Genomic DNA, 42,218 nt, shown 5'->3' on the forward strand with positions numbered 1-42,218 from the left:
AATACCTGAAAAACAAGTACCTCAAAAACCAACACTAAGTAATCCAACACCGGATCCAGATCCAACTCCTGAAGTACCGGTATCAAATGAAGATACTTCAGTTAAATCAGGAAACATAACTTCAGATTCATTTGTTTCTACTAGAACTAATTCATCTAAAGTAGTTCCTAAGAAATATAGAAATACTGAAAAACTTTTACCTCAAACAGGTAAAAAGAATTCCGTAGCACTTTCAATGCTAGGGCTGGCTACCTTGAGTTTGACCGGTTTAATAGTACTAGCTACAACTAAAAAGAAAAGACGTTATTAGTTATAGTTTTTTAAACACTTATCTCTAAGGTGGGATAAGTGTTTTCTTTTACTCTATTTTGTTCCAACCTAATTCTGATTATGATTAATAAATGTTTGAAATTAGTATAACCATAAGCAGTACGTTCAATTTGTTTAATCTTACGATTAACTCCTTCAAGACAATTGTTTGAGTAAGTAGAAGTTAAGTCATTTAATACATCATTAAAAGAGGACATAGCACAACTCCTAAAAAACTTAATTGAATTGGTTGAAGAAAGATTTTAAGTTAGAGAGGCTATAGCTTCTTTCTTTATGCAAAAAATCCTGCCAATAGAATATCATAAGATATTCCATCAACAGGAGAAATTATAGAGCCTAATAATCAGGTAACAAATGAGTTGCCTGATTATTTTTTCTAAAAGGCACTTTTATAAGACAATGATATAGTAAAACGACAGTTATAAAATATAACTGAAGATAAAGATGAATAATAGGAGAATAGATATGATTTATAGCGTTAATTTAGATACAAGTAATGAAAAGGTGGGTAAGGTGTAGAAATATCGCTGATTTTAAAGAAATTTGATATTGAATCAATGGTAATAGGAATTGCTCTACATGTGGATAAAATTAAATCACATCTTGATGAAATTGGAGTTAAACACAATTTCATTGAAAAAGTACCTGCTGCAAAAGTACAACAAGAATTCTTGGCTCATTCTCTAGATTAATTATTATTTTATACTTTAACATAACGCTGAAGTGTTATAATATAACTGTCGTGATTTTATTTTGGAGGATAAGGATGAAAAATAGAAAAAAGAGTGTAGATAAACAAGCCCGTTTTGCAATTAGAAAATTAAGTATCGGAGCTGTTTCAGTGCTTATTTCTACAAGCATTTACTTAGGATTAGGAAGCAACGATGTATTGGCAGATACTAATTCTTCAAATGACAGTGGTGAAGTAACTAACAATAACAGTGAATCTATTGAAACTAAAAATATTAATGTAGTTTCTGCTTCTGAGTTCCAGAATGAAGGATTAGATAATAATCTTGCTGAATCAAAGGTAGAGCAACAATCTTCAAATTCTGCTTCAAATCCTGATCAACCTAGTGAACAACTTATGACTAGTGCACCTGTTTATACTACTCAAGGTCAAATGCCTCCTTTAGATGTAAACAATATGTTTACTGCAGATCAATTAGAAGAAGCTCAAATTGATACTAATAGTCCAAAGACTACTGCAACTTGGGTTCAAAAACCAGATGTTTCAAAGATTGGAAATGCTTCAGGTACTGCTAAGTTAAGCTATGAAGACTTTAATGCTGATCCTACAACTAATGATCAAGGTGAAGACGTATATCCATTAAAGGACATTACTGTTAATGTACCTGTCTTAGTTAGAAAAGCTGAACAAGAAGCAAACCAAGACCAAGTTAAGAACAGTTTGAATATTATTAATACTACTGATAACTCTTTAGTTGCGCACTATGAATGGATTGGTGCGAAGGTTAAAAATGATGATGAAGAAGAACCAATGCCTAACAGTGATTCTATTTCAGAAGATATTACTAATATGCTGCAATCGCTTGGTTTTGAAATGGATGACTATTCTTATTTTCCAACAGATATAACTGAGTTTGGTACAAAGAATAAGGTAGCAACCATTTTCGTAAAGCCAAGTTCAACTGCTCCAGTCATTACTGATACACCATATTTTACCTACGGTGGAGGTGACACCAGTAGTATTAACAATGTTACTGAAACTCCAGATCCAGCAAGTTATATTGGAAATTTGGGTACTTTACCAGCTGGAACTAAGATTGAATGGAATGTTGCACCAGAATATAATACTCAAAAAGATGAAGACGGTAATTGGATAAGTGAAGCACCAACTAACGATCCAAGCATTAAGGTCACTCTTCCTGGTAAAGATCCAATTATTTTAAAGGCTTCAAGTGATGATATTCCTTTAAAAGACATAGCTACTTTACCTGCTTATGGAAATGGTACTTTATTAATTAAGTCAGACAATCAAGTAAAAGTTGGTGATAAAGTTGGATCACCATTAGACTATGTGACCAACTTAGACCAATATTTGAAGTCAGATCATGCACCAGAGGATGTTCAAGCATTCAAGGACTCCTTTAAGTGGACAGTAGCACCAAATACTCAACAAGCTGGTTATACCTTAGGAGCCTTTACTTATGATAACAGCGGGATTTCATATGGTGGTAACATGATTTTATTTAAGGTAAATCCAACTGCTGTTAATAATTCAAAGACTATCACTAGAACTATTACTTTTGAGGGATTACCACAAGATTTAATTCCAAAAGTTGATCCTCAAACAGTAACCTTCACTCAAAATGGTGAACAAACTTATGTTGATGAACCAATTGAATGGAAAACTGATGATAATACGTGGAAGGCTATTCCAATAAATACTATTACTGCAAATAATGTAGTTTATACACCAACAATAACAATTGATGGTAAAGTGGTTAACTCAATTAATGAAGTAACAGTAAATCCTGATACTAAAGATAGTAATGTTATAGTAACTTATCAAAAATCAACTACGGGGGATGCAATTAGTGAGCCAGCAAAATCAGTAGCTACAGTAGTTATTTACCAAACCAAAGATGGAAAAGAAGTTAAGACTGATGTAAAGAAACAAAAGTCAGGAGATAAGGTGGACTTCAATGTCCCAGAAGGTTATGTTCCAGTAGATGAGTTGCCAGATGTTACAGTAACCAGTGATATGAAACCAATTACAATTACTGTAATTAAGAAAGAAACAGCAACAGGTACACCAGAAACAACTCCGGTAAAATCAGTAGCTACAGTGGTTATTTACCAAACCAAAGATGGAGAAGAAATTAAGACTGATGTAAAGGAACAACAACCAGGAGATAAGGTAGAGTTTAATGTTCCAGGAGGATATGTACCAGTAGATAAGCTACCAGAAGTAACAGTAACAAGCGACATGAGTCCAATTAAGATTATTGTGGTTAAAAAGGAAACTGCCACTGATACTCCTGAAATAGTTTCAAATAATAAGGTAGCTAGTGTAGTAATCTACCAAACTGAAGATGGTAAAGTAGTTAAGACTGATATCAAGGAACAACAGCCAGGAGATAAGGTAGAGTTCAATATCCCAGAAGGTTATGTTCCAGCCGATAAGTTACCAGAAGTAACAGTAACAAGCGACATGAGTCCAATTACCATTATTGTGGTTAAAAAGAAAACTGCCACTGATACTCCACTTGTAGAAAATGATCCAGTTAAAGTTGTAATCAACTACCAAGATCAAAATGGCAAAGTAGTGAAAATGACAGATGAAGATCATAATACTGGTGACAGGGTTAAGGTAGATGTTCCAGAAGGATATGTACCAACCACTACTATTCCAGATCTAGTAGCAACTCCAAGTAAGTCTTCTATTACTGAGAATACTAATAGTCACGTTACTCTTAGCTCGGCAAATAAGAAGGATGTTGAAGCAAGAAGCATTCTCCCTAAGACTGGTAGTAAGTCGGTATTGGCTGAAGCTTTATTAGGATTAATATTATTAGCAGGTAGTGCAACCTTAGAATTTATTAGTAAAAGAAAAAAGAATTAATCAAATTAATTCTTAACTAAATAAAAAGAAGATCCAATTATGTTTGGATCTTCTTTTTTTGTTTATTAACTATTTTTATCTCTAAAGAACATTACTTCCTTAGCTCCAACAAAGTTACCAGATGACTTGTAAACAGTTAAACGAATAGCTCGAGCAACTACATCTCTTAATCCAATTACCTTGTTTTTACTATCAGCTTTCCAAGTGTAACGGTCGCCATATGGTTTGAAGTCTTGACCATCTTTAGAAATTTCAATACCAACTTCAATTGGATCGCCATCATGATTAATATTTCGTGGAACGAAGGTCATGCGGCTAAGTTTTTCAATATCATTGAAATTAAATGTTAAGACTAAAGGATTACTTTCATCAAAAGTATCTGTACTTTCCCATTCACTTGCTAATTTCAAATCGGTTAGGTATTCAAGTGGATGATTTGATTTACTTTCATAATTTGATTCAGTTGAAATATTTTGAATTGCATAGTCAATTGCGGCACGCTTAGTATAGGCGCCAAATGGATCAGACCATTCGGATACCTTGTTACCTGCAACGTTTCTTAAACGTAAAATGTACTTGGTATTTGGCTCTAATTCGTGGAAAGTAAAACTACTGCCATCAATTCCATCGTGCAAAACACCATTTAATTCAATTTGAACCTTATCAGCTGTTTTTGGCCAGTTTACAGTCAATGAGTGAGCTGTGATTGAATCCATATCAATAGTTGGCTGCTTTGGTGCGCGAAGCACAGAGTCAGTAATTGAATGAACTAAAGTTTGATTGCCATAGCTGAAATTCTGAATTGTGATAGTGATCTTACTATCAGAAATATCACGTTTAGCTAATTTGATTTGCAAGGCTGGTTGGGTTGAATCACGATATTGATCAAATTCTGGCATCCAGCTGTAGTTGGTATTGTAGAAGAAACCTTCTTTAGCATGAGCGAAGGTATCAACAGTACCATATTCTTGCATGTTAATAACTTGATCATTAATCTTAACTGTCAAACCATCAGGATAGCTGTCACACATGATATTTAAGGCCGTAGGTAATTCTGATTCCATTCCACTAAAGTCACCCTTAGTTGGGTCGATTGTAATTGTTAACATGCTAGAATCAAGATTACTGGTAATTTTAGTTTCACTGTGGTTGTGAGCGTAGTCAACATAGTCATTATCAGCATAAAAGTTAATTTGACTCTTACCTTGTGGATAGAAGACATAATTTCTTTTACCCAGATCAAAGATTGAGCCACCACGAACAAAGACTGGTAAATGCCAAATTGGGTAAGAAAGTTTGTTATAAACTCTACCGCCTAGGTATTTTTCTCCGCTAAATAAATCGATCCACATTGTACGGTGATCAGGAAGATATAAATTATCCTTGCGTGAATTACTTTGACCATCTTCGCGACCACTATTAATTGGTGAAATAAGAAGGTTAGGACCAAGCATAAATTCATGAGAAACTCGTTCAGTATAGTTAATTTGCTCATGAGGAAAATCAATAAATAATGCTCGAACAATTGGCTCACCATTTTGAGCTGCATGAACTAATGTGTAAAGATAATTCTTTAATTGATCACGTAATTCAAGATATGCATGATTAATACGAGTCATCTTATTGTTATAAGTAAATGGATTCTTACTAAATTCGCCTTGATCATCGATATTAAAAAGTAGAGGTGTGAATGATTTCCATTCAAAATCACGAATTGCAATTTGTGCATTTCCACCGCCAACAGTTCCATCAATCCCACTACCAACAAGTGGTTCACCTGAAAGATTGGCACCTAAAAAACCGGCAACTTGAGTACTAATGTTTTCCCAATTACCACCATTATCGCCAAAAATCAAAGCTGCTCTAGTTTGACTGCCAGCATCAGCAGTATTAGCAAAAATAAGTGGACGACGGCGGTTAAGATTGCTTTTAAGCATTTGAGTATCTCTGTTTAAGACATTATCTGAACTATCGTCAGTAAGGATGAATGAAGTATTTTTACTAATTGATGTGTCATTACCAGTAAGCCACATTCCAGGTTCAACGCCATGAGTTTGAGCGTATTCATTGAATAAGGTTAGAGCATCAATATTAGTATTTTCGTCTTTAAAGTTGGGAATCATCCAACCAAGATTGAAACCTTGTTTTTGGTAACGATCAATCATTGCTCTAGCAGAAAATTGATATTGTTCTTCGCCATTTAATGAGGCCTTAGCTGAAGCTGCTTCATCGCTATTAGTTCTTAAATAATAGTTATTATCTTCGAACATGTTGGCATTACGCTGCTTAGCTTTTCCAGGTGCCCACTTAGTAGATAGGAAGTTACCAATATGTCCTAAGTCTAAGGCGTATTTTGGCGGCATTAAAGGTTTACCAGTTAATGCAAAATACTTGCGTAAAATATCTTTAGGTGAATTGCCAATTAAGTAAAAGTTATCAAATACGCCGCTGTTATGTGAGATCACAGCAGCATCTTCATTGACCTTTCCAAAATCATATTCACCATCAGTGTTGGTATTTCTTAATTCACCAAAGCCGGCATTGGACCAGAAAAATGGTACTTGGCTGATTACCCCGCCATCGCCAGTTATGTGGTCGCGTTTAATATTAATTCGCTTACCCTTATGACTGAAAGAGCCATTTTGTAAACCACCACCAAAATAAAATTCATTTTTATTTTGCTTAAGAATTTCGGTAATTTGATCATGTCCTATTTCTAATGGGCTTGATTGGGTCATACGAGTACGATGAAGATTTTCATCGAAAATGCTCATAATTGCAGGCTTTTGTTGGAAAATAATTTGATAATTACCAGATTTAATAATTAAAGAATCACTCGTAGCACGAGGGCGAGAGTTTTCAAAATATTGATTATTAAATTGATCTAAATTGACGATTGAATCACGGCTTTCGTTAAATCGATTACTTGGATCTAAAAAGTAACGAAAGATTCCGTCGCCTAAAATATAAAGGCGGGCAACTTCGCCAGTGGCGTAGTGCAATTCATAAAAGTTGTCACGTTTATTAGCACCGAGAAGCTGTCCTAATTGGTGTCTGTTAGTTTGTGTATTTTCTGTCATTTTGCTTCTTCCTAAATTAAATTGCTACCTCTATTATAACTAAAAAATCCTAAGATTTTTTATAGTTTGCACCAAAACTGGTAAAGACCAATTTTATGAGTTAAAATAGAATTATCAAAAACAGTTAAGTAATGATTTATAAAGGATAAAAAGATGACATATTATATTCATGCAGATAAGTTTTTCTTAGAAAATAGAACTGAAAATGGTGGCTATCTTGAAGTTCAAGATAATGGCAAGTTTGGTTTTTACTATTCAGAATCTGATAAGCCTGAAGGAAAAATTCTTGATTATAAAGGTCAATGGGTAGCACCCGGATATGTTGATACTCATATTCACGGTTCACTTAAAGAAGATGTAATGAAGAGCGACTGGGAAGGCATCAATAAGATTTCTAAAGGTCTTTTGAGTGCGGGTGTTACTTCATGGATGCCTACTACAATTACTGCCGCAAGTGAAACTTTGACTAAAATTTGTCAGATGTTTGCTGAAAACAAGGGTCGTGAAGAAGGGGCTAAGATTCAAGGTATTCACTTTGAAGGACCATTCTTTACTGAAGAACATGCTGGTGCCGAAAATCCTAAATATATGATGGATCCAAGCATTGATGAATTTAACAAGTGGTTTGAAGCTTCTGATGGAATGCTTAAGAAAATTTCCATGGCCCCTGAAAGAAAGGGTTCAAAGGAATTCATTCGTGAAGCTACTAAAGAAGGTATTGTTGTATCATTGGGACACTCAAGTGCAACTTTTGAGGAAGCTGCAGCTGGTATTGAAGCAGGAGCAAGCATGTTTACTCATACTTTCAACGGGATGCCTGATCCAGCTCACCACGGCGCAAGTATTTCCAATGCTGCTATGAGTATGAACAATGTGACTGATGAATTAATCTGTGATGGTCATCATGTGCAAGAACCAATGGTGCGTGCCCTTATCAATGCAGTAGGGCCAGAACATGTTGCGCTTATCACTGACTGTATGGAAGCTGGTATGATGCCAGACGGTGATTACATGCTTGGAGAATTACCAGTTTACGTTAAAGATGGTATGGCTCGTCTTAAAGACGGCGACAATTTAGCAGGATCAATTTTACAATTAAAAGACGGCGTTAAGAATGTTGTTGACTGGAATATCGTAAGTCCAGAAAAGGCTATTATGATGGCTACATACACTGCTGCAAAGAGTGCTCATATTTTAGATAAATGTGGTTCAATTAAGCCGGATAAGGATGCTGATTTTATTATTTTGAATCCTGATATGACAGTAAGCGAAACTTACTTGAATGGAGAATCTAAATACAAGGCTTAAGGCTTGATAAAAGTGGATTTCTAAACGAATTCCGCTTTTTTTATTTATTTTAATGTAAGCGCTTTACTTGCTTAGCGAATGATGGTATATTATAAGTGTAAAGAAGAGAAGATAAAAAGTAAGAGGTGAGTTCCGATGGGCTAAGTAAAAACGCAAGCTGGATTTAAGAAAGGTTTGTGATACCAATGGGTATTAAAAAATGGCAGTAAAGTATATGTGGTTTAAATGTTTTTTAATTAGAAGTGACAAGCTTTAACATAAATGCCCCGAAACTTGTTAAGTGGGGATCGAATAACAATTATTTAAATGTCACTGGAACAGAAAGATTAAAATTTATAGATGATGAATCAATTTAATAAAAAATGACCCTTCACTCGAAAACGAACGTGAATGGTCATTTAGTTTACCTTTATTTTTTAGTAAACAGCGCCATCGTAGAAGCCGTAGCGAGGCCTATTGAAATCATAGTCAGCAAGTTCACTCATCTTAATGGCGTTATCACAAACGCCCCAGCTCATTAAGTTGATTGGCTTACCGTAATCTTCATCAGGAATGACAAGTAAGATGAATTTACCTTGGCTTAATGCATAGCCAAGTTCCATTCCAAGACCAACATCTTCTTCTTCGGGTAAATAAACTCCGATCATTACATCACTAGACTTGATTCCAAGTAAGTCACCATGATAAGTTGCGTCAGCCCATTCAATATCGTGGAGGTATTCTGGATGTTCATCGACGCGAATACCTTTGTATTGGTTAGCTAATGGAACATAGCTGTTTTCAAGGTCGATGGTAGGATTAGCTTTTAAAGCTTCCATTGCAGCATCATAGGCTTTAGTTTGCTTTTCGTTGAACCAACCGGCACCGAAATAAACAGTTTTAGTTTTTGTCATTTTTATCTCCCTCGTAAAATAATTATTGATTTCCTTTTAACTCTAACATGTTTTTTCTTGAAAAAAAGGTCTTGATATTTTAAGGTCAAGGATGTAAGTATTCAAGAGAGGTATTTTTATGAGAGACGAATCTATCTTCGCTTCTGATGCGGTTTATGTAAGTAGTGAAACTGATCAGGCACTGCTTTTAAAAGAAATTTATGATAAATTACTTGAACATGGTTATGTTAAGGGAGACTTTTTAGCAAAGATTATTCAAAGAGAAGAGCAATTTCCTACAGGGTTGAGTATGAAGACTTTGGGAAAGGATTTACCTAATATTGCTATCCCTCATACTGAGGGAAAATTTGTTAATGCACGATTAATTGTTCCGGTGGCTTTAGTAAATTCAGTTGAATTTGGAAATATGGTAAATCCAAAAGAGAAGCTATCTGTTAAATTTTTGTTTATGCTTTTAGAAAATAATCCAGATGGACAAGCAAAATTGCTGAGTCAGGTAATGGATTTTTTGGCAGATACTCCGGAAAAACAATTAAAGATTTTGTTTAATCTGCATGATCCAGAAACGATTTATGAATTTTTAAGACAGAAGTTTACAAAATAAAAAGACCCTTGCGGGTCTTTTTTAATTTTCTAAGTAAATTCGGCGAAGTTCCATAATATCTGCGCTAGACAATTTCATCACATCGCGTAAGTAATTGTTGATGCTGCCATAATCATCGTTCAGAATTTTAATCGCATGATTAATATATTCCGCATGAACGGACTGTACATCACGAAGTGATTGAATGACGTTTTCGCTCATATTATTATCCTTTAGGCGTTGCACCATATTATCGATGAAGTCTTTAGTAGTGATATTAGTTAACAAATAATCTTCTTTAATTGTTTTAAGCGGAACGCCAAGTGCAGAAAGAACAAGTAATGCTCCAAAGCCAGTTCGATCTTTTCCTGCGGTACAGTGGAAAATTAAAGTATCGCCATCTTTTTTGTTTGCTAATAAGTAATCAAAGAACTTGCGGTAGGCCTTTTGAGCAGATTCACTGCGAATCATGTCTTCATAAGCAAAGAGCATATGGTCAAAGCCAAAGTTAGGATCTTTTTCAGCCTCAGTTTCTAGGTCATTGATACTTTTAGATGAATTAGTTAAGTCTTCACTGAAGACAGGGTCGAAGTAATATTTTGCTCCTTCTGGGACACGGTCAGGTTGTTTTTCAGCTTCTTCTTTACTACGGAAGTCAACATCATATTTAACTCCATAGTCTTTTAAAAATTCAAGATCAAATGGAGAAAGATCAGCCAAATTTCCTGTTCTAAGAAGTTTATGATATTTTATCTTTTTACCAGATAAAGTTTCATATCCACCTAATTCACGGAAGTTTCTACCACTAGTTACTCCAATCAATTGATTAGTTAATTTTTTATGCATAAAAGTGCCTCCAAATTATAGATATAGAGCTTGATCCAATTTTAACAACAATTAAAAAAAGAAACAATCAAACTACAAGTAATAGCTTACAAAATTATGCTAAAATAGAAACATAAGGTAAAAATAATTCTTAGGAGATGAGTAAATTGGCTAAGGAAAAAGACAGAATATTAGTTCCAGTAGACGGTTCTGAATCTGCAGAACGTGCTTTTGATAAAGCAGTAAAGATTGCTATGACTGACCATGTTGGTATTGATGTCTTAAATATCATTGATACTCGTCAATTCATGGGTGAAATGCAAGACACCTTGATTTCTGGCGATACTATTTATCAAATGACTCAAGATTCAGAAGAGTATTTGAAGAGCCTCAAGAAATGGGCACACGATAACTTTGGCTTTGACGATATTGATTATCATATTCGTTATGGTAGTCCTAAGAGAATTATTTCTTACGACTTCATTAATGATCACCATAATTCATTAATCGTAATGGGTGCAACAGGTTTGAATGCTGTTGAAAGAATGTTGATGGGTTCAGTCACTGAATATGTAAATCAACATGCTTTGGCAGATGTATTGATTGTCAGAACTGATATTGACAACAATCCAATCCATAAGACTAAATAAACTAAAAGACGAGCTTAGCTCGTCTTTTTTTCTAGCCATTATATTTAAATGGGCAACATTCGATATGATCATTGATTAATCCGATATTTTGCAAATATGAATAAATAATTACTGGTCCAACAAAGTTGAAATTTTCTCGTTTCATATTTTGGGCCAATTTTTTTGCAATATCATTTGAAGTAGGCACGTCTTCAAAGATTTCTGGTCGGTGCATAATTTGCATTGGGATTGAGTGTTGCAAAAATTTGGCAAAGCTGCCATATTTTGCCTGGATAATTAAAACCGCTTTGGCGTTTTGGATTGCGGCTTCAATTTTACGGCGGTTACGAATAATGGAACTGTCATCTAGTAGACGATTAACGTCAAGTTCAGTCATTTGAGCCACTTCTGCTGGGTCGAAATTTTTAAATGCCTTGCGAAAATTTTCTCTTTTATGCAAAATTACTCGCCAATTAAGTCCTGATTGAAAAAGCTGTAAAACTAACATTTCGTAAAGGTAATTATCTTCAAGCTTGATTTTTCCCCATTCATGATCATGGAACTGTTGAATTACTTCATCTCTGGTTTGTCCCCAAGGACAGCGTAAATTTGCGAAATTTGCCTGAGTCATTATTTTCCCTCCATTTTTAAACCTCTATTATTAAGTACGCAAAAAATCGCAAAATTACCGAAAAAAGTTTTAAAAATTGATATTTTTAAGGTTCCAATCCTAAAAATATTACAAATTTTGCTATAATAGGGAGTGAATTTAGGAGGACAAAATGGAAAAGCTAGATACTATGATGTTGGCTGATGATTTGGCCTTATCACAAGATAAAATTTTGAGCGGAGAACAACAGTTAGATACTGAAGCTATTTACAAAGTTATCGATAGCTTAAATGTTCTTAACAATCCAATCAAAGATTACTTTGAAATGACACAAGAACAATACTATGAAGCTGAAAGTGATCACAAGTTAACTTTACTTAACCTTTCAGATAAGCTTGTTAACTTACATGATCGTATTTTAACTAACCACGTTGATGGTTATGTTGATAAAGATGAGATCAACTTAACTTATAATCATGAAAATCCATATGCAGATGATATGTACAATGCAGAAGTTGATTATCATGTTTTAACTTACAGTCTTAAGGTCATTGGCGCTGTACAAGCGATAGCGGCCGAGGATTTGCAAGAAGTATTATCTAAAGATGCTGTCTTGTCATTGGGACTTGCTACATACGCTTTAGCACAAAACGCATAGTTTTTCGAGTCGGCATAAAATTCCGACTCTTTTTTGTTTTTTGAGGCAATTATTATGGGGATTTTAAAATTTAGTCATGGCATAGTTGATAAAATATCAGGTGCTACTAAACGTAGTAGCCTATCAAAGCACGGTAAAATGATGGATCCAATGCAAAAGTATTTGACAGTTGGGGAATACAAGGTTGGTGAAGAAGAAGGAACACCAGATGGCCGAAACTTTGTTTTAACTGTCTATAAAGATGAAAATGGTATTTTACATCAAGCACTTAGTCCTGAAAGTACACAAAAGCTTGCACCAGAATATGTTCGAAGCTTTAGTGACGAACTTGGTCGATATCGCGATTTTATTAGTAAAGAAACCGGACGCCGTTATAAGGTGGAAGAATATTTAAATAATTTTGCTGATAGGGTAAAAAGCTATACTCGTTCAGGCAATAATTCTATTAATATTGGCCTTTTAACTGATACACACTTTAAAGATAGTAATAGTATTGATTTCTATGGCTGGAATGGATTGACACATGTTCGTGAATTCTCATATTTAGATCAACTTGGCCTTTTAAATTTAAAGGCTCATTTAGGTGATTGGATTGATGGGTCTGATGCTGGTCTTTTAAGTGAAAACGAACTTACAAAGATTCGTGATGCATTTAAATCAGATAATGTGCCATATTTGATCATTAAAGGAAATCATGATGAAAATGATAAATTTGATGAACACCATGACTTTAAAGCCTCATTTCCTGAGAATGAATTTGAAAGCATTATGTGGCCGCAGATGTATGGTCAAAGCAAAATTAATTATATTTCTAAACAACACGGAGTTAGCTACTTTGACTTTGACGATTTAAGAGTAATTTCGGTTAACACTTCAGATATTCCTTACTACTTAAATAATAAAGGACAAAAGAAATATGATACTAAGATCACTCTAGGAGTTAGAGAAGATCAAATCGAAGAAATTATTGAAATTTTATCTAGATCATCAAACAAGAAAATTATCTTCATGAGTCATGCTAACCCAATTAATCGTAAAGGAAGTAATGCGCTTAAATTTAATGGTCGCTCCCTTCATGAACTTCTTGTAGCATTTAATCAAAGAGAAAAAGGAAAAATGCACTCTAGTAAAGATGTTCCGGCAGAGTTTAGATTATCAAATGACTTTGATTTTACTGGCGTTGAGAATGCTCATATTATTGCTTATTTCTGTGGTCATAGACATCGTGAAGATCAGTATCGAATCAATGGTATTCAGTATATTTTGTTCAACTGTTCAGCTTTAATGGGACCTAACCATGCCTTAACCACTAAATATAATAAGAACTGGAATCGACAGATTGACCATCCAACTGAATTTGCTGGTTATGTCGCAAATATTGACTTGGAACGACACCGTTTGCAAATTTTTGGTTATGGAGCAGCTTCAAAGAGGAAAATATTTTTCATTTAGTTAAGATTTAGTAAGCAATTTGGTTATTACAAGGCTTTAGATTATAATGGATAGGTTAAAAAGATATATATTAATTTAATTATTAGAAAATTTTAGAGGGAATTTAGATATGTGCGGAATTGTTGCATTTTATGATCCAAAAATAAATGAAAAACAAGCCGTTATTGGTAAAATGATGGCGACTATTAAACACCGTGGTCCAAGTTCCGACGGTTACTATACTAATGATGAAGTTGCATTAGGATTTAGAAGACTTTCAATTATTGACCTTCGCGGGGGCAGCCAACCTATCTATAACGAAGATAAAACTCGCGCAATTATTTTTAATGGTGAAATTTATAACTTTAAACCTTTAAGAGAAGAATTAATCAAAGCAGGTCACACCTTTACTACCAAAGCAGATACTGAAGTTCTTCTTCATGGATATGAAGAATGGGGCATGGACGGCCTTCTTAAGCGCGTGCGCGGAATGTTTGCGTTTCTTATTTGGGACGATAACAATAAGACTTTATATGGTGCACGTGACTTCTTTGGTATTAAGCCAATGTATTATTCAGATGTTGATGGTCACCTTCTTGTTGGTTCAGAGCTTAAGAGTTTTTTGGAATACCCAAAGTTTAAGCGTGAATTAAATGTTGAAGCTGTTAAGCCATACCTTATGAACCAATACAATGACCTTGATGAAACTTTCTTCAAGGGCGTATACCGCTTCCCAGCAGGTCACTGGTTCGAATATAAAGATGGTGAAATGAAGAAGCATCAGTATTGGGATGCTGAATATAAAGAAAATAGTTTAAGTTTCGAAGAAACTATCAATCGAATTGATGAAGATTTAAGAGAAACTGTTGATTTATACCGTAACGCTGATGTGCCTGTAGGTGCATTCTTGTCAGAAGGTATTGACTCATCATACTTAACTTCACTTTTGAATCCTGATAATGTTTTTTCAATAAGATTTGATGATTCAACTTATGATGAAGCTTCAAAGGCAAAGGCTTTAGCTGATATTAATAATTGGAAATTCTATAGTGACCAAGTTGATGCTGATGAAGCAATGCGTGATTTCCCAGAAATGCAATATCATATGGATGAACCTGATGCTAACCCATCAATTATTCCATTATGGTACTTATGTAAATTAGCAAGAAAGCACGTTACTGTTGCTTTGTCAGGTGAAGGTGCCGATGAACTTTTTGCTGGTTACGTTAACTATGGTATGCATACCCATAATGATGTAATTAAGGTCTTTACTTCGAAATTGAAGAAACTTCCTAAGAATAAGCGCATCAAGCTTGCTCATAAGATCAAGAAGATGCCTAATTTCCCAGGAAAAGTTCACATGTACACTAATCTTGCTGAACCAAGTGAATTTTATGTTGGTCAATCAGTAATTTATGATATGGACTATCCAACTATCTTCACTTCAGAAGATGCAAATAGTGTTCTTCAACCAAGTTACCGTAATAAGTTAACTGTAAATGGAATCTATCAAAAGGACTTCAAGAAAGTTAAGGATATTGATTCTGTTAAGCAAATGCAATACATTGATCTTCACCACTTTATGCTTAATGATATCGAACAAAAGGCGGACAAGATTTCAATGGCACACTCACTTGAATTGCGTGTTCCATATCTTGATAAGAAGATTGCGGAACTTGCAAACTCAATTCCAACTGAATACTTGATGAACCGTCATGATACTAAGTACGCACTTCGTAAGGCTTCTGAAAAGGTCTTACCAGAAGAATGGGCTAAACGTCCAAAGCTTGGTTTCCCAACTCCAATTAAACAATGGCTACAAGAGCCACGTTTCTATGAACAAGTTCGTAATTTATTCAAAGAAGATTTCGTTAATGATATTTTTGATCAAAAGAAGATTATCGAACTTCTTGATGATAACTTTAATGGTGATGGTTCACACCGTCGTCAAATTTGGACTATCTATACTTTCCTTGTATGGTACAAGTTATTCTTTGTAGATTACAAGAATACTGTTAAGAAGTATCAACATGTTCAACCAGAAGTTGATGCGTTAATTAAACAAGGTAAGTTACTTTAATTTAGGAGTTTTTTGAGAATAATGACTAAGAAATTTACGCCAATTTTACTTGGTAGTGATATAAATGTATATGGTATGGCTCGATCTTTTAATGAGGCCTACGGAATTCGTGTTAAGGCAATGGCTGATACTCAACTTGCAGCTACACGCTATTCAAAAATTGTAGATGTTGAACTTCATCATGGTTTTAGCGCAGATCCAACTTTTATGGATGTAATGCGTAAGAAGATGGAAATCTACAAGGACCATGAGGAACCTGTGATTTTGATCGCTTGTGGTGATGGATACGCTGAACTTTTATCTAAGCACAAGGATGAATTAAGTACGGTCTTTGTTGTGCCATATATTGAATACGACTTACTTGAAAAGCTTATTTCAAAGGAAGGCTTTTACGAAGTTGCTGAAGAATATGGCTTGCCATATCCTAAGACTAGAATCATCACTATGGACGATTACAAGACTAAGAGCTATTTGGATATGCCATTTGATTATCCAGTAGAACTTAAGCCAGAAGATCCAGTTTCATGGCTTAACTGCCAATTTGAAGGTCGTAAGAAGACTTTCACCATTCATGATGAAAAAGAATTAATTGATATCGTTGGTAAGATTTATACTAACGGTTATACAGAGGACTTGATCTTACAAGACTTCATTCCTGGTGATGATTCTCATATGAGAACTTTAAACGCTTATGTAGATAAGAATCACCAAGTAAAAATGATGTGTTTAGGTCATCCACTTTTGGAAGACCCAACCCCGCAGTCAATTGGTAACTACATGACAATTCTGCCAGCTTATGATGAAAAGTTATATGAACAAGTTCAAACATTCCTTGAGAAGTTGAACTATACAGGAATGGCTAACTTTGACATTAAGTATGATGACCGTGACGGTCAATACAAGTTCTTTGAGATTAACTTGCGTCAAGGTAGATCTAGTTTCTACGTAACTTTGAATGGTTATAACTTAGCTAAGTGGTACATTGATGATTACGTTGAAGATAGCCTTAAAGATAAGGAAACTGTCTATGGTAACAAGCTTAAATCTAAGCATGTTTTATGGATGGGTGTTCCAGTTAAGATTTTCAAGGAATACGCTTTTGAAAATGAAGCAAAGAAGGCAGCTGAAGAATTAATTCATGAAGGTCGTTATGGCACTACTGTCTTTTATGATAAGGATCGCAACTTTAAGCGTTGGATGTTAATGAAGTATATGTTCCATAATTACTTCAAGCGATATAAAGAATTCTACCAAGTAAATAAGGGACAATATTTTAAACAAGATAAATAGTAAAAAAGACCCAAATTTTGGGTCTTTTTTTGGCTCTTAGTCAAGAAAGCTATCCTTATTTAGTGTGCATAATAATTAATATCATGTGATATAGTATTAATAGAACGAAAATAAAAGGTATTTAGTGTGCAATATTGGGGTAGCTCCTCAATTTGTCGTTAAAGTGGCTCTGCTTCGGCAGAGTCAATAAAACACGAACAATAAAAATGAACAAAAACGCTTTAGTTAATAAAATATTCCACAAAAATCAAAATTAAGGTATATTTTTTGTAAAAATATGTTAAAATCTTATCGTTAGTAATTTTGAACAAAAGGAAATAAAAATGAACAACGATATTGAGAGTGTACTTTACAGTAAAGAACAAATTGAAGAGAGAATGGATGAATTGTCCGGAGAAATTACCAAGAAATATGAAAATGAAATGCCACTGATAGTTTCTGTGATGAATGGGGCAATGATTTTTACTAGTGATATGTTAAGAAGATTAAATTTCAAATTAAATCTTGATATCATTAAGGCTTCCAGCTACCAAGGTGCACATTCAACTGGTGAAGTTAAGATTATCCAAGATTTGAGATCAGATGTTAAAGGACGTCGAATAATCTTGATGGAAGATATTATTGATACTGGACGTACATTAAAGTATTTGAAAGACTTGCTTATGAAGCGTGGTGCTAAAAGTGTTGAAATTTGTGCAATGCTTGATAAACCAGAAACTCGTACAGTGGACTTAAAAGGTGATTACATCGGATTTAATGCACCGAATGAATTCATTGTTGGATATGGTCTTGATTATGATGGACTATACCGTAACTTACCTTATATCGGTATTTTGAAGAAACAAATCTATGCATAAAATTTTAGCTAGAGGAAGAAAATCCCTCTAGCTTTTTTATTTGTCGAGTCGTTATCTTGGAAATTTTTGTGATAGCGGTTTACACTAAACTCAATGAATATCTTATATTTGGAAGGGAGTCAGTAATAAGATGAATGAGAAATCGAATAATAAAACTGACTTAGAAAAAGAAGATATAAATAAAGTGGTTAGTGACCTACAGGTTGATCCAAATAAAGGATTAACCGATCAGGAAGCTCAAGAGCGTTTGAAGAAATATGGTCCTAATGAAATTACTGCAAAAACTACACCAATGTGGCTTAAGTTTTTGAAGAATTTCACTGGTCCTATTGCTTATATGATTGAAGCAGCCGCAATTGTTTCGGCTTTTATTCAACACTGGGATGATTTTTGGATCATTTTAGCATTGCTTTTGTTCAATGCATGTATTGAATTTTGGCAGGATCGTAAGGCTTCAAATGCTCTTGCAGCATTGAAAAAGGGTTTAGCTCCAACAGCTACTGTAATGAGAAATGGCAAATTTAAGACCATTCCAGCTAGTCAACTTGTTCCAGGTGATATTGTTAAAATACGTTTGGGACAAATTGTGCCAGCTGATATGCGTTTTGTAAGTGGCGATTATGCCTCAATTGACCAAGCAGCCTTAACTGGTGAAAGTTTACCAGTTTCTAAGAAGATTGGTGATGAAGCTTATTCAGGTAGTGTTGTTAAGCAAGGTGAAATGACTGGTGTAGTAATTGCTACTGGATCTCACACCTTCTTTGGTAAGACTGCTAAGCTTGTTGCTTCTGCTGGTGGTAAGAGTCATGCACAAGAAGCTATGTTCAAGATTGGTAACTATTTGATTATTGTTGCCGTAATCTTGGCCGTTATCATGGTTGCCTTTAGAGTTTATAACGATCTGATGGCTCACAGCTTCGGACTTAGTACAGCTCTTAATATCTTGCAATTTGTTTTGGTATTATTGGTTGCCTCAATTCCTGTTGCCATGCCAACGGTCTTTTCAATTACCTTGGCATTAGGTGCTTTGAACTTATCAAAGAAAAAGGCGATTGTTTCTAAACTTTCTTCAATTGAAGAAATGGCCGGTGTTGATATTTTATGTAGTGATAAGACCGGTACTTTAACCAAGAACCAATTAACTTTGGGTGATACTACATTAATCAATGCTCCGGATGCACAGAGCGTTATTCTCAAGGGTGCACTTGCATCAAGAAAAGAAGACAATGACCCAATTGATAATGCTGTTATTGCAGCTTTAAAGGATCAAACCAAATTGCAAGATTGGGCAATGGATAAGTTTATTCCATTTGATCCTGTTACTAAGAAGATTGAGGCTCATCTCCACAATAAGACTACTAATGAAAAACTCTGGGTAGTTAAGGGTGCGCCTCAAGTTATTGCCGCTTTATCAACTGATCAAGCAGTTAAGGATAAAGTTAAACAAACAACTAGTGACTTAGCTAGTCGTGGATACCGCGCTTTGGGTGTTGCACAAAGTACTGATGAAGGTAAAACATGGACTGTACTTGGCGTGCTTTCAATGTTTGACCCTCCACGTGATGATTCTAAAGCAACTATTGATCAATGTAAGAAGGAAGGTATCAGCGTCAAGATGATTACCGGTGACGATACCGCGATTGCGATCGAAACCGCTAAAAAGCTTGGTATGGGTACTAATATTTATAATGCTTCCGAAGTCTTCCCTAAGGATTTGGATCCAGATAATGTTCCTGAAGATTTAGCTAAATTAATTGCTAAGGCCGATGGATTTGCTCGTGTGTTCCCAGAACACAAGTATGCAATTGTTAAAACTTTGCAAAAGCAAGGTCACATTGTTGCTATGACTGGTGATGGTGTTAACGATGCTCCTGCATTGAAGCAAGCCGATTGTGGTACTGCTGTTGCTGGTGCGACTGATGCCGCAAGAAGTGCTGCAGCCCTTATCTTAACTTCACCAGGTCTTTCAGTTATTCAAACAGCTATTACCGAAGCAAGAAAGATTTTTGCCAGAATCACAAGTTATACAATTTACCGTGTAGCTTTGACCATGAACATCATGTTCTTAGTTGTTTTGTCATCAATTTTCCTTAACTTCCAACCATTAACAGCTATTATGATTGTGGTTATGTCACTTCTTGATGACTTACCAATTATGACAATTGCTTATGATAATACTTATGTAAGTAAGAAACCGATTAGATGGCAAATGAAGAAGATTTTAACTGTTTCGTCAATTCTTGGTTTCTTTGCCGTAATTCAATCAATGATCCTACTTGTTATAGGTTGGGAATCAGCTAAGAATCCTGGTTCAAATACTTGGTTTGTTGTAACTAATCAAGCTCAACTTCAAACAATTATGTTCCTTCAATTAGTTGCTGGTGGACACTTACTATTGTTTGTTACCCGTCAAAGTCGTTGGTTCTTTAATAGACCATTCCCAGCAGCTGCTTTGTTCTGGGCAATTGTAATTACTCAGATCTTCGCTGCATGTGCTTGTTACTTTGGTTGGCTTGTACCACGGATTTCACTTTGGATGATTTGTGAAATTTGGATTTACAACATTGCTTGGATGTTTGTTTTGAACATCATTAGAATGTGGATTGAAAAAGTCCAAAATAAACACGAAGCAGAAGCTCCAGTTGAGACTGCAAGTGCAAAGTAATTTGAATAGAAAATAGAAGTATCGAAATTTTCAGACTACTGAAAATTTCGGTATTTTTTTGCCAAAATTAATTAAAAAATCTTAAGATTTTGCGGAATACTTGTCTCACCAACTTTTTGGTTAATACAAGATAGTGATCCTCATAAACGTATAGAATACAAGATGTTGTGTTTTGTGCTATAGTTAATACATAGATTTTGAGGAGAAGAAAAATGTTACAGCAAAAACTTGACCAAGAGGTAGAAACTTTGAAACTGCCGAATAATTTCATTAAAAGAGACGGTAGTAAGTATCCATTTGAATTATTTAAGTTAGAGATGGTATTGCATGCACTAGATCTAGATGATGTAAAAAATATCATTTTAGCTAAAATTGCAGATCATCTTAATGCGCAAGATATTGTGACTGCTGAAGAAGTTGCGTCAGCTTTTCATGATAGCTTGAATGAATTAGGCTATCTTGATCAAGCTAAGAAATATGTTCAATATCGCCAAAATGACGAAAAAGAATGGGCCAAGCAAACCGATACCAAGAATCGTTTAGAGCGCTTAGTATCAAGAGATCCAGCAATTGTTAACGAAAATGCCAATAAAGATAGTGAAATTTTCAGTACTCAGCGAGACTTAACCGCTGGTACAGTTGGTAAGACTGTTGGTTTAACTATGATGCCGGAACATATTGCTAAAGCTCACCTTCGCGGCGATATCCACTGGCATGATCTTGACTATACTCCGCTTAGCCCAATGTCTAATTGCTGCTTAATTGACTTTAAGGAAATGCTTTCTAATGGCTTTAAGATCGGAAATGCTTTTATGGAAAGTCCAAACTCAATTGGTGTTGCAATTAGTCAAGTTGCTCAAATTATTACTAATGTAGCATCTAGTCAATATGGTGGTTGTTCATTTGATCGCGCAGATGAGGTTCTTGCTCCATATGCAGAAAAAAACTACCAAAAGAACTTATCTGATGCTAAAGAAATGCTTGATGATGCTGATAAGGCCGAAGAATTCGCTAAAAAGCTAACTAAAAAAGATATCTACGATGCAATGCAAAGTCTTGAATATGAAATCAACACCATGTTTTCAAGCCAAGGTCAAACTCCATTTACTAGTTTAGGCTTTGGACTTGGAACATCATGGATTGAAAAGGAAATTCAAAAAGATATCTTAAAGATTAGAATTAAGGGTTTAGGTAAAGAAGGTAGAACTGCAATTTTCCCTAAGCTTTTATTTACCCTTAAGCGTGGTCTTAACTTGAATCCCGGTGATCCAAACTATGATGTAAAAGAGCTCGCAGTTGAATGTTCAACTAAGAGAATGTATCCAGATGTTTTAAGTTATGACAAAATTAAAGAAATTACTGGCTCATTCAAATGTCCAATGGGTTGTCGGTCATTTCTTCAAGGTTGGAAAGATGAAAATGGCAAGGAAGTTAACTCAGGTCGTATGAACTTAGGTGTTGTGACTGTTAACTTGCCAAGAATTGCGATGGAAAGTCACGGTGACAAGGAATTATTCTGGAAAATCTTTAATGTAAGAATGCAAACTTGTCATGAAGCTTTAGAGTTTAAGGCTCATCGTGTAACTGAGGCTAAACCAATTAATGCACCAGTCCTTTACCAATATGGTGTTTTTGGTAAACGTCTTAGTGAAGAAGGTAATGTAAATGACTTGTTCAAGAACGGACGCGCTACTATTTCACTTGGTTACATTGGTCTTTATGAAGTTGCTACTGTCTTTTATGGACCAGATTGGGAAAGTAATAAAGAAGCACATGATTTCACAATTGAGATTGTCAAAAAGATGCATGATTTGTGTGCTAAATGGGAACATGACGATCCAAATCATTATCACTATAGTTTATACTCAACCCCAAGTGAAAGTTTAACTGACCGCTTTTGCCGCCTTGATACCGAAAAATTTGGTAAGGTTAAGGATATCACTGACAAGGAATATTACACTAATTCTTTCCACTACGATGTTCGTAAACACCCAACTCCATTTGAAAAGTTGGCCTTTGAAAAAGACTATCCTAAATACGCTGCTGGTGGATTTATCCACTATTGTGAATACCCTAATTTGAAGCAAAATCCGGCAGCACTTGAGGCCGTGTGGGATTGGGCATACGACCAAGTAGGTTATCTTGGAACCAACACCCCAATAGATAAGTGTTATAAGTGTGGTTTTGCTGGTGAATTCACGGCAACTGCTAAAGGTTTCCAATGTCCAGAATGTGGTAATCATGATCCTAAGACCTGTGATTGTGTCAAGCGAACCTGTGGATACTTGGGTAATCCTTTGAAGCGTCCAATGGTACATGGTCGTCATGAAGAAATTGCTCACCGTGCAAAGCATATGAGGAATTAAAATGCCAGAAAAAGATCAAAATTTTCAAAAAGGCCCTGATGTTAGAGGGAATATGGTCAAGGTGAATATTGATGGCGATACAATGTTTGTTGATGCTAATCAATATCAACCTCAAGTTGAACATGCAAAAAGACTGTTACGGCAAAAGAAGTTACCTAAGAATCCTAAGCCCAAGGAGTGGCAGGCCAAAGATTATAGTTTGAATAAAATTGCAGACTATAAGCCATTTAACTTTGTTGATGGTGAGGGGGTTCGCTGCAGCTTGTATGTTTCAGGATGCCTATTTGATTGTCCGGGATGCTACAACTTAGCGGCACAGAACTTTAATTATGGTGTGCCATATACCAAGGAATTGGAAGATCAGATTATTGAAGATCTGGGTCAATCTTATGTTCAAGGTTTAACCTTGCTTGGAGGAGAACCATTCATGAACACAGAGGTTTGTCTTAGTATCGTAGACCGTATTAGAAAAGAATTTGGTCATACAAAAGATATCTGGTCATGGTCTGGATATACTTGGGATGAACTACAAAAAGAAACAGATGATAAATTAGAATTGTTATCCAAGATTGATATTTTGGTTGATGGACGATTTATGGAAGCTCAAAAGGATTTGACTTTGCAGTTTAGAGGATCGAGTAATCAGAGAATTATTGATGTACCAAAGTCTCTTAAAGCTGGCAAGCCAATTATTTGGGATAAATTGGTAAGATAAAGCATTATTCAATCAGGATAATGCTTTTTTCATTCCTCTAGAAATATGATGTATCTATTCATAATTGATAAAATAAAGGTAAGTGGATTAATCAATTTACCTTGCTAGGCTAGCTTTTTTATAAAAATGGAGCGTAAAAAATGAAAGCAGAAGAAATAAAATTAGTTGACCAAATCATGACCGCTCTTCAAAGTGTGGTCGATCCTGAACTTCAAGTTGATGTAGTCAATCTTGGCCTGATTTACGGAATCGATATCGAAGACGGTAAAGCGACAATTGAGATGACCTTAACTATCAGCGGTTGTCCATTATCCAGCTTTTTGCAAGATAGTATTGAAAAGGCAGTTTTGTCAGTTGATGGAATTAAAATGTGTCAGGTTAAACTGGTCTGGTATCCGGTCTGGTCACCAGAGCGCATGACATTAGCCGCAAAAAAGCAGCTTGGAATGCTAGATAATGAATTAGAAAAAGAGCAAATTGAAGAAACTGAAAAGAAGCAGCGGATCATTGATTTTTCAATTCCAATTAAAAAGCTCGCAGATGAATATCCTGATTTTATTGAAATTATGTATAACTGTGGTTTCACTAGAATCAAAATTCCAGGCATGCTTTCAACCGTGGGACGAGTGATGACAATTAGACTTGGTGCACAAGCAATGAAAATCGATTTAGACAAAATTAAGGCTGCTTTTGAAGCTGAAGGATATAAGGTGATAGAATAATGACGCAGTTAAGTAAAGAAAGACAAAATGCAATCTTAAAGATTCTCCATTATATCCAAGATGGTGGTGAACTTGAAGGTGCTAAGAAAATGTTTAAAGCGGCCTTTGATCAAGTAGATGTTTCAGAAATCACTGCTGCTGAGCGTGAATTAATTAAGCAGGGACTTGATCCAAGACAGATTCAGTACCTCTGTAACGTCCATGCTGATGTCTTTAAAGGCAATATTAAGGAAAATAAAGAGAATCCAGATTTTTCAATCCCAGGTCATCCTGTTCATACCTTTAAGCAAGAAAATGTGGTGATTAAGTCGCTAGTCAATGATTTTCTTCTACCTAATTTAAAGAAATGGGATCAAACCAGTGATGATAAGTTTCTTGAAAAAATTAAGCAGGCTCTTAGTGATCTAGCAACGATTGATAAGCATTATAAGAGAAAAGAAGTTTCAATGTTTTCTCTCATGAATAAGTATGGAATTACTGCACCGCCGCAAGTAATGTGGGGTGTTGATGATAAAATTCGCCAGTATATTAAGGCCGCTCAAGAAGCCGCTAATCGAGTTCCAGCGATTAAAGATGAAGTGGATGATACGATTAGTGCGGCCTGTCATGAAGTTCTTGAAATGATCTTCAAGGAAGAAGAAATTATGCTTCCAATGCTTGATGAAGTTGCTGATAGAACAGATTGGCTTAATGTGAAAAATGAAGAAAAGCAGATTGGTTATACTTTAATTAACGAACCAATGAATTGGCAGCCGAAAATTAACCAAAAAGAAGTTGGTCCAATTGCAATTGATAGTTTAGCTTCATTTTTTGTTAATTTCAGAGAAGGAAAGTTGAATTTAGAACAATTAGAAGAAATTTTTGATCTTCTTCCATTTGATCTTACTTTTGTCGATGAACAAGATCAGGTAGCATTCTTTGGTGGAGGAGCTCACATTTTTCCACATTCTAAAAATGCTATTGGAACTTCCGTTTTTTCTTGCCATACTGCAGAGAGTCGTCCAATTATTGAAAAAATCTTTCAAGCTTTTCATGAGGAAAAAAAGAATAAATTAACATATTGGTTTACACCAAAAAGTCTTGGACGTACATTATTTTTACAATATTTTGCTGTGAGAAATTCTGATGGGAAATATTTGGGGTGTCTGGAAATTGCCCAGGACATCACTGATATCAAGAATTTGACTGGTGAGAAAAAGAATACTAATTTTATTTAAAAGCTTAACAATTAGGCTATTTCTTCTCCCAAAAATCCGTCTAGAAGTAGTATACTTAAACGTGATGAAAATTAGAAAGGGGGCTGTTTTAGTTTATGCAAGCCGATAACAATAAAGAAATAGAGCAAACGCTATTAAGCAACTTGAAATATATCAACGAAGGTGGAGATTATACAGGCAAGCCAGAATATCTCAAGAGCACTATTATTAAGGACTTGCCAGCAGGACATCCACTTGCTACTTTTTTGCAAGAAAATGATGAGATTGTTTCTTTAATTGATGATCAAATCGTACCTGCTCTTAAGATTTGGCAACAAGATGGAAAAGATGAAGAATCATTCAATCGAATGAAATCCGGACTTAATCGTTTGAAAGATATCAAACAACATTACGTTCGAAAAGAAAATTCATTGTACCCATTATTTGTTAAACATGGCTTAGCAACCGAAGAACAAATCAGTCGCCTATGGATGGTTGATGATGCGGCGAAGGAATTGATCATTCAGGCATGTAAAATGCTTGATGAAAAGCAACTTCCTGATAAATACAAGATTGAAGCAGCTATTGAAAAGATGAGAAAGCAAGTTTTCAATAATGTTTTCAATTCTAACGTTGTATTGACACCGGTTTTAGATATAGTTGTGACTGTCAAAGAATGGTACATGGTTAAGCAAGATGAGCTAGAAATGGGATATAGTTTCATTTCTTTGCCAGAAAATTGGAAACCAAGTAAGACTGAAATTGATGAAGATAGTTTACGTCATGATCAAGATGAAGAGCTTAGTCCAGAGATAGTTGAAGAATTTCATAAGTTCCTGAAAGAATTGACTAAACTTGATACTAAGATTACAGAAAATGATATTTTGCGTGGGGATGAAGATTATCCAATTGGTGAAGGTAATACTGATCCAAGTTTCATCTTAAAAGATATGCAAGATACAGTAATTAAAATGGAAGTTGGTTCTCTTTCATTGAAAGAAATTCCAGCAATTTTCAATGTTTTACCAATTGATTTAACCTTTGTTGATAAGTATGACCGCGTAAAATGGTTCTCAAACAGTGACCGAATTTTCCCAAGAACAAGATCGGTTATTGGACGTCCAGTTATTCGTTGTCATCCACCTAAGAGTATCGATAAAGTTTTGGAAATCTTAAAGAACTTCCATGATGGTGTTGCGGATGAAGAAGACTTCTGGGTAGATGTTCATGGTAGAATGATTTACCTTAAGTTTTACGCAGTTCGTGATCGTTTTGATAACTACTTAGGTTGTTTGGAAACAGTTCAAGATGTAACCAAATTTAAGTACCTAAATGGAACTAAGACATTAGAAAATAAAGATAAATTTGATGATCAAGATAAATAGTAATAAGAATCTTGAGAGACTGTCTATTCATCGGCAGTCTCTTTTTTGTTACACTAAGGCTAGGAAGTTTATGAAAAAGAGGGGGATGATTAAATGAAACTTGCGCACGGACAAGTTAAGACTGATGAAATTAAATTAAGATGGTTAATCTTAGGGGAACTGGCTACTTGGATCGGTGCCAGCTTTATTTGGCCATTAACATCAGTTTATTTGAATAAGCAACTTCATATCAGTTTATCAATTATTGGGGTAGTTCTATTTTGTAATTGTGCCGGGAATATTGTGGCCTCAATGATTGCTGGTAAGCTTTATGATAAATATAATCCATATCCATTAATTTTATGGGGATTGGGCTTAGATGCATTGGTTTTATTCTTAATGGCCATTTTCCATGGCTGGCCAGAATATTGGGTTTGGCTGACCATTACTGGATTTTTAGGTGGTTGGAATGGGACGATGATTAACTCGATTGCCACTAGTATTAAAAAATATCCGGGTCGCTATGTCTTTAACGTTCTTTACTTCTCACAGAACTTAGGTGTTGTTCTGGGAACTTTGATCGTTGGATATTTATATGATTTTTCAGTTACCCTCCTTTTTGTAATTGCTGGCTTATTATTTGTTGTTGCCTTAATCAATGCCGTCTTTAATTATCGCCCAATTATTCAATATCATTATGAACGAACTGCAAAAATGAAGGAAGGAAAAGGGATTAAGAAGACACCAATGCCGAAGCATAATTTGGCAATGACGATAGGCTTCTTTACTACCTTAGCAATTACTTGGTTGATGTACATGAACTGGGAATCAAATTTGTCAGTTTATATGGTTTCACTTGGTATTCCATTCCATCTTTATAGTTTACTTTGGACTTTAAATGCTGGAGAAATTGTTATAATGCAGGGGCTTTTAGCCAAGTTTCCACATATGTTTAAAAATTTGTTCCACCAAGTGATTTTCGGAATTACGATGTTCTCACTTTCGTTTGTGGCTTTGATTTTTGCAAAAGATTATGCGCATTTTGCTTTAGCGATGTTTATTTTGACTTTGGGTGAATCAACTGCTTTTCCAGCTATCCCAGCTTATGTAAATGATTTGTCACCGCTTGATAGTAAAGGAAAGTATCAAGGCTTAACCATGGTGGCTAGTGGTATTGGACGAGCTTTTGGCCCATTATTTGGAGGGATGATTATTGACCGGGCAGGTTATATTCCATTCTTTGCGGTAGCAGCAATCTTGATTTTCTGTTTAATCCTAGTTTTAATTCCACTTCATAGATATTTACATGAACATTTGACGCTTTTTAAATAATTCTTATAAGCAATGATTTAAAGAAAATGATATTATATGTATAAATTAATTTAATCTTAATTAAGAATTAAAGGAGGCTTTTGATTTAATGAATAATAATATGGCTGTACGTGGCGGTGCTGGTAATATTCTTGAACCTAAAGTAGGAACAAGACCACAAGATAACTTATATTTGGCAGTTAACTCAGAATGGTTAGAAAAAGTTAAGATTCCTTCAGATCGTTCAAGAATTGCTAGTTTTGATTCGATCGACTTAAATGTTGAAAAGAACTTAATGCAAGACTTTGCGGATTTCGCTGATGGAAAGAAGGAAATTCCTGATATTCCAAATTTGAAGAAGGCAGTTGAACTTTATAAAGTTGCTCGTGACTTTGACAAGCGTAACAAAGATGCGGCCGAACCAATTAAGGCAGACTTAATGATGCTTGAAAGTATTAGTGACTTTGCGGACTTCAATATGAAAGCTGCCGGCTTATTCAAGATGAATTTCAGCTTGCCATTTTCATTTGATGTTGACGCTGATATGAAGAATACTAAGGTTAACGTTCTTGAATTCTTCGGTACATCAATTTTCTTACCTGATACAACTACTTATCAAAGTGAGGGTGCAGACAAGTTACTTGATGTCTTAAAGAAGCAATCAGAGAACTTGCTTCAAATGGCTGGTGTTTCAGCTGATCAAGCCAAGGAATATGTTGCTGACGCTTTAAAGTTTGATCAGAAACTTGCTAAAGTAGTTAAGTCATCAGAAGAATGGGCAGATTATCCAGCAATGTATAATCCAGTTTCAATGGCTGATTTTGAAGCTAAGATTAAGAACTTCAAGATGGCTGATTTCTTAAAGGAAGTTTTACCTGAGGTTCCTGATCGTGTGATTGTGGCAGAACCTCGTTACTTAGATCACTTCGATGAATTAGTTAATGAAGATAACTTTGATGAGATTAAGGGCTGGATGATTGTTAAGTTTATCAATGCGGTTGCTGGTTACTTATCACAAGACTTCCGTGAAGCTGCCTTTCCATTTAAGCAAGCTTTGTCAGGTCAACCTGAACTTGCAAATGGCGAAAAGCAAGCATATCGCATTGCTAATGGCACTTTCAGTGAAGTTGTTGGTGTTTACTATGGTCAAACTTACTTCGGTCAAGATGCTAAGGATGACGTAGTGGACATGATCAATAAAATGCTTGCGGTTTATGAAGCGCGTCTTAAGGAAAATGATTGGCTTTCTGAAGAAACTAAGGAAAAGGCAATTGTGAAGCTTAATGCTTTGATTCTTAAGATTGGGTTCCCAGACAAGATTGAAGAAATTTATAACCGTTTGGATGTAACTAGCGTTGAAGATGGTGGCACTCTTTATTCAAATGAAAGAGCTGCAGGTATTGAACATGTTAAATACAATCTTGAAAAGCTAACTAAGCCAGTTGATCGTTCTGTATGGCTTATGCCAGCTAACCTTGTTAATGCTTGTTACGACCCACAAAGAAACGATTTAACTTTCCCAGCCGCAATTTTGCAAGCACCATTTTATGATATTAAACAAGATCGTGCTGAAAACTTTGGTGGTATTGGAACAGTTATTGCTCACGAAATTTCTCATGCTTTCGACAATAATGGTTCACAATTTGATGAATTTGGAAACATGGTAAATTGGTGGCAAGATGCTGACTATGAAGAATTTAAGAAGCGTACTCAAGCAGAAATCGATCTCTTCGATGGTATTAAATATGGTCCAGTAACCTTGAATGGTAAGCAAATTGTTTCTGAAAATATTGCCGATCAAGGTGGTCTTACTGCAGCTGTTAAGGCAGCTAAAGATGAAGACGATGACCTTAAGAAGTTGTTTGAAAACTTTGCTCGTATTTGGGCTAACAAGCAACTTACTGAATCAATTAAGAGTCAGGTAGCCGTTGATGTTCATGCGCCTGGTCCAGAGCGTGCAAACGTTCAATCACAATGCCAAGAAGATTTCTATGAAGTCTTTGATGTAAAACCAGAAGATGGTATGTGGCTTGATCCAGACAAGCGAGTTCATATTTGGTAAAAGATAAGAAAAAGCTTTAGCAGAGCTATCAAAAACGCCCAGGCTAGTAATACTAGCTTGGGCGTTTTGTTATATCTTTAATTATTCATCGTTAGTCTTCATATTTGAGAAGTTCTTTGGAGCTACTCGTTTAATGTGTGAAGGATTTGGTCGTCCTAAAATAAGTGGAACACGTTCAACAACGGTATCCGCAAATTCTAAACCGAACCATGAAGCTGGATTTGATGAAAGGTTTTGAAGCCAGACCCTAGTTTCAACCATCCATCTTTCCCAACCATGAAGTTGGGTTTGTGGGCTGATTACATCGTTGACGATAACGAATGAGAAGTCACCAACATCACGACCTGGGGTAGTGGTGTATTCTTGTGGCTGTGGTTCAATTGTACCGTCAGCAATTAAATCGTGAACAATTTGACGAATGTAAACATTCACACTGGTTTGCTTCTTGAATCCTAAGAAGAGCTGAACGTTGATCACGTTCTTAGTGCCATAGGTATTAACTGCATATTCAGCAGTAAATGGTTCATTAGTAACATTAACAGTTACGAACCAATAGGCTCTGGCACGTTTAGGACGTTTATCAAGAATTGAGTATAAAACTTCACGTTTAATAAATTTGTTGTACTTAACTTTAGCCATATATACTACGTTAGTAGCGTAAGTCGGATAATCATCATCGTGGCTTAAATTGGTCAACATATCAGTATATTCGTCTAGACGAACATAAGCGTTATGTGATTCACGCTTATCACGAATCTTATTACCATAGAACCATACATACATGATTCCTAAGATAAAGCCGGTGATAAGTAATGATACATAACCACCATGAGTAAACTTACTCAAACTTGAAATCATGAACATCAAGTTGAGGGCTCCAAAGAAGATCAAGAAGATCCAGTTCCAGAAGGTCATGTGAATATTCTTGGCCTTCATTTGTAGCCATTCGAAAAGCATGATGGTTGTCATCAGCATTGAAATGGTGATTGAAAGACCATAGGCTGCTTCCATGTGGGCTGAAGTTCTGAAGTAAAGAACTAAGGCGATGGTAGCACAGCAGAGCATCTTGTTAACTGAAGGGATGTAAATTTGACCCTTTTCAGTAGATGGATAAATAATATTCATTCTTGGCAAGAACTTAAGACCACTGGCTTCAGCTACTAAAGTAAATGAACCAGTAATTAAAGCTTGAGAAGCAATAACAGCGGCAACAGTTGCAAGAATAATTGCTGCTAAACGGATGTTTTCAGGGATGATTTCAAAGAATGGATTGAAATCACCGGTAGTGTGGTAGCCAGGATTGTTTAAAATCCAAACACCTTGACCAAAGTAGTTGAGGGCAAGGCAGACGAAAACGTATGGCCATGAACCAATAATGTTTCCTTTACCAACGTGACCAACATCTGAGTAGAGAGCTTCGGCACCAGTAGTAGCAAGGAAGATTGAACCTAAGATAAAGATTCCTGCCTTGTTATATGGGCTGAATAATAATTTGATTGCATAAATTGGATTAATTGCCTTCAAAATTGAAAGGTCACCCACCATGTTCATCGCACCGATTACACCTAAGAAAGTGAACCAGATAAACATAATTGGTCCGAATGCTTTACCAATAATACTTGTACCCATACGCTGAATTGCAAAAAGAAACAGCAGAATGATAACGGTGATGATAATAACCATTTCCTGCGTATTAACAGGAACATTACCACCGAACTGCATGCCTTTAAGACCTTCGATTGCAGTTGTTACAGTAACAGCTGGAGTTAAAGTTCCGTCAGCTAGGATCGCGGCCCCACCAATTAAAGCCGGTAGAACAAGCCACTTGGCGCGCTTACGAATCAAAGCGTATAAGGCAAAGATTCCTCCTTCACCGTGGTTAGTTGCTTTGAGGGCAATAAACACAGTTTGAAGGGTAGTAAGCAAGGTAACAGTCCACAGAACTAATGAAATAGAGCCAATAATAAAGTCACGGTTAACATTGGCAATGCCTCCGTTACCAGCAACGATTGACTTCATAACATAAAGTGGACTAGTACCGATATCACCGTAGACAATACCGATGGCGATCAACAAACCAGCGGCGGTTGTCTTTTTTTGTAAATCTTTTGACATATTAGTACTTCCTCAAACGAAAATTTTCCATTTTTACGAAAAAAGAATGCCATTCGACATTCCCATAAAACATATCTATTTTCGTCTATTTAAGTAAACTATGCAAGTCTTTAAATATTAAATTTTTGAGCATAACTATTTTGATGACAAAAAGAGAAAAAGTAATTACTTAAATACACGGAACTTTTGAGATTTTTTGCGTATCTAAGTATGGAGGGATAATTTCCCTACTATTTTTAAAGAGGTGTGCAATGAGTACAGATGATCACAAGAAGTTCTATGGCTTCACCGAAGATAAGGTCTTCGGCTGGGTAATGGAGAATATGGAATTCTGCCGCTTTGTCTTGCAGACGGTTTTGCCCGAGATTGAGATTGCGAAGGTTGAGAACTTATACCTCCAAAAGGAGCTCAACAATCCAGATCGGGAAAGTAAGGATGTCAGACTAGATATTTTAGTAACGGACAGAGATGGTCGAGTCTATGATGTAGAAATGCAAATTGCGGATGAAGATAATTTAGGTAAGCGAATGCGATATTATCTTTCTAAAGTTGATGCTCATTATACTTTGGAGAAGAAAAAGTCGTATCGAGATCTCAAAGAAGCCTACATTATCTTCCTATGTGATTTCGATTTTCCAGGTAAAGGTAGACTTCGCTATTCTTATCATGAGTACGAGGATCAGGATAGATCATCAATGTTGCCAACTAATTCAACTAAAGTTATCATTAATGCAAAAGGTAAATTAGATGGCAATAGTAAAGATCTTCAGAACTTAGTGAAGCTAATGCGAGGTGAAAAAATCGTTGGAAGTAAACACTTCGATTATGCTCAGAAGAAGATCGAAGAAATTAATGAAGATCCAATAAGGAGGGATCAAATTATGGACTACGAGACAAAGATGCTTGAGCGTGAGCAGTTGGGTGAAGAACGAGGAGAGAAGCTAGGCGAAGAACGGGGAAGACGTGAGCAATCTATTAATCTAACTGAAAATACAGTGCCACAATTGAAGGCTAAAGGATTCCAAAGAGATGAAATCTTAGACTTCATTAAGCACCAACATACCGGTTTAAGTGATGAAGAAATCCAAAAAATCGTTGATAAGTATTACAAATAAATAGAACTTGAAAGTTGGAGCTAAAACTCCGACTTTTTTAAAAGGAGATACCAATGTTAAGTGACTACGAGACAAAAATGCTGGAGCATGAGCAGTTGGGTGAAGAAAAAGGACGCAGAGAAGGGGAAAAAAGCGGAGAAGAACGAGGAAAGCTAGCTGCTACTATAAGTGCGCTTGATTACTTAAAAACAAATGGCGCTAGCAGAGAAAGGGCTATTGAGTTAGCTAAAAGAATGAATTCTAATTTAAGTGATAGCGAAATTCAAAAAATAGTTAACAAGTACTACAAATAAACATCAAAAAAAGACGCTCCAAACGGAACGTCTTTTTGAATGCGTAAATATTATGACAATGAACCTTCGATCTTGCCACGACGCTTTTCGTACCAATCTTCCCAAGCGTCATAAGTAACCATTGATTCTGGATTGATACCTTCGTCAGCAACAATTTCATCAAGAAGAGCCTTGAAGTTGTGTTCGTGGTATTGAAGTACATGCTTAACCAAGTTCTTACGTGAGAAGTGCTTGTTGTAAAGGATGTACTTGTTAATATCAACAGTATTGTGATTCTTGTCGTATAAGTTTATGATTTCCAAATCATCTAAGTCGAAATGGGAAATGTAGAAGCTTGCGAATACCTTCATGTAATCAGGTTGTTCCTTGTAAACTTCAGGATCCATAGTAACGCGTTCAGCTTCAGGCATAACAACGGTCATGTCAGGCTTTGAATCTTCCTTTTTTTCTTCTTCGGCCTTTTGATTGGTGTTTTTTTCTTCTTCAGTCAATTTAGGGCACTCCTTTTTTATAAAAAAATCGGTAAATCAACCTTCATTTTACCGAGTTTAGGCAGTAAAGGCAACATTTTGCCAAAAAGTAGACGTATTTCTTCTATATATTATCTTTTTAAATAACTTTCGACATCATCTTTGGTAATGTCTTCAGGGGTAGATTTTCCGTTTTGATTGTTAACTACACGGTAAAGATCGATCATGTCTTGTGGACTCCAAGCAGCAGAATTGTAACCAAGAGAATCAAGCCGCTTCTTAATCTGGCTAATTGTGTCGCTATCAACTACCTTGCCATTAACGGTATGATCGCCCATAGCGTGATGGTTTGCACTAGATGATTGCTCGCTTGATTGAGATGAGCTGGATTGAGCTGATTCCTCATCTGAACTTGATTGCTCATTTGAGTCGGCTTCATCTTGCAACTTCTGAACTTCTTTAAGCGAATCTTGAGCCTGTTTGAGATACTTTTGATAATACTTTTCCTTTATATAAGGAAGATCGATGACACTTTGGTAAGTGGAGCTGGCATTTTGAAAATCTTTATTCTTAGTGTATTGATCAGCCTTGACTAGCAGCGGCTTAACTTCATTATCAATATTGCTTTTTACTTCTTGAAGATTGCTAGAAAGCTTCGTGGCTTGGTCATTCATAATTGAATAGCCATCTGCAATACTAGCGGCATCATTAGCGTTAGTAATAGCACGAGTGAAATGATAATTGTCGGCTTGAGTAACAGCATTAGCCAGTAAGTTAGCTTGCTTACTAGAATTAAGGGCCGTCTTTGTACTCTTTATTTCGTAAGCTTGATCGAAGTACTTAGCGGCCTTACGATATTCAAGGTTTCTAGCGGCCGCTTTACCATCGGACATAGCTTGATTGTAGTTAGAAGAGTGGGCAGGATCTGAATGGTTATTACTTACCCAAATAGTCCCACCGGTGAAGACGATAATTACCGCAATAATTAGCCAAATAAGTGACTTTTTCATATTTTCCCCTCCCTTTATTAACATTATAAATACAATGTAATAACTTTCATAGAGAAAGAAATTAAGCTTTTTCAAAATTAAGTGTCCCATTTTTGCGGTTAATTTCGTATGTATTAGTGTAAGACATCTAGCGCGCATGATTGATTACAAAATGTTCTATATCTACAAGTCAAAACTACATTATATAAGGATGGTAAAAACATGGATTCAAATTTAATGGAAAAGTCAGTTCAGTACAAGTTCGCTAACACAGAAAAATATGGTGACAAGAAAGTTGCTCGTGAGCTCAAGCACTTGAAAGCTGATGCAAGTGATGAAGCAATTAATAAGGTAGGGACATCTCTAGCTAAGCTTCAAGGCGATAACTTGAAGAGCATTGTTGAAATTAGTAAGCGAGATATTGAAATCACTGACTAATCTTAAGAAAGTGGACAAAAAATGCCGTAAATTACGGGGATGTAGCTTAAAAAAGCATACATGAGTTGAAAATAAGGAGAAATAAAGAATGAACGCAAAAACTAACACATTGAGATTAACTTTTAAGAACTCAGAAGGTAAGAAGACCAACTTAACTATTACTAACCCGGCTCAGCTTGATGAAACTGCGATTAAGGCAGAAATGGGCAACATTGCGCAAGCTGACATCTTTGAAAAAGAAGGAGTGATTCTCTATCAAGAACCTCAATCTGCTTCATACGTTGAACGTACTGTTAACACTGTGTTCACTGTGGACGGGGATGCTGAGGCAAAGCAAGACTAGTCTAGAACTAGTACTTGGGATCATGGACTTAGCGCAGAAAATAGCCAAAAAGTTCAAAAAACGAGCATGAAAAATATTACAAAGAGCGTTACTATTGAAAAATGTCTGTAAAAATTCAGGTGTTTAAAAATTTAATGATGAAATGATAAAGAGCGAGAGTATTCTCGCTTTTTATTGTTATATCGGCCATTATTTAATTTAAATCATAAGAATTTATTAAAAAATATTATGTGACATTTATTACAATAAAAAAATAATAACGTTTTTGGCTTGCTTTTAGCGCTCAGGGTTAGTACAATATGAATCGTGGTAAGCAATAGAGCATATGTTTCAGGCATGTCGCCTGTACGCATGCTGATCCTTCAGCAATGACTACTACCTCGCAGGAGTTATAAACCTGTGGATCTTGCTCGAAGAATTTTGTACATTATAGGCTCCTTCATGCTGAAGCCTTTCTCTATTGCAGTTTTTTGTATTTTCAAGGAGGATTAGACCACATGAAGAAAAATTTAAGAATCGTTAGCGCTGCTGCTGCTGCTTTATTAGCTGTTGCTCCAGTTGCTGCTACTGCTGTTTCTACTGTTTCTGCTGACGCAGTTAACACTGCTACCAACATTGGTACTGTTCCTGAAGTATCAAACGGTTCAACTGTTAACGTTAAGCCAAACATTTCATTAAACACTTCAGTAACTAACAACGCTATTACTAGTGTAAACGCTGCTGTTTCAGCTTCATTTGACGTTACTGTTGACGGTACTACTGCTACCTCAACTCTTAACCCAGGTGTTTCAAGCCTTGAACTTAAGAACAGCAAGGGTGAATCAATCACTGCTGCTAACTTCAACAAGGAAGTAAACGAAGCTGCTGCTGGTGACACTTTCACTGTAACTTTAAACGGTGTTGGTTTGAACTTTGGTACTAAGAACGCTAACAAGGAAGTAACTTTACACTTCCCAAAGGGTGCTTCAGCTACTGCTACTGTAAACGGTAAGTCTGTAAGTACTGATGCTAAGGGTGACATGAAGGTAACCCTTAACCAAAACGGTGTTATCAACTTAGATAAGGTAACTTTCACTACTGTTGCTAAGAACTTCGCTAACCCACAAGTTATTACTTGGTTCAGCGCTAACACTGGTGCACCTGTAACTTCAGCTAACTTCGAAATGTACGCTGGTTCAGACGCTGGTAAGCTTAACGTTTCTCAAGTTCTTAACGCTATCCCAGTTGGTACTAACAAGGCAAATGGTTACTTCGCAAACCAACTTGACAACCAAGGTAAGATTAAGTACACTAACAACCTTAAGGATGCTTTAAAGGCTATGGGCGTTGAAGTTGATGCTCAAGGTTGGTTCGTTGCACCTAAGTCATTCACTTTCAACTACACTGCAACTTCAGACATGAATGATGCAACTGCTACTTTACCTGTAACTGTTACTGTTCCAAACGGTAAGGACGTAACTCCAGCTACTGTAGAAAGCACTTCAAAGACTATTATGCACGCATCATACTACTACAACAAAGAAGGTAAGCGTGTAGGTACTGACAAGATCGGTGCATACAACACTGTAACTGTAGTACCAACTACTGTTAAGCTTGCAGATGGTAAGACTTACTACCAAGTTGTTGAAAACGGCAAGGCTGTTGACAAGTACATCAACGCTTCTAACATCGATGGTACTAAGCGTACTTTGAAGCACAACGCTTACGTATACAAGAACAACGGTAAGGCTAAGACCCACAAGGTTGGCAAGAAGACCAAGAAGGTTCTTGTAAAGAAGGGTACTGAAGTAACTACTTACGGTGCTAAGTTCAACATCAACGGTAAGGCTTACTACAGAATCGGCCGTAACAACGAATACGTTAAGGTTGCAAACTTCTAAAAAGTAGTTAGCAAACGCTAATTAAACAAGAAAGTCGAAGCATTAGGCTTCGGCTTTTTTTGTTGCTCTTATTCTTAAAAAATCTAAAAATAACAGTTCTTAATAAAATTTTAAATATGGTATTCTATATGTCTATGACTTATACTAATAGGTTATAAAATTTAATATAGTAAGGAAGGTATTTTGCCCATGCGCACTATTCAAGAGGTTATAGCCCCTGAACATCCACATTGGACAAAAGAAGTAGTAGAAAAGGTAATTAAAGAACATTCAGTAGAATATACCATTGATAATGATTGTATTTTCTATAAAAGAATGTTGGTTGCTTATGATTTTTCGAAGAATCCACTCTTTGATAAATATAGGACTGTATTTATTACCATAGACCGAGGAATTGTACTATCGACACGAAATAGTATGCAAATTAACAACCGCTTCTCGGACACTAAGTTAATTGGAAAGTTAGATTTTCAACGGTATCTTGCCAGACTTCATAAGTTACGTCGGCATCATATGATTGCTTTAGGTCCTGTAGCTTTCCTGTCCCTAACAGGACATCGACGTAAAAGCACAGATTGGATCAATCTACGCTACGTTGATAGATATGAAATCAGAGGATCAAAAATCTTCTTTCAAACTATTCCAATCGAAGATGAAGATATTATCTTTGAATTTCCATGTACTAAATATTTAGCGAAGAACTTTGAAATTTATCTAAAAAGCAATTCTCATGTACTTCAAATGATAATATCCTACCTTTCAGAGCTGGACTGTAAAGTCAAAATTCATAATCGAAAAACAATTCTCTGCAGAAACCATAAAAGCAAGAAGTCGAATCTTCAAGATCTTCCTGATATTCAAACAGTAACATCAGACGTAATGAAGGATCGAATTAATTATGTTAGCGAGCGTGTGCTTGAAGAACATGACATTGTTAAAGTTCAAGACTACGGTTTAGCATATCGAATACTTAAGAGATTAACTAATCATCATTAAAACAAAACCGCTATACACTTGTCTAAAGAGTGTATGGCGGTTTTTTGTATCTTTTTGTAAATTTTTAAAAACCAAGTAACCAATTATCGATCCCTATGTAGCAACATTCTTAAACATATTAAGTAATTTTGGTAGATAAGAATGCTGATTTAATAGACATTTCGAGACAGTTACTTGGTTTTGTTTCACTATTCTAATCTTGATAAAGTTCTATATGCGCAAGGCCTTGTGACAACAAATTTAGGAGTCACAAAATGAAAATTAAACCAGAAAACTTTAACAAAGCATGGAATAATCAGAGATTAGTAGCAGGAGCATTGAAGTCGGCACATATTAAGCCAACTTCATCAAACTATGAAGATCTCTTTCAAGAAGGAATTATTATTTACGCTCAAATGATTGAAGAGCATCCTGACATGACTGCGGAAGAAGTTGATAAACGAACTTTTAGAATGATCATTTGGCGAATTACCGATATGGTTCGCAAGGTTCATCTCTGGAACGAACGTCAAACTTCAGTTGATGGAGCATTAGAACTAGGAAAAGAGCAAATCATGGATGAATTGATTATCATTCGAGCAGAACTTAATAAGATGAGTGAGTTAGATCAAAAAGTTCTGCTTGAACACATTATTGACGGTAAGAAGTTTACGACTATCAGTAAGGAAACTGGGATAAATCGCAAGAGACTGCAGAGGTCTAAGATTCGAGTTATTGATAAGTTAAAGAAGGTTTTGAAAAATTAGGAGTTTTAAATAAGCGTTACATCAGTTGCGATGTAACGCTTATTTGATTATTTCTAGCAACAAAAAAGCCGAAGCTAAATGCTTCGACTTTCTTGTTTAATTAGCGTTTGCTAACTACTTTTTAGAAGTTTGCAACCTTAACGTATTCGTTGTTACGGCCGATTCTGTAGTAAGCCTTACCGTTGATGTTGAACTTAGCACCGTAAGTAGTTACTTCAGTACCCTTCTTTACAAGAACCTTCTTGGTCTTCTTGCCTGACTTTTGAGTCTTAGCCTTACCGTTGTTCTTGTATACGTAAGCATTCTTCTTCAAAGTACGCTTAGTACCATCGATGTTACCAGCGTTGATGTACTTGTCAACAGCCTTACCGTTTTCAACAACTTGGTAGTAAGCCTTACCGTTGATTTGAACAGTGTTTGGCAATACGTTTACTGAGTTGTATGCACCGATCTTGTCAGTACCTACACGCTTACCTTCTTTGTTGTAGTAGTATGATGCGTGCATAATAGTCTTTGAAGTGCTTTGAACTGAATCTGAAATAGCGTTAGGAACAGTTACAGTTACAGGCAAAGTAGCTGACTTACCATTAGTATTTGAAGTTGCCTTCAAGTTAACAGTAAGTGTACTTGGAGCCTTGAAGTAACCTACAGCATTTGATTCAATGTTAGCTGCCTTTAAAGCATCTTTAACTGCATTTTCAACATTAACATTAACTGTATTTAATTTCTTATTTGCGTATTGAGCAGCAAAGTACTTAGAATTGATTGCAGCTACAACGCTAGAAATGTTAACTTGACCTTGATTATCAGCATTTACTGATACGCTACCAGTAGTTACATTAGTACCAGTAGTTACATCGTAGAAGTTAACGTTGCTGTTATCAGTAGTGTTAATTGCGTATACGTTAGCAATTGAAACATTTTTAAGACTTGCAACACCATTTTGGTCTAATTTAACCTTTAAAGTTGATACATTAGTTTCAGTCTTGCCATCGCTGTCTACACCGGTGAACTTAACGTTTGAGTTAGCTGAACCAAGGGTAATAATCTTACCAGCGTTTTCTGAACCAAAGTTAAATGATACATCCTTAACAGTTACAGTGTAAGCAGTGTTAGCCTTCAAGTCAGCTGGCTTAACTGCAGTAGTGCTAGTACCTTCAGTAATAGTAGCATTTTCTGCATCATTCTTTAAGTTAGCAGTGTAGCTCTTACCATTATAACTTGCTGAAATAGTACCAGTAAGGTTACCAGCGATTGCTGGAGTATTGGTAGTAGTATTAGCAGCAACTGCAGCAACAGCTGAGATACTTGGAGTTACGTCAACATCATACTTAGCATTAGTGTTAGTGTTGATTGCTGAACCTGCATTAACAACAGTTGCAGCGTCAGCAGTAGAAACAGCAGTAGCAGCAACTGGAGCAACAGCTAATAAAGCAGCAGCAGCAGCGCTAACGATTCTTAAATTTTTCTTCATGTGGTCTAATCCTCCTTGAAAATACAAAAAACTGCAATAGAGAAAGGCTTCAGCATGAAGGAGCCTATAATGTACAAAATTCTTCGAGCAAGATCCACAGGTTTATAACTCCTGCGAGGTAGTAGTCATTGCTGAAGGATCAGCATGCGTACAGGCGACATGCCTGAAACATATGCTCTATTGCTTACCACGATTCATATTGTGTTAGGGAGGGTTGGTGGGTATGTAGTAAGCCGTTTGGGTGTCTTTTGCGGAAGACACTTTTGGAAAATATGGGTAAATGTCTTTTGTAGAAGACACTTTTAGAAAATATGAGCTAATGTCTTTTATGGAAGACACTTTTGGAAAATATGGGTAAATGTCTTTTGTAGAAGACACTTTTAGAAAATACGGGCTAATGTCTTCTACGGAAGACACTTTTGAAAAATACGAGCTAATGTCTTTTATGGAAGACACTTTTAGAAAATATGAACTAATGTCTTTTACAGAAGACAGAAATGTGAAAGATTGGTTATTAGAAGAATAAACAAAAAGGCGGAGCCGATTGTGGCTTCGCCTTATTTTGATAGATCTGCAGCAAAACCTGCAGCAAATGTGCAAAAAAGATGCTGTTATATCAGGGCTTGTGAGATTATAGGTGTTTAAACCTGCAGCAAATATGCAGAAAAGATGCTGTTATATCAAGGCTTGTGAGACTATAGGTATTTGAACCTGCAGAAAACCTGCAGCAAATATGCAGAAAAGATGCTGTTATATCAAGGCTTGTGAGACTATAGGTATTTGAACCTGCAGAAA

The 42,218-nt window shown here is 35.8% G+C and carries 34 protein-coding genes and 1 pseudogene (1 of these 35 only partly in view); 26 read left to right on the plus strand and 9 right to left on the minus strand.

Translation table 11 applies throughout. The features are described from left to right. On the plus strand, positions 1-310 hold the end of the coding sequence (locus NFR82_RS02440; protein ID WP_251716560.1) for a mucin-binding protein. Its footprint begins 3,368 nt before the window's first position; only the last 310 of its 3,678 coding nucleotides appear in the window; the start codon falls outside the window, past its left edge; it ends in the stop codon at positions 308-310. A gap of 10 nt (positions 311-320) precedes the next feature. Here the strand turns inward: NFR82_RS02440 and NFR82_RS02445 are convergent. Then, positions 321-509, minus strand: a pseudogene (locus NFR82_RS02445) (transposase); the annotation flags it as partial. 587 nt (positions 510-1,096) lie between these two features. Between NFR82_RS02445 and NFR82_RS02450 the strand changes: the two are divergent. Next, a complete protein-coding gene (locus NFR82_RS02450; protein ID WP_251716561.1) occupies positions 1,097-3,919 on the plus strand; it encodes a YSIRK-type signal peptide-containing protein in 2,823 nt (940 codons plus the stop codon). Between the two features lie 65 nt (positions 3,920-3,984). Here NFR82_RS02450 and NFR82_RS02455 read toward each other — a convergent pair whose 3' ends face one another. Next, positions 3,985-6,999 carry a TIM-barrel domain-containing protein gene (locus NFR82_RS02455; RefSeq protein WP_251716562.1) on the minus strand — a complete coding sequence of 1,005 codons (3,015 nt, stop codon included), beginning with the start codon at positions 6,997-6,999 and terminating at the stop codon, positions 3,985-3,987. Positions 7,000-7,152: 153 nt separating this feature from the next. Between NFR82_RS02455 and nagA the strand changes: the two genes are divergently transcribed. Further along, a complete protein-coding gene (gene nagA, locus NFR82_RS02460; protein WP_251716563.1) occupies positions 7,153-8,307 on the plus strand; it encodes an N-acetylglucosamine-6-phosphate deacetylase in 1,155 nt (384 codons plus the stop codon). A 416-nt stretch (positions 8,308-8,723) separates the two neighbouring features. Here the strand turns inward: nagA and NFR82_RS02465 are convergent, their stop codons facing one another. Then, a complete protein-coding gene (locus NFR82_RS02465; RefSeq protein WP_251716564.1) occupies positions 8,724-9,200 on the minus strand; it encodes a nucleoside 2-deoxyribosyltransferase in 477 nt (158 codons plus the stop codon). 118 nt (positions 9,201-9,318) lie between these two features. On the opposite strand from NFR82_RS02465, the gene NFR82_RS02470 reads away from it, so the two are divergent. Next, a complete protein-coding gene (locus tag NFR82_RS02470; RefSeq protein ID WP_251716565.1) occupies positions 9,319-9,804 on the plus strand; it encodes a PTS sugar transporter subunit IIA in 486 nt (161 codons plus the stop codon). A gap of 21 nt (positions 9,805-9,825) precedes the next feature. On the opposite strand, the gene NFR82_RS02475 is transcribed toward NFR82_RS02470, so the two are convergent. Further along, entirely contained in the window at positions 9,826-10,629 is an 804-nt protein-coding gene (locus tag NFR82_RS02475) for a tyrosine-protein phosphatase (RefSeq protein ID WP_251716566.1), read from the minus strand. A gap of 146 nt (positions 10,630-10,775) precedes the next feature. On the opposite strand from NFR82_RS02475, the gene NFR82_RS02480 reads away from it, so the two are divergent. Next, positions 10,776-11,258 carry a universal stress protein gene (locus NFR82_RS02480; protein ID WP_420908726.1) on the plus strand — a complete coding sequence of 161 codons (483 nt, stop codon included), beginning with the start codon at positions 10,776-10,778 and terminating at the stop codon, positions 11,256-11,258. A gap of 31 nt (positions 11,259-11,289) precedes the next feature. On the opposite strand, the gene NFR82_RS02485 is transcribed toward NFR82_RS02480, so the two are convergent. Further along, positions 11,290-11,868 carry a DNA-3-methyladenine glycosylase I gene (locus NFR82_RS02485; RefSeq protein ID WP_251716568.1) on the minus strand — a complete coding sequence of 193 codons (579 nt, stop codon included), beginning with the start codon at positions 11,866-11,868 and terminating at the stop codon, positions 11,290-11,292. Between the two features lie 151 nt (positions 11,869-12,019). Here NFR82_RS02485 and NFR82_RS02490 point away from each other — a divergent pair, with 151 nt between their 5' ends. The 13 genes from NFR82_RS02490 to NFR82_RS02550 all read left to right on the plus strand — a co-directional run bounded on the left by NFR82_RS02490 (position 12,020) and on the right by NFR82_RS02550 (position 30,564). After that, positions 12,020-12,505: a hypothetical protein gene (locus NFR82_RS02490; protein WP_251716569.1), complete on the plus strand. Its 486-nt coding sequence runs from the start codon at positions 12,020-12,022 to the stop codon at positions 12,503-12,505. 54 nt (positions 12,506-12,559) lie between these two features. Then, the gene (locus NFR82_RS02495; protein WP_251716570.1) at positions 12,560-13,957 is read left to right on the plus strand and encodes a metallophosphoesterase family protein; all 1,398 of its coding nucleotides are present in this window, start codon (positions 12,560-12,562) and stop codon (positions 13,955-13,957) included. Positions 13,958-14,066: 109 nt separating this feature from the next. Beyond that, positions 14,067-16,016: an asparagine synthase (glutamine-hydrolyzing) gene (gene asnB / locus NFR82_RS02500; protein ID WP_251716571.1), complete on the plus strand. Its 1,950-nt coding sequence runs from the start codon at positions 14,067-14,069 to the stop codon at positions 16,014-16,016. A 21-nt stretch (positions 16,017-16,037) separates the two neighbouring features. Next, complete coding sequence (locus NFR82_RS02505; protein WP_251716572.1) at positions 16,038-17,306, plus strand: carboxylate--amine ligase; 1,269 nt, start codon at positions 16,038-16,040, stop codon at positions 17,304-17,306. Between the two features lie 323 nt (positions 17,307-17,629). Further along, entirely contained in the window at positions 17,630-18,163 is a 534-nt protein-coding gene (gene hpt / locus NFR82_RS02510; protein ID WP_251716573.1) for a hypoxanthine phosphoribosyltransferase, read from the plus strand. 130 nt (positions 18,164-18,293) lie between these two features. Beyond that, positions 18,294-20,828, plus strand: coding sequence for a plasma-membrane proton-efflux P-type ATPase (locus tag NFR82_RS02515; RefSeq protein ID WP_251716574.1), 2,535 nt, complete (start codon positions 18,294-18,296; stop codon positions 20,826-20,828). A 212-nt stretch (positions 20,829-21,040) separates the two neighbouring features. After that, positions 21,041-23,194 carry an anaerobic ribonucleoside-triphosphate reductase gene (gene nrdD, locus NFR82_RS02520; protein ID WP_251716575.1) on the plus strand — a complete coding sequence of 718 codons (2,154 nt, stop codon included), beginning with the start codon at positions 21,041-21,043 and terminating at the stop codon, positions 23,192-23,194. Position 23,195: 1 nt separating this feature from the next. Beyond that, complete coding sequence (gene nrdG / locus NFR82_RS02525) at positions 23,196-23,909, plus strand: anaerobic ribonucleoside-triphosphate reductase activating protein (protein ID WP_251716576.1); 714 nt, start codon at positions 23,196-23,198, stop codon at positions 23,907-23,909. A 140-nt stretch (positions 23,910-24,049) separates the two neighbouring features. Beyond that, positions 24,050-24,631, plus strand: a complete 582-nt coding sequence (locus NFR82_RS02530) for an iron-sulfur cluster assembly protein (protein ID WP_251716577.1) — start codon at positions 24,050-24,052, stop codon at positions 24,629-24,631. Next, positions 24,631-25,848: a DUF438 domain-containing protein gene (locus NFR82_RS02535; protein WP_251716578.1), complete on the plus strand. Its 1,218-nt coding sequence runs from the start codon at positions 24,631-24,633 to the stop codon at positions 25,846-25,848. The genes NFR82_RS02530 and NFR82_RS02535 overlap by 1 nt, the downstream gene beginning before the upstream one ends. Positions 25,849-25,943: 95 nt before the next feature. After that, positions 25,944-27,212, plus strand: a complete 1,269-nt coding sequence (locus tag NFR82_RS02540) for a PAS domain-containing protein (protein ID WP_251716579.1) — start codon at positions 25,944-25,946, stop codon at positions 27,210-27,212. A gap of 93 nt (positions 27,213-27,305) precedes the next feature. Beyond that, a complete protein-coding gene (locus tag NFR82_RS02545; RefSeq protein WP_251716580.1) occupies positions 27,306-28,523 on the plus strand; it encodes an MDR family MFS transporter in 1,218 nt (405 codons plus the stop codon). Positions 28,524-28,611: 88 nt separating this feature from the next. Further along, positions 28,612-30,564, plus strand: coding sequence for a M13 family metallopeptidase (locus tag NFR82_RS02550; RefSeq protein WP_251716581.1), 1,953 nt, complete (start codon positions 28,612-28,614; stop codon positions 30,562-30,564). 81 nt (positions 30,565-30,645) lie between these two features. On the opposite strand, the gene NFR82_RS02555 is transcribed toward NFR82_RS02550, so the two are convergent. Further along, entirely contained in the window at positions 30,646-32,679 is a 2,034-nt protein-coding gene (locus NFR82_RS02555) for a KUP/HAK/KT family potassium transporter (protein ID WP_251716582.1), read from the minus strand. A 251-nt stretch (positions 32,680-32,930) separates the two neighbouring features. Between NFR82_RS02555 and NFR82_RS02560 the strand changes: the two genes are divergently transcribed. Together NFR82_RS02560 and NFR82_RS02565 are read left to right on the plus strand one after the other, a co-directional pair. Then, positions 32,931-33,794 (plus strand): Rpn family recombination-promoting nuclease/putative transposase, encoded by an 864-nt coding sequence (locus NFR82_RS02560; protein ID WP_251716583.1) that lies wholly within the window; start codon positions 32,931-32,933, stop codon positions 33,792-33,794. 53 nt (positions 33,795-33,847) lie between these two features. Beyond that, positions 33,848-34,087 (plus strand): hypothetical protein, encoded by a 240-nt coding sequence (locus NFR82_RS02565; protein ID WP_251716584.1) that lies wholly within the window; start codon positions 33,848-33,850, stop codon positions 34,085-34,087. A gap of 50 nt (positions 34,088-34,137) precedes the next feature. Here NFR82_RS02565 and NFR82_RS02570 read toward each other — a convergent pair whose 3' ends face one another. Both NFR82_RS02570 and NFR82_RS02575 read right to left on the minus strand, forming a co-directional pair. Further along, entirely contained in the window at positions 34,138-34,578 is a 441-nt protein-coding gene (locus NFR82_RS02570) for a hypothetical protein (RefSeq protein WP_251716585.1), read from the minus strand. Between the two features lie 110 nt (positions 34,579-34,688). Further along, positions 34,689-35,567: a hypothetical protein gene (locus NFR82_RS02575; protein ID WP_251716586.1), complete on the minus strand. Its 879-nt coding sequence runs from the start codon at positions 35,565-35,567 to the stop codon at positions 34,689-34,691. A 201-nt stretch (positions 35,568-35,768) separates the two neighbouring features. On the opposite strand from NFR82_RS02575, the gene NFR82_RS02580 reads away from it, so the two are divergent. The 5 genes from NFR82_RS02580 (at position 35,769) to NFR82_RS02600 (ending at position 39,949) form a co-directional block, all read left to right on the plus strand. Then, entirely contained in the window at positions 35,769-35,984 is a 216-nt protein-coding gene (locus tag NFR82_RS02580) for a DUF1659 domain-containing protein (RefSeq protein WP_251716587.1), read from the plus strand. 88 nt (positions 35,985-36,072) lie between these two features. After that, complete coding sequence (locus tag NFR82_RS02585) at positions 36,073-36,327, plus strand: DUF2922 domain-containing protein (protein WP_251716588.1); 255 nt, start codon at positions 36,073-36,075, stop codon at positions 36,325-36,327. A gap of 497 nt (positions 36,328-36,824) precedes the next feature. Then, positions 36,825-38,207, plus strand: a complete 1,383-nt coding sequence (locus NFR82_RS02590) for an SLAP domain-containing protein (protein ID WP_251716589.1) — start codon at positions 36,825-36,827, stop codon at positions 38,205-38,207. Positions 38,208-38,396: 189 nt separating this feature from the next. Beyond that, complete coding sequence (locus NFR82_RS02595; protein WP_251716590.1) at positions 38,397-39,203, plus strand: hypothetical protein; 807 nt, start codon at positions 38,397-38,399, stop codon at positions 39,201-39,203. A gap of 254 nt (positions 39,204-39,457) precedes the next feature. Continuing rightward, the gene (locus NFR82_RS02600) at positions 39,458-39,949 is read left to right on the plus strand and encodes a sigma-70 RNA polymerase sigma factor region 4 domain-containing protein (RefSeq protein WP_251716591.1); all 492 of its coding nucleotides are present in this window, start codon (positions 39,458-39,460) and stop codon (positions 39,947-39,949) included. A 121-nt stretch (positions 39,950-40,070) separates the two neighbouring features. Here the strand turns inward: NFR82_RS02600 and NFR82_RS02605 are convergent, their stop codons facing one another. Further along, positions 40,071-41,423: an SLAP domain-containing protein gene (locus NFR82_RS02605; protein WP_251716592.1), complete on the minus strand. Its 1,353-nt coding sequence runs from the start codon at positions 41,421-41,423 to the stop codon at positions 40,071-40,073. 358 nt (positions 41,424-41,781) lie between these two features. Between NFR82_RS02605 and NFR82_RS02610 the strand changes: the two genes are divergently transcribed. Beyond that, entirely contained in the window at positions 41,782-41,949 is a 168-nt protein-coding gene (locus NFR82_RS02610; protein WP_251716593.1) for a hypothetical protein, read from the plus strand. Positions 41,950-42,218: the final 269 nt, after the last annotated feature.

Origin of the sequence: Lactobacillus agrestimuris, assembly GCF_943193025.1 — a bacterium.
In the GTDB taxonomy this organism is placed as follows: Bacteria; Bacillota; Bacilli; order Lactobacillales; family Lactobacillaceae; genus Lactobacillus; species Lactobacillus agrestimuris.

Excerpts from the sequence above, each read along its gene's own strand:
- NFR82_RS02495 (WP_251716570.1), top strand. The coding sequence starts at position 12,560 with ATGGGGATTTTAAAATTTAGTCATGGCATAGTTGATAAAATATCAGGT.
- hpt (WP_251716573.1), top strand. The coding sequence starts at position 17,630 with ATGAACAACGATATTGAGAGTGTACTTTACAGTAAAGAACAAATTGAA.
- NFR82_RS02505 (WP_251716572.1), top strand. The coding sequence starts at position 16,038 with ATGACTAAGAAATTTACGCCAATTTTACTTGGTAGTGATATAAATGTA.
- NFR82_RS02470 (WP_251716565.1), top strand. The coding sequence starts at position 9,319 with ATGAGAGACGAATCTATCTTCGCTTCTGATGCGGTTTATGTAAGTAGT.
- NFR82_RS02465 (WP_251716564.1), bottom strand. The coding sequence starts at position 9,200 with ATGACAAAAACTAAAACTGTTTATTTCGGTGCCGGTTGGTTCAACGAA.
- asnB (WP_251716571.1), top strand. The coding sequence starts at position 14,067 with ATGTGCGGAATTGTTGCATTTTATGATCCAAAAATAAATGAAAAACAA.
- nrdD (WP_251716575.1), top strand. The coding sequence starts at position 21,041 with ATGTTACAGCAAAAACTTGACCAAGAGGTAGAAACTTTGAAACTGCCG.
- nagA (WP_251716563.1), top strand. The coding sequence starts at position 7,153 with ATGACATATTATATTCATGCAGATAAGTTTTTCTTAGAAAATAGAACT.
- NFR82_RS02605 (WP_251716592.1), bottom strand. The coding sequence starts at position 41,423 with ATGAAGAAAAATTTAAGAATCGTTAGCGCTGCTGCTGCTGCTTTATTA.
- NFR82_RS02600 (WP_251716591.1), top strand. The coding sequence starts at position 39,458 with ATGAAAATTAAACCAGAAAACTTTAACAAAGCATGGAATAATCAGAGA.
- NFR82_RS02515 (WP_251716574.1), top strand. The coding sequence starts at position 18,294 with ATGAATGAGAAATCGAATAATAAAACTGACTTAGAAAAAGAAGATATA.
- NFR82_RS02455 (WP_251716562.1), bottom strand. The coding sequence starts at position 6,999 with ATGACAGAAAATACACAAACTAACAGACACCAATTAGGACAGCTTCTC.
- NFR82_RS02550 (WP_251716581.1), top strand. The coding sequence starts at position 28,612 with ATGAATAATAATATGGCTGTACGTGGCGGTGCTGGTAATATTCTTGAA.
- NFR82_RS02590 (WP_251716589.1), top strand. The coding sequence starts at position 36,825 with ATGAAGAAAAATTTAAGAATCGTTAGCGCTGCTGCTGCTGCTTTATTA.
- NFR82_RS02565 (WP_251716584.1), top strand. The coding sequence starts at position 33,848 with ATGTTAAGTGACTACGAGACAAAAATGCTGGAGCATGAGCAGTTGGGT.
- nrdG (WP_251716576.1), top strand. The coding sequence starts at position 23,196 with ATGCCAGAAAAAGATCAAAATTTTCAAAAAGGCCCTGATGTTAGAGGG.
- NFR82_RS02475 (WP_251716566.1), bottom strand. The coding sequence starts at position 10,629 with ATGCATAAAAAATTAACTAATCAATTGATTGGAGTAACTAGTGGTAGA.
- NFR82_RS02595 (WP_251716590.1), top strand. The coding sequence starts at position 38,397 with ATGCGCACTATTCAAGAGGTTATAGCCCCTGAACATCCACATTGGACA.
- NFR82_RS02585 (WP_251716588.1), top strand. The coding sequence starts at position 36,073 with ATGAACGCAAAAACTAACACATTGAGATTAACTTTTAAGAACTCAGAA.
- NFR82_RS02490 (WP_251716569.1), top strand. The coding sequence starts at position 12,020 with ATGGAAAAGCTAGATACTATGATGTTGGCTGATGATTTGGCCTTATCA.
- NFR82_RS02610 (WP_251716593.1), top strand. The coding sequence starts at position 41,782 with ATGTCTTTTGTAGAAGACACTTTTAGAAAATACGGGCTAATGTCTTCT.
- NFR82_RS02560 (WP_251716583.1), top strand. The coding sequence starts at position 32,931 with ATGAGTACAGATGATCACAAGAAGTTCTATGGCTTCACCGAAGATAAG.
- NFR82_RS02555 (WP_251716582.1), bottom strand. The coding sequence starts at position 32,679 with ATGTCAAAAGATTTACAAAAAAAGACAACCGCCGCTGGTTTGTTGATC.
- NFR82_RS02535 (WP_251716578.1), top strand. The coding sequence starts at position 24,631 with ATGACGCAGTTAAGTAAAGAAAGACAAAATGCAATCTTAAAGATTCTC.
- NFR82_RS02485 (WP_251716568.1), bottom strand. The coding sequence starts at position 11,868 with ATGACTCAGGCAAATTTCGCAAATTTACGCTGTCCTTGGGGACAAACC.
- NFR82_RS02545 (WP_251716580.1), top strand. The coding sequence starts at position 27,306 with ATGAAACTTGCGCACGGACAAGTTAAGACTGATGAAATTAAATTAAGA.
- NFR82_RS02575 (WP_251716586.1), bottom strand. The coding sequence starts at position 35,567 with ATGAAAAAGTCACTTATTTGGCTAATTATTGCGGTAATTATCGTCTTC.
- NFR82_RS02450 (WP_251716561.1), top strand. The coding sequence starts at position 1,097 with ATGAAAAATAGAAAAAAGAGTGTAGATAAACAAGCCCGTTTTGCAATT.
- NFR82_RS02530 (WP_251716577.1), top strand. The coding sequence starts at position 24,050 with ATGAAAGCAGAAGAAATAAAATTAGTTGACCAAATCATGACCGCTCTT.
- NFR82_RS02540 (WP_251716579.1), top strand. The coding sequence starts at position 25,944 with ATGCAAGCCGATAACAATAAAGAAATAGAGCAAACGCTATTAAGCAAC.
- NFR82_RS02580 (WP_251716587.1), top strand. The coding sequence starts at position 35,769 with ATGGATTCAAATTTAATGGAAAAGTCAGTTCAGTACAAGTTCGCTAAC.